The organism is Corynebacterium sp. UMB6689 (assembly GCF_030215295.1).
Taxonomy (GTDB): domain Bacteria; phylum Actinomycetota; class Actinomycetes; order Mycobacteriales; family Mycobacteriaceae; genus Corynebacterium; species Corynebacterium aurimucosum.
In genome coordinates this window covers 111697-169367 of the sequence record NZ_JASOLS010000004.1, presented here as the reverse complement: position 1 = coordinate 169367, position 57671 = coordinate 111697, and the positions used below count along the sequence as shown (strand labels likewise).

General features: G+C 62.3%; 49 protein-coding genes (2 of these 49 only partly in view). 27 read left to right on the top strand and 22 right to left on the bottom strand.

All coding sequences use genetic code 11. The annotated features are described in order from the left end of the window. From treS to QP363_RS03700, 7 genes are all read left to right on the top strand, one after another. Positions 1 to 1423 carry the 3' portion of a maltose alpha-D-glucosyltransferase gene (gene treS, locus QP363_RS03730; RefSeq protein WP_284762831.1) on the top strand. Its footprint begins 80 nt before the window's first position, so the window shows 1423 of its 1503 coding nt (coding positions 81-1503); its start codon lies beyond the left edge, outside the window; its stop codon occupies positions 1421 to 1423. A 160-nt stretch (positions 1424 to 1583) separates the two neighbouring features. Continuing rightward, complete coding sequence (locus QP363_RS03725; RefSeq protein WP_070446363.1) at positions 1584 to 1856, top strand: hypothetical protein; 273 nt, start codon at positions 1584 to 1586, stop codon at positions 1854 to 1856. A gap of 228 nt (positions 1857 to 2084) precedes the next feature. Further along, positions 2085 to 3698: an acyl-CoA carboxylase subunit beta gene (locus QP363_RS03720; protein ID WP_070521352.1), complete on the top strand. Its 1614-nt coding sequence runs from the start codon at positions 2085 to 2087 to the stop codon at positions 3696 to 3698. 60 nt (positions 3699 to 3758) lie between these two features. Beyond that, positions 3759 to 5090 (top strand): carboxyl transferase domain-containing protein, encoded by a 1332-nt coding sequence (locus QP363_RS03715; RefSeq protein WP_070446373.1) that lies wholly within the window; start codon positions 3759 to 3761, stop codon positions 5088 to 5090. 10 nt (positions 5091 to 5100) lie between these two features. Continuing rightward, positions 5101 to 5295 (top strand): acyl-CoA carboxylase subunit epsilon, encoded by a 195-nt coding sequence (locus QP363_RS03710; RefSeq protein WP_070446375.1) that lies wholly within the window; start codon positions 5101 to 5103, stop codon positions 5293 to 5295. Positions 5296 to 5299: 4 nt separating this feature from the next. After that, the gene (locus QP363_RS03705; protein ID WP_070446377.1) at positions 5300 to 5896 is read left to right on the top strand and encodes a nucleoside triphosphate pyrophosphatase; all 597 of its coding nucleotides are present in this window, start codon (positions 5300 to 5302) and stop codon (positions 5894 to 5896) included. Positions 5897 to 6000: 104 nt separating this feature from the next. After that, positions 6001 to 6417, top strand: a complete 417-nt coding sequence (locus tag QP363_RS03700) for a DUF3151 domain-containing protein (RefSeq protein WP_070446379.1) — start codon at positions 6001 to 6003, stop codon at positions 6415 to 6417. Positions 6418 to 6567: 150 nt separating this feature from the next. Here QP363_RS03700 and QP363_RS03695 read toward each other — a convergent pair whose 3' ends face one another. After that, positions 6568 to 7704 carry a DUF4282 domain-containing protein gene (locus tag QP363_RS03695; RefSeq protein WP_070446381.1) on the bottom strand — a complete coding sequence of 379 codons (1137 nt, stop codon included), beginning with the start codon at positions 7702 to 7704 and terminating at the stop codon, positions 6568 to 6570. Between the two features lie 196 nt (positions 7705 to 7900). After that, a complete protein-coding gene (locus QP363_RS03690; protein ID WP_010189357.1) occupies positions 7901 to 8959 on the bottom strand; it encodes a Cj0069 family protein in 1059 nt (352 codons plus the stop codon). Between the two features lie 289 nt (positions 8960 to 9248). Between QP363_RS03690 and QP363_RS03685 the strand changes: the two genes are divergently transcribed. From QP363_RS03685 to QP363_RS03675, 3 genes are all read left to right on the top strand, one after another. Continuing rightward, positions 9249 to 10109 (top strand): sulfurtransferase, encoded by an 861-nt coding sequence (locus QP363_RS03685; RefSeq protein WP_284762829.1) that lies wholly within the window; start codon positions 9249 to 9251, stop codon positions 10107 to 10109. 141 nt (positions 10110 to 10250) lie between these two features. Beyond that, complete coding sequence (locus QP363_RS03680; RefSeq protein WP_070446385.1) at positions 10251 to 12023, top strand: biotin carboxylase N-terminal domain-containing protein; 1773 nt, start codon at positions 10251 to 10253, stop codon at positions 12021 to 12023. 11 nt (positions 12024 to 12034) lie between these two features. After that, positions 12035 to 12592, top strand: a complete 558-nt coding sequence (locus QP363_RS03675; RefSeq protein WP_070730537.1) for an N-acetyltransferase — start codon at positions 12035 to 12037, stop codon at positions 12590 to 12592. Between the two features lie 488 nt (positions 12593 to 13080). Here the strand turns inward: QP363_RS03675 and QP363_RS03670 are convergent, their stop codons facing one another. From QP363_RS03670 to prpD, 4 genes are all read right to left on the bottom strand, one after another. Then, positions 13081 to 16512, bottom strand: a complete 3432-nt coding sequence (locus QP363_RS03670; RefSeq protein ID WP_070446389.1) for a pyruvate carboxylase — start codon at positions 16510 to 16512, stop codon at positions 13081 to 13083. A gap of 187 nt (positions 16513 to 16699) precedes the next feature. Next, positions 16700 to 17848, bottom strand: a complete 1149-nt coding sequence (locus QP363_RS03665) for a bifunctional 2-methylcitrate synthase/citrate synthase (RefSeq protein WP_070446391.1) — start codon at positions 17846 to 17848, stop codon at positions 16700 to 16702. 49 nt (positions 17849 to 17897) lie between these two features. Beyond that, complete coding sequence (gene prpB, locus QP363_RS03660) at positions 17898 to 18830, bottom strand: methylisocitrate lyase (protein ID WP_070730536.1); 933 nt, start codon at positions 18828 to 18830, stop codon at positions 17898 to 17900. Beyond that, positions 18831 to 20342 (bottom strand): 2-methylcitrate dehydratase PrpD, encoded by a 1512-nt coding sequence (gene prpD, locus QP363_RS03655; RefSeq protein WP_070446395.1) that lies wholly within the window; start codon positions 20340 to 20342, stop codon positions 18831 to 18833. A gap of 168 nt (positions 20343 to 20510) precedes the next feature. On the opposite strand from prpD, the gene QP363_RS03650 reads away from it, so the two are divergent. Further along, positions 20511 to 21818 carry a short-chain fatty acyl-CoA regulator family protein gene (locus QP363_RS03650; protein ID WP_070644374.1) on the top strand — a complete coding sequence of 436 codons (1308 nt, stop codon included), beginning with the start codon at positions 20511 to 20513 and terminating at the stop codon, positions 21816 to 21818. 123 nt (positions 21819 to 21941) lie between these two features. Further along, complete coding sequence (locus QP363_RS03645; protein ID WP_284762827.1) at positions 21942 to 22712, top strand: Ltp family lipoprotein; 771 nt, start codon at positions 21942 to 21944, stop codon at positions 22710 to 22712. Between the two features lie 48 nt (positions 22713 to 22760). Here QP363_RS03645 and QP363_RS03640 read toward each other — a convergent pair whose 3' ends face one another. The 3 genes from QP363_RS03640 to upp all read right to left on the bottom strand — a co-directional run bounded on the left by QP363_RS03640 (position 22761) and on the right by upp (position 26193). Next, positions 22761 to 24185, bottom strand: coding sequence for an NAD(P)H-quinone dehydrogenase (locus QP363_RS03640; protein ID WP_070446399.1), 1425 nt, complete (start codon positions 24183 to 24185; stop codon positions 22761 to 22763). 72 nt (positions 24186 to 24257) lie between these two features. Then, positions 24258 to 25439, bottom strand: coding sequence for a M20 family metallopeptidase (locus QP363_RS03635; protein ID WP_070446401.1), 1182 nt, complete (start codon positions 25437 to 25439; stop codon positions 24258 to 24260). Positions 25440 to 25557: 118 nt separating this feature from the next. After that, entirely contained in the window at positions 25558 to 26193 is a 636-nt protein-coding gene (gene upp, locus QP363_RS03630; protein WP_010189385.1) for a uracil phosphoribosyltransferase, read from the bottom strand. A 61-nt stretch (positions 26194 to 26254) separates the two neighbouring features. Here upp and QP363_RS03625 point away from each other — a divergent pair, with 61 nt between their 5' ends. From QP363_RS03625 to QP363_RS03615, 3 genes are read left to right on the top strand one after another with little or no spacing between them, the layout of a single operon-like run. After that, complete coding sequence (locus tag QP363_RS03625) at positions 26255 to 26539, top strand: hypothetical protein (protein WP_070521391.1); 285 nt, start codon at positions 26255 to 26257, stop codon at positions 26537 to 26539. Then, positions 26539 to 27405, top strand: a complete 867-nt coding sequence (locus QP363_RS03620) for a C40 family peptidase (RefSeq protein ID WP_070446404.1) — start codon at positions 26539 to 26541, stop codon at positions 27403 to 27405. The genes QP363_RS03625 and QP363_RS03620 overlap by 1 nt, the downstream gene beginning before the upstream one ends. A gap of 11 nt (positions 27406 to 27416) precedes the next feature. Continuing rightward, on the top strand, positions 27417 to 28655 hold the full coding sequence (locus tag QP363_RS03615) for a hypothetical protein (RefSeq protein ID WP_070446405.1): 1239 nt from the start codon (positions 27417 to 27419) through the stop codon (positions 28653 to 28655). 3 nt (positions 28656 to 28658) lie between these two features. Here QP363_RS03615 and QP363_RS03610 read toward each other — a convergent pair whose 3' ends face one another. Continuing rightward, positions 28659 to 29543 carry an adenosine deaminase gene (locus QP363_RS03610; RefSeq protein ID WP_198530952.1) on the bottom strand — a complete coding sequence of 295 codons (885 nt, stop codon included), beginning with the start codon at positions 29541 to 29543 and terminating at the stop codon, positions 28659 to 28661. 39 nt (positions 29544 to 29582) lie between these two features. On the opposite strand from QP363_RS03610, the gene QP363_RS03605 reads away from it, so the two are divergent. After that, positions 29583 to 30803 (top strand): D-alanyl-D-alanine carboxypeptidase family protein, encoded by a 1221-nt coding sequence (locus QP363_RS03605; RefSeq protein ID WP_070446409.1) that lies wholly within the window; start codon positions 29583 to 29585, stop codon positions 30801 to 30803. Here the strand turns inward: QP363_RS03605 and QP363_RS03600 are convergent. From QP363_RS03600 to QP363_RS03575, 6 genes are all read right to left on the bottom strand, one after another. After that, positions 30778 to 31518: an RDD family protein gene (locus QP363_RS03600; protein ID WP_070718446.1), complete on the bottom strand. Its 741-nt coding sequence runs from the start codon at positions 31516 to 31518 to the stop codon at positions 30778 to 30780. The two genes, QP363_RS03605 and QP363_RS03600, sit on opposite strands and share 26 nt — an antisense overlap. Before the next feature lie 6 nt (positions 31519 to 31524). Further along, on the bottom strand, positions 31525 to 32607 hold the full coding sequence (locus QP363_RS03595) for a YhjD/YihY/BrkB family envelope integrity protein (RefSeq protein WP_070521401.1): 1083 nt from the start codon (positions 32605 to 32607) through the stop codon (positions 31525 to 31527). A gap of 74 nt (positions 32608 to 32681) precedes the next feature. Beyond that, positions 32682 to 33716, bottom strand: a complete 1035-nt coding sequence (gene trpS / locus QP363_RS03590; RefSeq protein WP_070446415.1) for a tryptophan--tRNA ligase — start codon at positions 33714 to 33716, stop codon at positions 32682 to 32684. A gap of 48 nt (positions 33717 to 33764) precedes the next feature. Then, positions 33765 to 33956: a hypothetical protein gene (locus tag QP363_RS03585; RefSeq protein WP_049157254.1), complete on the bottom strand. Its 192-nt coding sequence runs from the start codon at positions 33954 to 33956 to the stop codon at positions 33765 to 33767. Between the two features lie 64 nt (positions 33957 to 34020). After that, positions 34021 to 34920: an exodeoxyribonuclease III gene (locus tag QP363_RS03580; protein ID WP_070521404.1), complete on the bottom strand. Its 900-nt coding sequence runs from the start codon at positions 34918 to 34920 to the stop codon at positions 34021 to 34023. A gap of 10 nt (positions 34921 to 34930) precedes the next feature. Further along, positions 34931 to 36166 (bottom strand): MFS transporter, encoded by a 1236-nt coding sequence (locus QP363_RS03575; protein WP_198530955.1) that lies wholly within the window; start codon positions 36164 to 36166, stop codon positions 34931 to 34933. Between the two features lie 182 nt (positions 36167 to 36348). On the opposite strand from QP363_RS03575, the gene QP363_RS03570 reads away from it, so the two are divergent. The 3 genes from QP363_RS03570 (at position 36349) to QP363_RS03560 (ending at position 42361) form a co-directional block, all read left to right on the top strand. Further along, positions 36349 to 38532 carry an NADP-dependent isocitrate dehydrogenase gene (locus tag QP363_RS03570; RefSeq protein ID WP_070446424.1) on the top strand — a complete coding sequence of 728 codons (2184 nt, stop codon included), beginning with the start codon at positions 36349 to 36351 and terminating at the stop codon, positions 38530 to 38532. A 366-nt stretch (positions 38533 to 38898) separates the two neighbouring features. Beyond that, positions 38899 to 40266 carry a PepSY domain-containing protein gene (locus QP363_RS03565; RefSeq protein WP_284762814.1) on the top strand — a complete coding sequence of 456 codons (1368 nt, stop codon included), beginning with the start codon at positions 38899 to 38901 and terminating at the stop codon, positions 40264 to 40266. A gap of 52 nt (positions 40267 to 40318) precedes the next feature. After that, positions 40319 to 42361, top strand: a complete 2043-nt coding sequence (locus QP363_RS03560) for a M3 family metallopeptidase (RefSeq protein ID WP_284762813.1) — start codon at positions 40319 to 40321, stop codon at positions 42359 to 42361. A 28-nt stretch (positions 42362 to 42389) separates the two neighbouring features. On the opposite strand, the gene QP363_RS03555 is transcribed toward QP363_RS03560, so the two are convergent. Then, the gene (locus tag QP363_RS03555; RefSeq protein WP_070530668.1) at positions 42390 to 43898 is read right to left on the bottom strand and encodes a SulP family inorganic anion transporter; all 1509 of its coding nucleotides are present in this window, start codon (positions 43896 to 43898) and stop codon (positions 42390 to 42392) included. Between the two features lie 121 nt (positions 43899 to 44019). Here QP363_RS03555 and QP363_RS03550 point away from each other — a divergent pair, with 121 nt between their 5' ends. Beyond that, positions 44020 to 44376 (top strand): MerR family transcriptional regulator, encoded by a 357-nt coding sequence (locus QP363_RS03550; protein ID WP_070530670.1) that lies wholly within the window; start codon positions 44020 to 44022, stop codon positions 44374 to 44376. Between the two features lie 85 nt (positions 44377 to 44461). Then, positions 44462 to 45490, top strand: coding sequence for an HNH endonuclease signature motif containing protein (locus QP363_RS03545; RefSeq protein WP_284762809.1), 1029 nt, complete (start codon positions 44462 to 44464; stop codon positions 45488 to 45490). 99 nt (positions 45491 to 45589) lie between these two features. On the opposite strand, the gene ppc is transcribed toward QP363_RS03545, so the two are convergent. The 3 genes from ppc to pdxS form a co-directional block, all read right to left on the bottom strand. Then, entirely contained in the window at positions 45590 to 48340 is a 2751-nt protein-coding gene (ppc, locus tag QP363_RS03540) for a phosphoenolpyruvate carboxylase (protein ID WP_284762807.1), read from the bottom strand. A gap of 99 nt (positions 48341 to 48439) precedes the next feature. After that, entirely contained in the window at positions 48440 to 49048 is a 609-nt protein-coding gene (pdxT, locus tag QP363_RS03535; protein WP_284762860.1) for a pyridoxal 5'-phosphate synthase glutaminase subunit PdxT, read from the bottom strand. Between the two features lie 62 nt (positions 49049 to 49110). Continuing rightward, on the bottom strand, positions 49111 to 50013 hold the full coding sequence (pdxS, locus tag QP363_RS03530) for a pyridoxal 5'-phosphate synthase lyase subunit PdxS (RefSeq protein WP_049157099.1): 903 nt from the start codon (positions 50011 to 50013) through the stop codon (positions 49111 to 49113). Between the two features lie 81 nt (positions 50014 to 50094). Between pdxS and QP363_RS03525 the strand changes: the two genes are divergently transcribed. The 4 genes from QP363_RS03525 (at position 50095) to QP363_RS03510 (ending at position 54657) form a co-directional block, all read left to right on the top strand. Beyond that, positions 50095 to 51393, top strand: coding sequence for a PLP-dependent aminotransferase family protein (locus QP363_RS03525; protein ID WP_284762801.1), 1299 nt, complete (start codon positions 50095 to 50097; stop codon positions 51391 to 51393). A gap of 44 nt (positions 51394 to 51437) precedes the next feature. After that, entirely contained in the window at positions 51438 to 52052 is a 615-nt protein-coding gene (locus QP363_RS03520) for an MBL fold metallo-hydrolase (protein WP_284762799.1), read from the top strand. Between the two features lie 138 nt (positions 52053 to 52190). Next, positions 52191 to 53510 (top strand): O-acetylhomoserine/O-acetylserine sulfhydrylase, encoded by a 1320-nt coding sequence (locus QP363_RS03515; protein ID WP_284762798.1) that lies wholly within the window; start codon positions 52191 to 52193, stop codon positions 53508 to 53510. Beyond that, positions 53458 to 54657, top strand: a complete 1200-nt coding sequence (locus QP363_RS03510; protein WP_245168369.1) for a homoserine O-acetyltransferase — start codon at positions 53458 to 53460, stop codon at positions 54655 to 54657. The genes QP363_RS03515 and QP363_RS03510 overlap by 53 nt, the downstream gene beginning before the upstream one ends. Positions 54658 to 54691: 34 nt before the next feature. Here the strand turns inward: QP363_RS03510 and QP363_RS03505 are convergent, their stop codons facing one another. Both QP363_RS03505 and QP363_RS03500 read right to left on the bottom strand, forming a co-directional pair. After that, positions 54692 to 55015: a DUF3017 domain-containing protein gene (locus QP363_RS03505; protein WP_070446599.1), complete on the bottom strand. Its 324-nt coding sequence runs from the start codon at positions 55013 to 55015 to the stop codon at positions 54692 to 54694. Positions 55016 to 55232: 217 nt separating this feature from the next. Then, the gene (locus tag QP363_RS03500) at positions 55233 to 56087 is read right to left on the bottom strand and encodes a bifunctional methylenetetrahydrofolate dehydrogenase/methenyltetrahydrofolate cyclohydrolase (protein ID WP_284762795.1); all 855 of its coding nucleotides are present in this window, start codon (positions 56085 to 56087) and stop codon (positions 55233 to 55235) included. A 24-nt stretch (positions 56088 to 56111) separates the two neighbouring features. Here QP363_RS03500 and QP363_RS03495 point away from each other — a divergent pair, with 24 nt between their 5' ends. Both QP363_RS03495 and QP363_RS03490 read left to right on the top strand, forming a co-directional pair. Next, a complete protein-coding gene (locus QP363_RS03495) occupies positions 56112 to 56582 on the top strand; it encodes a tRNA (cytidine(34)-2'-O)-methyltransferase (RefSeq protein WP_070644396.1) in 471 nt (156 codons plus the stop codon). Positions 56583 to 56629: 47 nt separating this feature from the next. Then, a protein-coding gene (locus tag QP363_RS03490; RefSeq protein WP_284762793.1) for a pyruvate kinase crosses the window boundary here: on the top strand, positions 56630 to 57671 show its 5' portion. 830 nt of this gene lie beyond the right edge of the window; 1042 of the gene's 1872 nt are visible here — the first part of the coding sequence; its start codon is at positions 56630 to 56632; the stop codon falls past the right edge of the window.

Sequence of the window (57671 nt, the reverse complement as noted above, 5' to 3'; positions counted from 1 at the left end):
GCTACGTGGAGTTATTGAGAAGCTGGATTACCTCAAGTGGCTCGGAGTGGACTGCCTGTGGCTCTCCCCGTTCTATGCTTCCCCGCTGCGCGATGACGGCTATGACATCGCCAACTACTACTCCATTCACCCTGACTACGGCACGATGGAAGACTTTGACGAGCTCGTCACCGAACTTCACGCTCGTGGCATGCGCCTCATGACGGATTTGGCTTTCAACCACACCTCTACCGATCATCCGTGGTTCCAGGCCTCCCGCACCGATCCGGAAGGCCCTTACGGCGACTATTACGTGTGGGGCGATGATCCCCTGCGCTACCCCGAGATCCGCATTATCTTCACCGATACGGAAACCTCGAATTGGGCATGGGACCCGGAGCGCAAGCAGTACTACTTCCACCGCTTCTACTCACACCAGCCGGACCTAAACTACGACAACCCGAAGGTCCACGAGGAAGTATTCAAGATTCTTTCCTTCTGGCTAGATAAGGGCGTGGACGGCTTCCGCCTCGATGCCATCGCCTACCTGTACGAGCGTGATGGGGTGGGCGGCGAGTCTCTGCCGGAGACGGTCGAGTTTGTGGAGAAGGTCCGCGCCTTCATCGACGAGAATTACCCCGAGGCCATCATGATCGCGGAGGCTAACCAGCCGCCCGAAGAAACCATGGAGTTTTATGGCACGGGCAATCGCTTCCACATGGTGTTCAACTTCCCAGTGATGCCGCGGCTTTACCAAGCCCTCGCGCTGGGGGACGCCACACCGGTCTACGACATCATGGCGGAGCTTCCGGAGCTTCCCCAGGGTTGTCAGTGGGGCACCTTCCTGCGCAACCACGACGAGCTGACCCTAGAAATGGTCGACGAGGACCAGCGCGCCATCATGTACGAGCACTACCTGCCGGATGAGCAGATGCGCGCCCACGTGGGCATCGCGCGGCGCCTCGCGCCACTGTTGGGCAATGATTACCGCAAGATTGAGCTTTTTTATTCACTTCTCATGACGCTGCCGGGCGCGCCTTTTTTGTATTACGGCGATGAAATCGGCATGAACGATGCCTCCGAGTTGCCCGACCGCGATGCCGTGCGCACGCCCATGCAATGGGAGCCCGGTGAGGGCGCAGGTTTCACTACATCCGCTCACCCGCGCCGTCCCATCGTCGGCGGCGTAGGGGTCTCAGTGAAAGAGCAGCTTGCCGACGACTCCTCGCTCCTCCACCGCCTCCGCGGTCTAATCCAGCAGCGTAAGGCACATCCGGAACTCGGCACCGCACCTTTCGAAGCCGTGGAAACCGGTCAGACGGGCGTTCTGGGATTCCAGCGCGGTGAGTTGTTGTGCCTGCACAACTTCACGGATCAGACCGTCGACCTAGGCCCTGTGGAGCTCGGGCCCTATGGCTACGCCTGGCTGCCCATTGAGGCTTAAAAGGCGCTCGTTTCTCACCTCATATTTCGCGCTAGGTTAACTGAAAGTTAACTCGCCGTGAACGAAAGCTAGCTTTTAGAGAACTTTACCTATATAGTTGGTTTAACCCCATGATGCGGACGGCCGCATCATTACGACAAGAAATAGAGAGGTGAGCCAAATGAATACCCTGACCGGATTCCTTTCCGCCATCACTAACGAATTCAAGAGTGCCACCGGAATCAACCTTGACACGGTGCACCCGGCGCCGCTGGTATCGCAGATCGCCGAAGATCTGCACAAGCACGGCCTTGTCCCAGCCACCCGCACCGACATCGAAGAGTCCTACGCGGCGCTGACCAACTCCTTTCCCAGCGAAGAGGATCTCACAGAGGTTGAACTCTTCCTTTACAACCTCGGCTGGCTAGCCGACGCTCCAGATAAAGCCGCTTAACTCAAGCCTCGCCCCCGCCTCCGGGGAGCGAGGCTTTTCTTTTACCCGCACCAGCCAATCCCACCAATACCACGCCAATTACACTGGCAACCATGTGCCCGACACACCATTCCCGAGGAAACCCTCACCTTTTTTCATCCCACCTACCTGCACAAACGCGGGCTGTGAGGGAAATCACCCGCGCGCCGCTATACATTCCTATACAAAACTTCTCTACACTGTCGAAACATGACTATTTCCTCACATTTGTCGGAGCTTGACTCCCTGAGCGCCGACACCACCGCAGGCAAGATCGCTGAACTGAAGAGGCGTCGCGAAGCAGCGGCGCAGCCCATGGGTGCAAAAGCCCACGACAAGGTCCACGCCCAGGGCCGCCTCACAGCCCGGGAGCGCTTGGACTACCTCCTCGATGAAGGCTCCTTCGTGGAGACCGACATGCTCGCCGTGCACCGCACCACGGACTTCGGGATGGGCAAGAAGCGCCCGCTGACCGATGGCATCGTCACCGGTTGGGGAACCATCGACGGCCGCGAGGTCTGCATCTTCTCCCAGGACGGAACCGTCTTCGGCGGCGCCCTCGGCGAAGTCTACGGCGAGAAGATGATCAAGATCATGGAGCTGTCCATCACCACCGGCCGCCCGCTCATCGGACTGTACGAGGGCGCCGGCGCCCGCATCCAGGATGGCGCCGTGTCCCTGGACTGGATTGCCAAGACCTTCTACCAGAACGTCAAGGCCTCCGGCGTCGTCCCACAAATCTCCGTCATCATGGGTGCTTGCGCCGGCGGCAACGCCTACTCCCCCGCACTGACCGACTTCGTGGTGATGGTGGATGAGAAGTCCAAGATGTTCGTCACCGGGCCCGACGTCATCAAGACCGTCACCGGTGAAGAAGTCAGCCAGGAAGAACTCGGCGGCGCCGGCGTCCACATGCATAAGTCCGGCACCTCGCACTACACCGCTTCTAGCGACGAGGAAGCGCTCGATTGGGTACACGACCTACTGACCTACCTACCCTCCAATAACCGCCAGCTGACCCCGGTTGAGCCCTACGAGGAGCTGGGCGAAGAAACCGTCGACGACCTCGTGCTGGATAGCATCATCCCGGATTCCCCGAACCAGCCCTATGACGTCAAGGAGATCATCGAGGCTCTCACCGATGACGGCGATTTCCTGGAGATCCAAGCCGACCGCGCCGATAACGTCGTCACCGCCTTCGGCCGCATCGAAGGGCGCACCGTAGGGTTCGTGGCCAACCAGCCCCAGGTCTTCGCCGGCTGCCTCGACATCAATTCTTCGGAGAAGGCCGCGCGCTTCGTGCGCACCTGCGATGCCTTTAATATCCCGATCATTATGCTGGTCGACGTCCCCGGCTTCCTCCCCGGCGCCGACCAGGAACACGATGGCATCCTGCGCCGCGGCGCCAAGCTGCTCTACGCCTACGCCGAAGCCACCGTTCCGAAGATCACCGTCACCCTGCGCAAGGCCTACGGCGGCGCTTACTGTGTGATGGGCTCCAAGGGACTGGGAGCGGACGTCAACCTGGCTTGGCCCACCGCCCAGATCGCGGTCATGGGCGCTGCCGGCGCCGTCGGTTTTATCTACCGCAAGGAGATCAAGGCTGCCCACGAGAAGGGCCTCGACGTAGCTGAACTGACCAAGTCCTTCGAGCGCGAATACGAAGACCACATGCTCAACCCGTATAAGGCAGCGGAGCGCGGGCTTATCGACGCCGTCATTCTCCCCTCTGAAACCCGCAGTGCAATCGCCAAAAATCTGCGCTTCTTCACGGACAAGAATGTGGCCCGCCCGGCACGCAAGCACGGCAACATCCCGCTTTAGGCTGCGCTCGGAACGAGCGCAGCGTAGTGCAGAAGACGCACTGTATTACACTAGTGTCCCATGACTGACTTGAAGACGACCGCTGGCAAGATCGAGGACCTGAGCGCCAAGCTCACCGAGTCCCGGGCGCCGCAGGGAGAGGTTCCTGCGGCCCGCAGCGCCATCGAGGCGCTCTTTGACGCCGGATCCTTCGTGGAGACCGACGCGCTCGCTCGCCACCGCTCCACCGAGTTCGGCCGCGAGCACATCCGTCCTTACACCGATGGCGTCGTCACCGGCTTCGGCACTGTCGATGGCCGCAAGGTCTGCGCCTATGCGCAGGACGCCTCGCTTTTCGACGGCACCATGGGCGAGGTCTATGGCGAAAAGGTCACCAAGCTTTATGACCTGGCCATTAAGACCGGCGTGCCCATCGTCGCACTCGTCGCCAGCGATAAGCCCCGCGCCCAGGAGGGCATTGTCTCCTCCGCCATGCAGGCCCGCATCCTGGCCCGCGCCACCACCGCTTCCGGCCTCATCCCGCAGGTCACGACAGTCTACGCGGACTCCAAGGAGGCCTCGCTCGTAGCCGCGCTGTCGGATGTCGTCATTGCTCCGGACGGTGACCTGCAGGCGGATGGGGAGCACGAGGTGAACGTCGCCAAGCGCGTGCTCTCCTACCTGCCTTCCAATAACCGTGCCGCCGCTCCCCGCACCGAGGCCACCATCGTTGCGGGCTCTGTGGAGGAGAACATTACCGACGCCGACCACGCCCTCGATACCCTCGTGGGAGATGACGGCGCCGTCGATCTCGCCGACGTGGTCACCGCCACCTGCGAGGATGTTTTCGAGCTCGGCGCCCAGGTGCGCGGTGTCTTCACCGGCTTCGGTCGCGTGGAGGGCCGCACCGTGGGCATCATCGCCAACCGCGACTCCTTCGATGCGGAAGCTGCCGCTAAGGCCGCGCGTTTCATCCGCCTCTGCGATGCCTTCAATACCCCCATTATCGAGTTCGTCGACTCCCCGGCGCTGGATGTGGAGAAGGCAGCGCTGGCCAAGCTGGTGCACGCCTACTCCGCGGCGAGCGTAGGCAAGATCAGTGTCATCGTCCGCCGCGCGCACGGCACCGGCTACATCGCTTTCGGCTCCAAGGAACTCGGTGCGGACCTGTCCTATGCGTGGCCGACGGCCGAGATCTCAGTGGCCGATGCCCCTGCACTGGCCGCAGAGCTAGAGCTGAGCGAGGAGGAGGCCGCCGCCTACCTGACCCCGTACCAGGCCGCTGAGCGTGGTCTCGTCGATTCCGTCATTACCCCGGCAGCCACCCGCGGCTCCCTCATCGAGGGCCTGCGCCTGCTGGATCGCAAGATTATTCCAACCCTGCCGAAGAAACACGGCAATATCGTTTTGTAGAGGTTTCCCTATGACCGCTTCCCTGTTTACCGTTCTGCGCGGCAACCCCACCGACGCTGAGGTGGCGGCCCTGTCCACGGTGCTCAGCCAGCTCGACTCTGAGGCGCGCGCCAAGGCCGCCGATATCCACTCCGAGCGCGACCTGTGGGGCCAGCCGGGTGACGTATTCAACCCGTCCGCCTTCCGCAACGTCCGCTACTACTAAGCGCATGCGCCTGGTTCTAGCTTCCCAGTCCCCCTCCCGCCTGTCCATCCTGCGGGGTGCGGGCGTGGAACCCGTCATCGCCCCGGCCCACGTGGATGAGCGGGCCATCGAGGAGCGCCTGGCGGGTGCTGAGCCCGCCGAGATCGTCTGTGCGCTGGCTACTGCTAAGGCAGAGGCTATTGCTCCTGACTATCCCGAGGACGTCGTGGTGGGCGGGGATTCCATGCTGCTTCTCGACGGCTCCCTCCAAGGCAAACCCCATACCCCCGAGGCCACCGTGGAGCGCTGGCACGCGCAGGCCGGGCGCGCCGCGGAGCTCATCACCGGCCATTGCGTGCTGCGGGGCGATAAGCGCTTCGTAGAAGCCTCGCGCACGACGGTGCACTTTGCCCAGGCTTCGAACGCCGATATCGAGGCCTACGCCCGCACCGGCGAGCCACTCGAATGCGCCGGCGCCTTTACCTTGGAAGCCCTCGGCGGCTGGTTCATCGACCGCATTGAGGGCGATCCCTCCTCCGTTATCGGCCTTTCGCTACCAGTGCTGCGCCGCGCGCTGTATTTCTTTGGGCTCAACGTTTCCGATTTCTGGGCTCAGCACTAATTCTGGGCGAGCCCTTCTAGTTCCGGGCGAACCTTCCAGGTTCGCCCCTTTCAAGGTTCGCCCCCTCTGGTGGCCGTGGCGCCACATGGCTAGAGTGGGGCGGCATGGAAATGAAAGATATGCTCGCTCCCCCGCCCATCAAGCTGCCCGCCGATCCGGGTGCTGACAGTACCTCCGATCTCACCGCCGGAATCGTCGCCCACCCGGATTCCCCGCTGCTCTGGGCTCTGCTGGCGGAACAGGAACTAGACAAGAACAAGGGTGCTGAGCCCACCGCTTTCATCACCGCCTACGCCTATGCGCGTACCGGCTACCACCGCAGCCTCGACCGCCTGCGCGGCAATGGTTGGAAGGGCTGGGGCCCTGTCCCCTTCTCCCACGAGCCCAACCAGGGTGTGCTGCGCGCGATTGCCGCTCTGGGCCATGCTGCAAAGGCCATCGGTGAGGACGCGGAGTATGACCGCATCCGCCAGATGCTTTCCGACGCCGACCCCGAGTCCGTCGCCGCGCTGCTGGACTAAGCAGCTCGGCCAGCCCGACTGGCTAGGAACAACGCCACTCTGCTCGCCGCGTAAACCGCGGCGGCCCCTGCATAGAAAAATCCCGCGGACCTCGAATACTGAGGCCGCGGGATTTGTTTGTCTGCCCTACAGCAGCGCGGAGAGTGACTTTTAAGCCTTATCGCCATCCGCCTTGGCAACCAGATCGCCGGTGTTCTGCGCGGTGCGGATGTTTGCCACGAAGAACTCCAAGATCAATCGGAACTGGATGACGTAAAAAAGGAAGGTGATTCCGCCGAAGATCACAGCACCGAGGAACGCAAGGATTCCCAAAAGAACGCTATCAGCGAAAAACGCGAAGGAGAAGAGGATCGTTCCTACCCAGAAGACTGCTGACAAAATGACGAGCAGCATATAAATGAAGGACGAGAACTTCAGGGTGATAAAGTTGCTGAAAGAGAAGTCAAACAGCGCCTTGAAGAATCCCGTGCCCTTGGAAGAACCGCCATTCGGCGCAGCCTGCTGCGGGTACTGATTCTGCGGGGAGGCCGCAAAGGGCGAGTTCTGCTGGCCAAAGCCCTGCTGCTCCTGGGTGCCGAAACCTTGCTGTCCTTGGGAGCCGAAACCTTGCTGCTCCTGTGCACCGAAGCCCTGGTTCTGCTGGGAGTAGCTACCAAAACCGGACGTGGAGTTGGAGTGAGAGGCCTGGCTACCGAAACCATTGCTTGACTGCTGCCCAAAGCCATGGCCCTGGTTGGATTCCGTCTGCGCACCACCGCCAAAGCCGTCGTTGCCATAGCCGTTAGTGCCGTAGCCGTTGTCGCTGTGGCTCTGGTTCGAGTTCGTCGACTCAGCGGCATGCTCGGCGCCAGCACCACTATCGGTGTTGTAGGAAGCATAGGAGGCGCCAAAGGAGTCCTGGGTGGAGTGGGTGTCCTGGTCCTTAGCGGACTCGGATGCGGGCTCAGCAGAAGCAAAGCCTTCGCTAAACGTGCTGTCCTTAGCTTCGCGGTCAGTGTCCGGCTGCGAATCCTGGGAAGAGGCGCTACCAAACGAGGAAGTCTCAGCGGAGTTCTCGGAGTAATCGCCGTATCCTGCCTGGCCACCCCAGCCAAAGCCGGAGTTCGAATCCTGGGCATTCCAGCCAGACGCCGAGCTATCCTTGTTGGACTGGGGGCTGCCGTAGCCGCCAAAGCTACCGAAGTTATCGTTCCCAGAGTTCTCGCCGTGGGAACCGTTAAAGCTGTTATCGCCCACGTTGCTATCGCTGTTGTCGGCGTTCTCACCAAACTGGTTGGGGTTCGTCATTATTCCTTAGACCTTTCGGAGAATCATCGATTTTCGCAGCACGCTACAGCACTACACTGGCGCAATTTTTACCCCTTCGAACGTACCTGAGATCTCGCTCACCGGCAGCCCGGCTCGGGGAATAAGCCCCAAGAAAATGCAAATTTCCCCTGCCGCGGCAGGGGAAACTCGATAAGGCTAGCGCGAAAATAAACGCTTATGCGTGCTTGGCCTCCACGCGCTTGATGGCTTCAGCCGCCACCTTTTCCTGGATGCCCATGTCCAGCTCAGAGGTGAAGCCCACGCAGGAGCAGTTGATCTCACCAAGGACATAGGTGTCTTCGCCGTTCTCACCGTCCGCCAGCATGAAGTCTGCGGTCCAGATCAGTGGGATGTTGTCACCACCGAGCTTCTCTGCAATGACCGGGCGGACCTCAGCGAACATGTCGACGAGTTCCTGCCACTCCTCCGGCTTCTGGTAGGTGTACTTAGCACCGGAGAACAGGGTCGCGGAGAAAGCGTCACCGCCCTCAGCCGGCTTCTTGTGCACCACGAAGACCGGATCCGGGCCCACGAGAAGAATACGAATCTCGCCTTCAACGATGCGCGGCATGAAGCGCATGTCCACGAGCATGCCGTTGTCCCCCACGATGTACTGGTCGCAGAAATCCATAAACTCGCCGAGCTCGCGCTCCTCGGTGTGGTTGTCCACAGCCTCGGTGCACTTGATCTTGGTGTCGAGAGGCAGTGCGGTGCCCGGTTCGACGGACTCGGCCAGCTTCTCGTCGGCAAGGCGCACGCGCCAGATGCCGGAACCAGTGGAACCGCGGTTCTGCTTGAGCACGCGCTCGCCGTAGGACAGGGAGGCCGGGAAGGTCTTGTGGAAGGACTCGACGTCGTAGTAGGCGGCGGTGTCAGCCGGAACCAGGTCCGTGTCATTGAGCTTAACCAGGGCATCCTTGGCGCCGTAAGCCATCATCTCGTACGGGGTGGACATGCCGACTAGGCCGGCGTCGGACAGCTTGGTGAGCAAGTCGAAGTAGCCTTTCTCACCGCCCGGGATGTTGCCCGGGTTCACGCGGGAAATGTAGGCATCGAAGTTCTCAGATACATACTCAAAGAGCTTCTCAGACCACTCGGGACGGTAGAACACGACCTCTGCGTGCCAGCCTGCATCCTTGATGCAGTCGACGATCGGCATGGTGTCCTTACGGTGTCCATTGATCTGCTTGTCGGATCCGCCCTCGACCTCGAAGACGACGATTGCCTTGTGCACAGTGCTTCCCTTTCGCTAGGGGGTTAATGAGTGTCACTTCTTAAAATAACCCAGGTTAGGCCTGTTCGCTCACCTGAAGAAGCGACGCCAAAATGCGATAAAAGTCGAGCTTAACGCAGTTTGTGGCCCCTGACCTGCACACTTGTTATAACCAGTGCACGGGAGCTAGCACCCTACGGCACAAAAATGTATCCAACACCACAAAGAGCCCTCCCCCGTGACCACTTTTCGGCCGAGCACGCTAGAGTTGAAGCGAACGTTTCCCCTTAACGAGAAAGGCAGGTGGACCGTGGCCGAATTCGACCCGAATCCCCCTTTCCAGGAGTACGCGCACCCTGAGCGCCTCGTGTCCGCACCGTGGCTATCCGCGCGACTGGGCATCAACGGCCTCCACGTCATCGAGGTCGATGAGGATTCACTCCTCTACGATATCGGCCACATCCCCACCGCTATCCGTATCAACGTCCAGACAGAACTGCTCGACAGTACAACGAGGGACATCATCGGCGCGGAAGATTTCACAGCCCTCCTTCGCTCGAAGGGCATCGAGCGCGATGACACCGTCGTCCTCTACGGCGACAAGTCCAACTGGTGGGCTGCATTCGCCCTGTGGATCTTTGAGCTGTACGGCCACGAAGACGTGCGGCTTCTCGATGGTGGCCGGGACGCCTGGATGTCCGAGGAACGCGATACCTCGTTTATGGTCCCTGACCCAACCGCTTCCTCCTACCCTGAGGTTTCCCGCGAAGAATCATCCCGCATCTTCGTCGACGAGCTGCGCGGCTCCACCGCCACGGTGGTCGACACCCGCAGCCCAGACGAGTTCTGCGGCGAAGCTGCCCTCAAGAACGGAACTGGTGAGTCTGCCTACGGCACCACCTTGACCCACGGTCACATCCCAGGCGCCATCAACCTCGAGTGGGATCGAGCGGTCTACCCCAACGGCTGCTTCCGCGCGCTCAGCGAGCTCAAGGTCAACTATGGCGAGCTAGAGCCCGCAACGGAAACCGTCCTCTACTCGCATGTCGGCGCTCAGGCCGCACACACCTGGTTTGTACTCAAGTACCTGCTCGGCTTCGACAACCCGCGCGTCTACGATGGCTCGTGGGCAGAGTGGGGCAACATGGTTCGAATGCCCGTTGAGCGTTAAGAACACACCGAATTAACCCCGCATCCACGCTGGTGCGGGTTTATTTTTTGACACGAAACCAAGATGTGAAGGTATCCTCATGTTTTGGTGTGCAAGAATAGTACGCAGTCCTATCAGAAAAAATGGAGGAGGGTTCCTGCCGTGGCAGTTGAAACCAAGAACATCACCAAGGTCCTCGTGGCCAACCGCGGTGAGATCGCGGTCCGCGTTATCCGCGCGGCTCGCGACGCCGGCATCGCATCCGTAGCGGTCTACGCTGAGCCAGATGCTGACGCCCCATTCGTCACGCTTGCCGACGAAGCCTTTGCACTCGGCGGTCAAACTTCCGCAGAGTCATACCTCGACTTCAACAAGATTCTCGACGCCGCCTCCAAATCCGGCGCCGACGCCATCCACCCCGGCTACGGCTTCCTCTCCGAGAACGCCGATTTTGCCCAGGCCGTCATCGACGCGGGCCTGACCTGGATCGGCCCCTCCCCGAAGTCCATCGCCGACCTGGGTGACAAGGTCACCGCCCGTCACATTGCCGAGCGTGCTGACGCTCCCATGGCACCGGGCACCAAGGATCCCGTCGCCAGCGCAGAGGAGGTCGAGGCCTTCGCCGACGAGCACGGTCTACCGGTTGCCATCAAGGCCGCTTTCGGTGGCGGTGGCCGCGGCATGAAGGTCGCCCACACCCGCGAGGAGATCAAGGACCTCTACGAGTCCGCCACGCGCGAGGCCGTCACTGCTTTCGGCCGTGGTGAGTGCTTTGTCGAGCGCTACCTGGATAAGGCCCGCCACGTCGAGGCTCAGGTCTTGGCTGACCAGCACGGCAATGTCGTCGTCATGGGCACCCGCGACTGCTCCCTGCAGCGCCGCTTCCAGAAACTCGTTGAAGAAGCTCCTGCCCCCTTCCTCACCGATGAGCAGCGCGCCTCCATCCACGAATCTGCCAAGCGCATTTGCCGCGAGGCCGGATACTACGGTGCCGGCACCGTGGAGTACCTTGTGGGCGCCGATGGCCTCATCTCCTTCCTTGAGGTCAACACGCGCCTCCAGGTCGAGCACCCCGTTACCGAGGAAACCACTGGCTTCGACCTCGTTCGCGAGCAATTCCGCATCGCCGAGGGCCGCGAGCTTTCCATCTCCGAGGACCCGGCTCCGCACGGCCACGCCATCGAGTTCCGCATCAATGGCGAGGACGCCGCTGCGGGCTTCATGCCAGCCCCCGGAACCGTCGCCACGTACTCCGAGCCTTCCGGCCCGGGCGTGCGCATGGACTCCGGCGTGCGCGAAGGTTCCGTCATTGGTGGCCAGTTCGACTCCATGCTGGCCAAGCTCATCGTCTGGGGCCCGGACCGCGCGACTGCCATTGCGCGTGCACGCCGCGCCCTAGCCGAGTACCGCATCGAGGGCCTGCCCACGGTTATCCCCTTCCACCAAGCAATCCTCACCGATCCCGCCTTCACCGCCGAGGACGGTAATTTCACGGTCTACACCAAGTGGATCGAGGAAGAGTGGGTAAACGAACTGCCTGAGTACACCGACACCACCGAGGCTCCCGAGGACGAGGAACAGGAGGCCGCCCAGAAGTTCGTCGTCGAGGTGGGCGGCCGCCGTATCGAGGTGGCCCTGCCGGGCAACCTCCTCTTGGGCGGTGGCAATAAGCGCAAGAAGTCGAAGAAGCGTCGTGGCAAGGGGGCGTCGGCAAACGTGTCCGGCGACACCGTGACCGCGCCGATGCAGGGCAGCGTCATCAAGGTCGCCGTCGAGGAGGGCCAGGAAGTGGAAGAGGGCGAGGTCGTTGTCGTCCTCGAGGCCATGAAGATGGAGAACCCCGTCAAGGCCCACAAATCCGGCACCGTGACCGACCTCAAGGTGTCCACCGGCACGCAGATCAACAAGGGCGAGCCGATTCTGGAGATCAAGTAGCCTCGGAAGGCATGAGCGTTAACGATTCCGAGTTCGGCGTACGGTTGGCCAAGGAGCACGACCGTACCTACCTCTCCCGCCTTCTTTTCCTCGCCGATGTCCTCGGTGACGAGGACGCCCATATCGGTGATTTCCACACGCCTGATGTGGGGCTGTACGTCGACGAATGGTCGCCCCATGTCGACGGCGGCGTCATCGCCGTCTCCAGCCACCGCGTGCCCGTTGGTGGCGCGTGGCTGCGCTACTACACCACTGAAACGAAGGGTGCTGCTTACACCGGCAATCCAGAGGCCGATCCTTTTGATGAGTCCCAGTGGGCCACCGACCTGGATCCGGAGGAGATTCCCGAGCTCTTCCTTGCGGTGGAGTCCCGCTACAGGGGCTTGGGCGCTGGGCGACGCCTCCTGCGCAACACCTGCGACCTCGCCGAGGCGCAGGAAGCCCCGGCTATTTCGCTGTGGATTGAGCCGGAGAACACCGGCGCCCGCAAGCTGTATGAATCCGAGGGCTTCGTCGACATCGACGTCCCGGGCCGCCCGGATGCCCACGTGATGCTCAAGCGCTTCTAGCAGCACAAGTCCGCAAAAGGGTGTCGACTATACTCGACGCTTTCTCGATTTCCCCTAGAAGTGTCGACTATACTCGACACCTTTCGCGGCGCGCCTACGGCAGCGCGAAGAGCGACGTTGCTCACCCACCGCGGATCCAAGTCGGGCCACAACGACGGTTTCCGTATAACACTGCACGTATCTTCGCGAAAACGCGACTAGCTTCTTCGCTCCCCTCGCAACGCGCAACGTCTACGTGCCTCCATCGACATGCGGGAGGCATCTGATAAAAGGCATCAGTCAAAAGGCGTTTTCACGGCTGAAAACGCCTTTTACTCAGTGCAGATGGCGTTTTTGGACCCAAAGATGCCTTCTGCCAGATGCCTTTTGCGAGGCGCCCTCCTGACTTAGGTCAATGTAGTGAGGAAGAATCCCATCCCACCGCCAAAACCACCAGGGAGCAGCGCAAAGAATGACGCTGCTCACCCATCCATGACCTAAGTCGGCCTTTAGTTGATGACCGCGATGAGGTCGCCGCCCTCAACCTTGGTGGCGGCGCCAATGGCGACGCGCTCGATGGTGCCGTCCTTGGTGGCGGAGATGGAGGCTTCCATCTTCATGGCCTCGATGACGGCGATCTGGTCGCCGGCCTTGACCTCGTCACCCGGCTTGGCGGTCGGGTTCACCACGCCGGCAAACGGTGCGGCCACGTGGCCTTCGTTGGACGGGTCAGCCTTCTCCACGGTGGCGACGGTGGACTCCACATTGTTGTCGCGAACCTTGAGCGGGCGGATCTGGCCGTTGACGTTGAGTACGACGTTGCGGATGCCCTTCTCGTCCGGCTCACCCATAGCATCAAGACGCAAGGTGATGGGCTTGAGGTCTGCGCGGTCGTTGGAGCCCTCCGGGAAGTGGTGGACAATGTAGTCCTTACCTTCTTCCAGTCCGTAGAAGAAGACGGTATCCGTCAGCGCCTCGGTATTGCCGTAGGTGCGGCGGAACTCGTTGAACTCCTCGAACTGCTTCGGGAAGAGCAAGCGGTTGAGGGAGGCACGGCGCTCGGTGGAATCATCCGAACTCAGGTGCTTCTTCTCCTCTTCGGGGACGGGCTTGACGGCAACGTCGCCAGGCGCGCGGCCCTCCAGGACCTTGTCGCGCAGCGGCGGCCAGCCACCCGGAGGCGTACCGAGCTCACCGCGTAGGAAGGCGATGACGGAATCCGGGATGTCGTACTTGGTGGGGTTGGCCTCGAAGTCAGCCGGGTCCACGCCAGCACCCACGAGGTGCAGAGCGAGGTCACCGACCACCTTGGAGGACGGAGTCACCTTGGTCGGGCGGCCAAGCATCTCGTTCACCGCAGCGTAGGTGTCCTCGATAACCTCGAAGCGGTCCTCCAAGCCCAGCGCGGTAGCCTGCGCGCGCAGGTTGGACAGCTGGCCGCCCGGAATCTCGTGGCGGTACACACGGCCGGTCGGGCCAGGAATGCCCTTCTCGAACGGCTGGTAGAGCTGGCGCACTGCCTCCCAGTAGGGCTCCAGGTCGGAGACTGCTTTGAGGGAGATACCGGTGTCACGCGAAGAGTTGGAGAACGCCGCGATGATGGCTGACAGCGATGGCTGAGAGGTGGTTCCCGCTAGCGGTGCGGAGGCACCGTCGACGATGTCCGCGCCAGAGAGGGCCGCCGCGTAGTAGGTAGCCAGCTGGCCACCCGCGGTATCGTGCGTGTGCACGTGAACCGGCAGATCAAACTCCTTGCGCAGAGCCATGACCAGCTTGGATGCGGACTCCGGACGCAGCAGGCCTGCCATGTCCTTAATGGCCAAGACGTGGGCGCCGGTGTTGACGATCTCTTCGGCCAGCTTGAGGTAGTAATCCAGCGTGTAGAGCTTCTCATCCGGGGAGCACATGTCGCCGGAGTAGGCCATGGCAACCTCGGCCACGGTGGTGTTGGTCTCTAGGACGGCGTCGATAGCCGGGCGCATCTGGGTGACGTCGTTTAGCGCATCGAAGATACGGAAGATATCCACGCCGGACTTAGCAGCCTCCTGCACGAAGCCGGTGCACACATCGTTGGAGTACGGCGAGTAGCCCACGGTGTTGCGGCCACGCAGCAGCATCTGGATGTTTTGGTTCGGCATGGCCTCACGCAGCAGATCCAGGCGCACCCACGGGTCCTCCTTGAGGAAGCGCATGGCGACATCGTAAGTAGCACCACCCCACGCCTCCACGGAGTAGAGTTCCGGGGTCATGCGGGCGACGGCTTCAGCAGCCGTGACCAGAGCGGTACCGCGCACGCGGGTAGCCAGCAGGGACTGGTGAGCATCGCGGAAGGTGGTATCGGTGACCGCCAGAGCATCCTGCTTACGGATCTTTTCTGCCCACTTCTTCGGGCCCAGCTCCAGCAAGTCGTCACGGGAACCGCGCGGCAGCTCGGAGTTAAAGTCCAGATCCGGCAGCTTATCGAAGGGGCGCAGGGTGGTCGGACGCTCACCGTTCGGCTTGTTGACGGTCACGTCAGCGATGTAGTCGATGATGCGGCCAGATTCGTCCACAGCCGGCGGGGCCTTCAGCAGGTCCGGGTGCTCCGGAATGAAGCTGGTGTCCACGCGAGTGTTGACGAAGTCCGGCTCGCGCAACAGAGCGCGCAGGAAGCCGATATTGGTGGCCACGCCGGCCACGGTGAACTCGTTGAGCGCGCGCTGCGCACGGGCCACGGCTTGCTCGAAAGTGACACCGCGGCAGGTCATCTTCACCAGCAGCGAGTCAAAGTTCGGGGAGATCTCCGCGCCGACGGCCGTTGCACCGTCGAGACGCACGCCCGCGCCGCCCGGCGAGCGGTACTGGGTCAGCGTGCCGGTATCTGGGCGGAAGCCGTTAGAGGGGTCCTCAGTGGTGATACGGCACTGCAGTGCCGCGCCGGTGATGTGGATATCCTCCTGCTTGAGGCCCAGCTCCTCCAGGGAGAGGCCCGCGGCAATCTGCATCTGGGACTTCACGATGTCCACGCCCGTGACCTCCTCGGTCACGGTGTGCTCGACCTGCACGCGCGGGTTCATCTCGATGAAGACGTGGTTGCCCTTCTCATCAACAAGGAACTCGACGGTACCAGCGCCCTCGTAATTGATGTGCTCGCAGAACTTCACGGCGTCCGCGCAGATGCGGTATCGCAGTTCCGGGTCCAGCGTCGGCGCCGGGGCAATCTCCACAACCTTCTGGTGGCGACGCTGCACGGAGCAGTCGCGCTCGTACAGGTGCATGACGTTGCCCTGGGAGTCAGCCAGAATCTGCACCTCAATGTGCTGCGGGCGAATGACCGCGGTCTCGAGGTAAACATTGCCATCGCCGAAGGCGGCCTCCGCCTCGCGGGAGGCCTCAGCGCACTTGGTCTTCAGTTCTGCTTCGTTCTCGATGAAGCGCATACCGCGGCCGCCACCGCCGGCCACTGCCTTCACGAAGACGGGGAACTCAAAGTCCTTGGCGTACTCCGCCAGCTTGTCGACGTCCGTCGAGGGCTTCGAGTCCTTCAACGTAGGCAGCCCTGCTTCCTCAGCTGCAGCCACAGCGGCGGCCTTATCGCCGGTCAGGTCGAGGGTCTCAGCCGTGGGGCCGATGAACTTGATGCCGTTGTCACGGCAGGCGCGAGCCAAATCTGCACGCTCTGAAAGGAAGCCATACCCCGGGTAAATGGCATCCGCACCGGACTTCTTGGCGGCGCGAATAACCTCATCGATATCGAGATAAGCCTTGACCGGCTGACCCTCGGTACCGATACGCACGGCTTCATCCGCGAAGGCGCGGTGGAAGGAGTTGCGGTCTTCTTTGGGATAAATTGCAACGGTCTTGGAACCGACCTCAAAGGCGGCGCGGAAGGCACGCACGGCAATCTCACCGCGGTTGGCCACCAAGATCTTGGAGAAGGACTTGTGGGCGGTATCAGACACTAGGAGTGATCCTTTCAGATAGGAACAATACGAAGACAAGGATAGTGTCCGAGGCGACAACGCGGGCGAGAATCGGCTTATATGTCAACAGGAATCCACACGCTGCACATAGTCGGACAAAGAAGAAAACCAGCCCACGAGAAGAAAGTTTCGTGCGCTGGTTTTACGCTGACTAGGTCCGCTTCTCTTAGATCTGCTTCGGAGGAACGGAGCGCTGCTCCTTGCCGTTGTAAGCAGACAGCGGGCGAATGAGGGAGTTGTTCTCGTTCTGCTCCACGATGTGTGCGGTCCAGCCAGTGATGCGGGCCATCACGAAGATCGGGGTGAAGAACTCGATGTCGAAGCCCAAGATGTGGTACGCGGGGCCAGCCGGGAAGTCCAGGTTCGGCTGGATCTTGATGGAGGTGTTCTCGTACATGGTCTTAGCCATCTTCTCGTACATCTCCACCCACTGCTCCTGGCCGTGATCCTTGGCCAGCTCGCGGAAGGCAGCCTCCATGGTCGGAACACGGGAGTCACCGTTCTTGTACACGCGGTGACCGAAGCCCATGACGAGCTCCTTGTTCTTGAGCTTGTTGAGCGTCCACTCCTCTGCCTTGGCCGGGTCACCGACCTCCAGGAAGTTCTTCATCACGGCCTCGTTAGCACCACCGTGTAGCGGGCCCTTCAGGGCGCCGATGGCGGCGGTAACAGCGGAGTAGGTATCGGACATCGTGGAGGTCACCACGCGGGCAGCGAAGGTGGACGCGTTGAAGGAGTGCTCCGCGTAGAGGATGAGGGACTTATCAAAGGCCTCAATATCGGAGCGCGACAGGGCTGGGGAGCCTTCCTCCTCACCGAAGACCATCCACAGGAAGTTCTCCGCAAAGCCCTTCTTGCGGGAAGGCTCGAGGTATCCCTCGCCACGGCGGCGACGGATGTCGAGTGCGACGATGGTCGGCAACTTCGCCATAAGCTCCAGCGCGGTGCGGCGGATGTGCTCGGAGTCCTTGGTGTACTCCTCCGGATCCTGGGAGCCGATGAAGGAGACTGCGGTACGCAGCACGTCCATCGGGTGGCAGGACTTCGGCATGGAGGTGATCAGGTCGATGAGGTGGCGGTCCAGGTGACGCAGTGCCTTCTCACGGGCGGAGAAGCGGACCAGCTCATCCTGGGTCGGCAGCTCGCCATTCCACAGCAGGTAGGCAACCTCCTCGAAGGAGCAGTAGCGGGCCAGCTCCTGCACCGGGTAGCCACGGTAGGTCAGGGAGTTGGTCTCCGGGACAACCTTGGACACGGCGGTCTCGTCGACGACAACGCCGTACAGGCCCTTGCGGATCTCTGGGGTTTCAGACATGGTGTTTCTCCTTAAGTGGGGGGCCTAGCGTGTGGGCTAGGCCGGGGGATTAGTCAAAGGTGGGCTTGTAGCTGTCCTTGGAGTACGTGAACACGCTCTGGTCGAAGGCGTTGTACTCGTCGTAGCGCACCAGCTCGTAGAGGCGGGAGCGGTGCTGCATGCGCTCGAGCCACTCCTCGGATTGCAGTCCGGTCTCCTGCATGTCGCGGAGGAATTCTTCGGTAGCACCCATGGCCACGCGCAGGGTGGACACCGGCCAGATGACGGCGTTGTAGCCCAAGTCCTCAATGCGCTTAGCCGACAGCAGCTCAGTCTTGCCGAACTCCGTCATGTTGGCCAGCAGCGGGGTGTCCACGGCGGCGCGGAACTTTTCAAAGTCCTCCGGCGAGTACAAGGCCTCGGTGAAAATGAGGTCCGCGCCGGCATCGGCATAAGCCTTGGCGCGCTCGATGGCCTCATCGATGCCGTGGATGCCGGCGGCATCGGTGCGGGCACAGATGATGAAGTTCTCATCGCGGCGCTCATTGACGGCGGCGGTAATGCGGCGAACCATGAGATCCGACGGCACGACTTCCTTACCATCGAGGTGACCGCAGCGCTTTGGGTTGACCTGGTCCTCCAGGTGGCAGCCGGCCAGGCCAGCGTCCTCCAGCGCGGCAACCGTGCGGGCGGCGGACATGGGTTCGCCGAAGCCGGTGTCGGCGTCGACAAGCACCGGCAAATCCGTGGCACGGGCAATGTGCCCAGCGCGCTGCGCCACCTCGGTGAGCGTAGTCAGGCCGATATCCGGCAGGCCCAGGTCATTGGCCAGCACCGCACCGGAGACGTACACGCCGCCGAAGCCACCGAGATCCTGGATAAGCCGCGCGGTCAGCGGGTTGAAGGCGCCCGGCAAAGTGGTAATTTCCGGTGCGTTCAGTGCCTCGCGGAAGCTCTTGCGCTTGTCTGCATTGCTGATAGTGGAGCCAAATAGGCCAGCCATTTAGAACAGTCCCTTCGGGGTCTCGGGTGCGGTGGCGATAGCCTCGTCGGTGAGGCGAACGTTGAGTTCGTTCAGGTCGGTGAGGTTCTCCAGGTTCTGCGCGGCAGCGAGGAAACGCTCCTGCTCCTCCTCCGAGACCTTGCCGGCAGCGAGCTTCTTGAACTTGTTGATGTACTCCTCGCGGCCGAAGGGGCGGGCGCCGAGCGGGTGGGCGTCGGCCACCGCGCGCTCATCCTCAATGACGGTGCCGTCCTTGAAGGTGATGACGGCCTTGCCGCCGAAAGCCTTCTCATCCAGGTCGTTGGAGTGGTAGCGGCGGGTCCACTCCGGGTCCTCGACGGTGGAAATCTTGTGCCACAGGTCGATGGTGTCCTGACGGTGCTTGCGCCCGTCAGAGTAGGAGGTCTCGTAGTCCCACTCGCCGTCCTGCAGGGCCACGGCGAAAATGTACATGATGGAGTGATCCAGGGTCTCGCGGGAGGCGTTCGGATCCATCTTCTGCGGGTCGTTAGCGCCGGTGCCGATGACGTAGTGGGTGTGGTGCGAGGTGTGCAGGACGATGGACTCGATGTCCTCCGTCTTCAGGCCCTTCTCCGCGAGGGTCTTCTTGAGGGCAAAGGCCATGTCGATCGGGGCCTGTGCCTGGTACTCCGCGGAGTGCTCCTTGGTGTAGGTGTCCAGGATGGCGCGCTTTTCTTCACCCTCCGCCGGAAGGGGGACGGTGTAGGTGCGCTCCGGGGAGTGCAGCATCCAGGCGATGAAGCCGTCCTCACCTTCCCAAATCGGGGCCGGGGCACCCTCGCCGCGCATGGAGCGGTCCACTGCCTCGATGGCCATCTTGCCCGCGAAGGCTGGGGCGTAGGCCTTCCAGGAGGAAATCAGGCCCTTGCGGGACTGGCGGGTGGCGGTGGTGGTGTGCAGTGCCTGGCCGATGGCCTGGTAGATGGTGTCCACATCGAGGTTCAACATGGTGCCGATACCCGCGGCGACGGACGGACCAAGGTGTGCCACGTGGTCAATCTTCCACTCGTGGAGGCAGATGCCCTTGACCAGGTTAACCTGGATTTCGTAGCCAGTAGCCAGGCCACGGATGAGGTCCTTGCCGGTCAGGCCCTTGTGCTGAGCCACGGCGAGAATCGGCGGGATGTTATCGCCTGGGTGGGAATAGTCGGCAGCAAGGAAGGTGTCGTGGTAGTCCAGCTCACGCACGGCAGTGCCATTAGCCAGGGCTGCCCATTCGGCGGAGTAGTTACCGTCCACGCCGAAGATGGTGGCGCCGCCTTCCTGCACCGGGTGGGCCTGCGCAATGACGCGGGCGGAGGTAACCGGGCGGCGGGTGGCGGAGGCAACGGCCACGGAGGCGTTATCGATGATGCGGTTGATGATCATCTCGGTGGTCTCGGCCGGAACCTCGACGGGATCGGCAGCTACCTTGGCAACCTTGTAGGCCAAGTGCTCTTCAATAGGAAAGTCCTCGGCGGACTTGTGGGTACGTACTTCGTGATTAATCAACGGGATTCCCTCCTAGACCAGAACAACGATTGCGATAGGCATCACACTAACCCCACCCCGTGTGACCTGCCACATGTGTAAACTGTGACTATCTGTTGCAGGGATTTGCGTTAGTTGCAAAACTTGTGGAATCCCCAGCTAGAGCAATCTTTTAGGAGGAAGCAGACTGTGACTAAGCACTACGCGGGGGCGAGAATCCACGCACTACGCAAGGAACGCAAACTCACACAAGCCGCCATGGCGAAGCAGCTGGGGCTATCCACCAGCTACCTCAACCAGCTGGAGAATGATCAGCGCCCCCTCACCGTCACCGTCCTCCTGCAGCTGACCCAGCGCTTCGGCGTTGACGCCACGTACTTTGCAGGGGACCGCGATCTGCGCGCTCTCGCCGAGCTGCGCCAGCTCTTCCCCGAAGCCTCCGAAGCCACCCTTACTGACTTAAGCGGGCGCTTCCCCGAACTTTTACCCCGGCTTGTCGACGCCGCCGCACACACCCCCGCCGAACCCGGCCCTTTCGAAGCGGTCCGTGACTTCTTCTACGACGCCCACAACTACGTCCATAGCCTCGACATAGCCGCCGAGGAGCTCTCCGATTCGCTCGGAGACCGAGTCCTGCGCCGCGGGCGCTTAGCTTCCGTCTTGCAGGATGAATTCGGTGTCACGACGCGATTCTCCTCCTCTTCACCACGGCGCCGCACCTTCCACGACCGCGAGTTGCACCTGCGCGCGGGCCTTACGGAATCCCAACTCGTCTTTGAAATGGCGCTCCAGTACTGCCTGCTGGCCTACCCGGAGCATTGCGCGGAACTCGTCGCCGAATTGCCGGGCGAGGAAGCACAGACTATTGGCACGCTGGGCCTCGCGCAATATTTTGCCGCCGCCGTGACCATGCCTTATACCCAGTTCCTCGCCACTGCGGAGGAAACGCGCTATGACATCGACGTCATCGCGACGGCCTTTGGCACTGGTTTCGAGACCACCGCGCAGCGCTTGTCGACGTTACAGCGACCCGGCCACCAAGGCGTTCCCTTCTCCTTCATCCGCACCGACCGCGCAGGAAATATTTCCAAGCGCCAGTCCTCCACCGCTTTCCACTTCGCCCGCAGCGGCGGCTCCTGCCCGTTGTGGGTCGTGCACCGCGCTTTTGAAACGCCCAACCGCATCACGAGGCAGGTGGCCTCGATGCCCGATGACCACACCTACTTGTGGATTGCGCGCTTCGTCCAAGGCCAGGCCCAGGCCTGGGGCACGCCGCGCAAAGAATTCGTCGTGGGCTTAGGCTGCGATATCGCACAGGCGGATCGCGTGGTCTACGCGGATGCGCTCAACCTCTCCCCTTCTGAGGCGACCCCCATCGGCCCTGGCTGCGCCGCCTGCCCACGTCCAGCGTGCCCGCAGCGTGCCTTCCCACAGGTGGGGCGGCCCGTCAGCCTCGACCTCAATGCCACGCCGGTTTCGGCTTATGCCACCTCATAGTTCTTTCATTTTCGCCTAGGCTTTCGAATTTCCTACTGCGATGTCCGGTGGGCTTGCCAAGATAGGAGCTGTTCGGCACCCCGCCGAGCTCTCTTCCCTCACCTACGCAGGAGGTTCTCTCTCATGCCCAACCCTTATGCAGCTCCTCAGTTCTCTCCGGAACCAACCCCGGTGCAGCCGGCACCACAGAAAAAGAAGGGCGGCTGCCTGAAGTGGGGTGCGGGTGCCGTCGCGGTATTCGTGCTCGGCGGCATCGCCCTCAATGCAGGTTCTGATAGCGATGACCCGACTAACACCGCCTCACCGGAGCCAAGCACAAGCGTCACTGCCGCCAAATCGCTGGAGTCTGCGCTGAGCACCCCGACGCTCGATATCAACCACGCCGTAGTTGACGTGGAAACCGCCGGAGGCGGTACCGGCAGCGATGACAACACCGTGCCCGCAGAACACAAGAATGCTCTGCGCGCGGCGAAGCGTTATCTGGACTTTTCCTCATTCTCCGAAGCTAAGCTCTATGACCAGCTCACGAGCGAATACGGCTCGCAATTCTCACCCGAGGCGGCGCAGTACGCAATGGATCAGCTGGATGTGGACTGGAACGCCGAGGCGCTCGAGTCCGCAGAGAGTTACCTCGATTTCTCCTCCTTTTCCAAGGCAAAGCTCTATGAGCAACTGACTTCCGAGTACGGGGAGAAGTTCACGCCAGAACAAGCTCAATACGCCGTAGACACCGTCAATGCTGATTGGATGGCCGAAGCCGTCGAGGCAGCAGAGAGCTATCAGGAGCTCATGCCAATGTCCGGCTCCGCATTGTTAGAGCAGCTCACCAGCGAATACGGAGAGCAGTTCACCATGGAAGAAGCCCAGCATGCGGTGAGCACACTGGGCTTATAAGAGCGGGCCGTAGATAAATCAGACCCGGGTCTGATTTAAGCGAGGTCTTTACTCAAGGTCATCGTGGGCAACGAGGCGGCGGGCCGCCTCCGTGATGGTGCCGGACAGGGACGGGTAGACCGCCAGGGAATCCGCTAGCTGGTTCACGGTGAGCTGGTTGGTCACGGCGACCGCGATGGGCAGAATAAGCTCGGAGGCGGTCGGAGCAACAATCACGCCACCGATGACGCGGCCGGAGGTCGCACGGCAGAAGAGCTTGACAAAGCCGTGCTGCAGCGAGCGCATCTTGGCGCGCGGGTTGGTATTCAACGGCATCGTGATGGTGCGGGCGGCAACCTCACCGGCCTCAATCTCCGCCTGGGTAAAGCCCACAGCAGCAATTTCTGGGCGGGTAAACACGGCGGTTGCTACGGTCTTCAGGCGCAGCGGGGACACGCCCTCACCCAGGGAGTGGTACATAGCGATACGGCCCTGCATCGCGGCAACGGAAGCCAGCGGGAACAGGTCGGAGCAGTCGCCGGCGGCATAGATGCCAGCGACATTGGTGCGGGAAACGCGGTCAACCTCGATGTGGCCGGACTTCGTGGTAGCCACACCAACGTGCTCCAAGCCGAGGTTCTTGGTATTCGGGATGGAACCGATGGACATGATGACGTGGGAACCATGGATCTCGCGACCATCCTGGGTCTTGACCACGACGTTGCCGTCCTCAGTACGGGAGACGGTCTCCACGCGGCAGTTCTTCTCCAGCTCCACGCCGCGCTCGGCCAGGACGGTCTCGAGGACGTCGGCAGCGTCGGCGTCGTCGTGCGGCAGAATGCGGTCGCGGGACGCCACCATGGTCACGCGCACGCCCATCTCCGCGAAGGCGGAAACGAACTCAGCTCCGGTCACGCCGGAGCCGACGACGATGAGGTGCTCCGGCTCCTCCTTGAGGTCATAGACCTGCTGCCAGGTGAGGATGCGCTCGCCGTCCGGCTGCGCGCCCGGCAGAATGCGCGGGGTGGCACCGGTAGCAACGAGGACGAGGTCCGCGTCGAGGGTCTCAGTGGTGCCATCCTTATGGGTGACATCAACCTTGTGCGCTGCCCCCTTCACGCCATGCTGATCCTCAGAAAAGGCAGCGCGCCCATCAATGACCTTGACGCCGATCTTCTCTAGGCCCGCACGGACGTCACGGGACTGGTTAGCAGCCAGCGCCTGAACACGGCCGTTGAGGGCCTCCAGGCTCAGCTGCAAGGAGCTGAGCTGGTGGTTCAGGCCCATGTCATCGGCGCGGCGGAAGTCGGTGCGAATGTTGGCGCCAGCGATGAAGGACTTTGAGGGCACGCAGTCCAAGAGAACGGAGGAGCCACCGGGGCCCTGTTCCTCAATCAACGTAATGTGCGCGCCGTACTTGGCGCCGGCGGTCGCAGCCTCGTAGCCTGCGGGGCCACCGCCGATGATTACGATGCGGGGGGCTTCCTGTGACACTGTCGCTCCTTTTTTAAAATTCTGCCTATAAGAACTCTGGGAAATCCTTGTCACAGTGTAGTGCTTAGGCGCTTAATCCTCCACGTTGGCAAACTGCTCCGCCACGGAGCCGAAGAGTTTGACGCCCACGCCGATGGCTCGCTCATCGGGGGCCAAATCACCCATATGCAGATCATGCTGCTCGCCTTCACCGGACCAGCAGCCAAGGCGAGCCATGGAGCCGGGCACCTTTTCTAGGTACCACGAGAAATCCTCGCCGCCGGAAGACTGCGGCGCCTGAACCACAGCCTGCGGGTCAATGGCCTGGGCAGCGCTGGCAAGGAGGGCGGTAGAGACGTCGTCATTAAGCACGGGCGGAACCCCACGGTGGTAGACCAGCTCATGCTCCACACCCAGGGGCGCTAGCACCTGTTCCACCAACTCGGAGAAGAGCGTTTGCATATCCCGCCAGATTCCGATGTCTGCCGTGCGCATAGTGCCAGACACAGAGCCGGTCTCAGGGATCGCGTTCGGGGCATAGCCGGAATTCACCTGGCCGAAGACCAAGACGGTGCCGGTGCGCGGATCGACGCGGCGTGAGAGCAAACCTGGCAGGTCCGTCAGCAGCTTGCCCAGCGCATAGACGACGTCCGCCGACAAGTGCGGGCGCGAGGTATGCCCGCCGGGGCCGGAGACGTTGATTTCCACAACATCGGTCGCGGAGGTGATCGCCCCAGCGCGAACGCCGATACGCCCGACGCGCAGCTTTGGTTCGACGTGCACGGCAAAGATGGAGTTCACGCCTTCGAGTGCACCCCACTCGATGACATCGGTGGCGCCGCCTACCCAGACTTCTTCGGCGGGCTGGAAGATGACACGAACACCGAAATCTAGCGGATGCTCGCGATTAAGGTCCGCCAGGGCGCAGGCCGTGGCCAGCGCAATGGTGGTGTGTATGTCATGCCCACACGCGTGCATGACGCCGGGGACCTCGGAGGTGTACTCGAGGCCGGTAACCTCGGTGACGGGGAGCGCATCAATATCGGCACGGAAGGCAAGGCGTCCGAGTTCCGTATCGGGGCCGATGTCCACCATGAGGCCGGTCTCGGGGAAAAGATGCGGCTCCAAGCCGTACTCGCGCAGGGTGCGGGACAGGAAGCGGGTGGTTTCCACCTCGTTATTGGAAGTCTCCGGGTGGCGGTGAATATGGCGGCGCCACGCGATGACCTCCGCGCGGTGGTTGCTGAACCACTCACTGACGTAGTCCGAGATCACTGCTTCCTCCTCCGTGGTTTCCTCTTGGGAAGAGTCTACAACTAGACCATGCGGTTCAGTTAGCCGGGCAGGTCACACGCTAGATATACTGAGCGGTCTGCCCTGACCGACGGTTTCGCTACAGGTCGATATTACGGGGGCCGTAGAGGCGATCGCCGGCGTCACCCAGCCCCGGCACGATATAAGCGTCCTCGTTGAGGGCCGGATCAATCGCTGCGGTGACCAAGCGAACTGGCAAGCCCGAGTTAGCCAGCGCATCAACGCCCGGCTGGGCGGAGACCATGCAAATCGCCGTGATGTCGGTAGCGCCACGGTCCGCAAGGAGCTTCAGGGAGTGCAGGAGGGAACCACCCGTGGCGAGCATCGGGTCAACCACGAAGACGCTGCGGCCGCTGAGATCCTCCGGTAGGGCCTCCAGATAAGGCACCGGCTCGTGGGTTTCCTCATCTCGCGCCATACCGATGAAGCCGACCTGGGCATCCGGAATCATGGACAGGGCCGGGTCAATCATGCCCAGACCAGCACGGATGATGGGCACGATAATCGGCGGGTTTTGCAGGCGGGTGCCCTCCGCCGTGGCGACGGGAGTGACGCAATCAAAATGCTCGACGGGCAAATCACGGGCTGCTTCATACACCAGCATGGTGCCCAGGTCTCGCAGGGCGGCACGGAAAGCGGTGTTATCGCTGCGGGCATCACGCATCAGCGTGAGCCGGGAGGCGGCGAGGGGGTGGTCTACTACGTGGATATCCATGCCCTTCACTGTATAAGAATCCGCCGGGAACCGATCAGCGGGCGGCGCAGTCTAAAAAGGCATGACTAGCTTTGACACATTCACTATTGACACCGAATACACCCGCCGGCTGGCACACGAACTGGCCACCGTCTCCCAAGCCTCCGCCACTCCCCCTCCTGCGTTACCTATAGATTCCGTTCTGGGTGGCTTCACCGGCGCATTTAACTCCGCCATGGAAAACCTCGCTGCCCGCCTTGCCCAGGTCAGGGCGGATGCCGGAGCTGTGGCGGACTCCAGCTTCCGCATGGCCCGCGAGGCCGAGGACGCTGACGGTGCTCTTGCTAGCGCCTGTGGAGGTCTGTGATGTTGGAGTCAGCACTCGCTCACATCGCCCGGATGCAGCCGGCACAGCTTCCCGATGTCTCCCTGCCCACTGTGCCCGATCTCACTGCTGCCGGGCCCTTAGCGGAGATAGCGCACGGAGATCCGCGGGCGCTTTTCGCCACCGCACGCCAGGCCACCGAGGACCTTTCCACGGCGCGCTCTGCGCTAGATTCCGCGCGCGGGCTCATCTCGGCGGCCGTCAGGGACCTCATCGGGCTGGGATTCGAGCTGCTCCAGCGCGGACTGCCTTTAGCCTTGGGCTTGCTCATCCCCAACCCAGCCACACAGGCCGCAGCCCGCTCGGCTTTGCAGGCCTTGGCAATGGAGTACGTCGGCAAGGCGATGCTGCGCGTAAAGCAGCTGGCCGGGGAGCTCCTTCAGGCGGCCGCGCCCCTCGTGCCCATTGCACAACGCGCGGTGCGCCCTTCAGTGCGCGGTCCGCAGGAGGAAGGCGGAGCACGCCACGCGCTGACCACGTCCTCGTCCTCTGATAGCAAAGGAAGCGCGCAAGGCCAGGCCGCGGTGCAAGCCGCACTCTCCCAGCTGGGCACACCCTATGGATGGGGCGGCACCGGCAACGGCAGCTTCGATTGCTCGGGGCTAACCCAATGGGCTTGGCGCCAGGCTGGGGTGGAACTGCCGCGCACCGCTGAAAGCCAGACCGTGGGCCGCCAGGTGAGCGCGGATGAGCTGCAGCCCGGCGACCTCGTTGTGTGGGATGGGCATGTGGCCATGTACTCCGGTGACGGGCAGATGGTGGAGGCCGGCAGCCCCGTGCAAACCAATCCACTGCGCACCAACAACATGGGGATGGCTTTCAAAGGCTTCTGGAGGCCCACAGGGTAGACTATTTGCCCATGAACACCCGCGCTATTGTCCCCATCAAGCTCTCCCTTTCTGAGGGCGATTTTTATACCCTATGGGCGCCAAAGTGGCGCCAGAACGGTTCCGAGTGGCAGGCCTTTCTCGGTGACGACGAATCCGTCCTGCTCTTTAACACCGAAGCCGAGATGCTCTGCTTCCTCGAATCCGGCACGAAGCACGACTTGCTCGACCACCCGAAGTGGGAAGCCTTTAATTCCCAAGCGGCGGACCGTGTCGTGCCAGAAAAGAAACGCGTCTACGACCTCATCGGCATGCCGAAGCACCTGGCCGGCCGCCCCAGCCACGAGAACGTGTCCACCGTCGCACGCTGCCTGGAGATTGCACAGGCACTAGCGGAGGTCTGCGCCGCGGAACACACCGTCATCTTCTTCGCATCGCACTCCATCCTGCGCAACCCTGCCCGCGGAGCCGATCACTACGCCGGTGAACAGGGCATGAGTGAGTGGTCCGGCGTGGGCCGCGTTATCCACAGCAACTGGCGCTCGGTCATCGAAGACCTCGACAAGGTGGTCAAGGTCGTTCCTTCCTCTGACTTCACCCAGGATGCAACCACCAACGCCGCCACCCGCATCTCCGCCGCCAGCGAAGCAGCAGAGGAAGCCCGCAAGAAGGCCGAGGAAGAGCGCAAGGCCGCCGCAGAATCCGCCGATCCTTATGACAGCTCCCCCTGGGCAGCCGCGGGCATCGACCCGGTGAAGATCACCGCCGATCAGAGGACGGTCTACACCCTGCGCACCTACCTCGACGGCAAGCCGGTTTTCTTGGGCAAGTGGGGCGAAATCTTCACCTTCCCCAGCTCCAAGGTGCTGGTGCGCTGGATCATGGAAAACGATGACCACGACCTAGCAAAGGTATCCACCTGGGAGGAAGTCGTTGCCGCAGCGAACGCTGGTGAGCTCGAGGTCACCGTTCACCCGGATAACCAGTACAGCTTCTACGGCATTGTCCGCGATATTGAAAAGGGCCCCGAATCCGTTGATACGGACCAGATGAGCCGTTGCTACGAGGTCTGCGCAGATGCCGCCGACTGGGCCGGGGATGACTCCATCAACTCCTACATGCTGCAGAACCCGCGCTTCCAGGACTACCTGGGCTACATGCTGGGTTCCACCGAGCACGCAGGCTACGTGCCCTCCAAGCCCTACACCGAGCACGCGGAGTCCTGGAAGGGCCTGGAGGAAATGCTGACGAAGCGCTTCTCCCGCTTCTAGTTTTTACTCGGAAGACTCGCTGTCTTCTTCCGCTTCGGAAGCGTTCACATCAGAAGCGTCTTCCGCGAATTCCGGATCCGCTAGCTCCTCGTAGGCGGGTAGGATTTCCTGCTCGATGAGGCGCTGGCGGTCTTCTTCACTGGCAAAAGAGTTCTCAATCGCCTTGATAGTGAGATCGAAGAACTCCTCCAGCCCATAGCCGAAGGTCTCGCTCAGGGCCAGGAAAACGTCACTGAGCTTCTCGCCTGCCACGGTGCAGGTAAAGCCAAGCTGCTGCAGCAGCGGCAGAGGATGGTCAGCCAGCTCCTCTGCGGGCAGCTCCTCCAGCGGCGCGAAGGTCAACGCGATGCGGCGATCCCGCACCCACGCGGATGCCTTGCCAGGGCGAACGCCGTCGAGATCAGCGCTGAAGTCATCGACAAGATCAGTGGCGTGCACAAGGCGTGTCGCACCCGCCTGCACAGCCACCACGGCATCCTCATAGGAGGCAACGTCCCGCTCCCACGGGATGAAATCTGCGCGGAGCTTCTCAGCCGCAGACAACTTTGTCAGCGCAGCACCGGCAACGCCTTCGCCTACATCCCAGCTATTGGCATCGCCCTCAACGATGAGGCGAGCATCAATTCCGGGAACGTCGAGTCCTTCCCGCGCTGCAGCGAGCGCCTCGGCGGCACCGAAGGAGAAAGCACTGGGGCGCAGGCGGAGCTCGGCGTAGACCACGTGGTCGCTGGCAAGCGCCTGCACAACAGCGTGCGTGGCCGCGCGGAGCTCCTCTGGGGTGGAAGCATCCGTGGGCAACGGCGCCAAGAGCGTCACCTTGGGCAGGCCGGCGAAAATCTCAGCGCCGGAGTCTTTATTTTCGGGGCTAATCAGAGGTGCGTCATGCATGAGGATCATCCTAGGACGCGGTCTAGGATTAAGCACGCTATGAAACATGTCCCCGCGATCCTCACTGCCCTCGCCTTGGCCGCGACGCCGCCCGCGTTTGCAGAAGAGGAAGAGTCCTCATCGCCCACGCGCACCACCGCGCCGGATACCGACTCCTGCCCGCATTCCCTTGTTCCCGAGGAACCGACGACCACCTCTGAGAGGTTGGCACCTGGCCAGGAAGCGCCCACTCCCCTTCCCGCGGTTGAGGGCGCTGCGTGCGGTGTGACAGCCCCGCGCGGTTTTCGGGTCAATAAGGACGTTGTGGCTTCGGCGTGGATGGTTAGCGACCTGGATACTGGCGAAATCATCGCCATGAAGGATCCCAACGGGCGCTACCGCCCAGCCTCCATCATCAAGGCGCTGCTGGCGCTCGTGGTCATCGAAGAGCTGCCCCTGGACCAGCGCATCACCGCCACGCTTGACGACGCCTCCGTCGAAGGCTCCGCCGTCGGCCTCGGCCCCGATGGTGTCTATACCGTGGAGCAGCTTTTACAGGGTCTACTCATGGCTTCCGGCAACGACGCCGCGCACGCCCTCGCGCAGGCTGTTGGCGGGGATGAGAAGGCGCTGGAGAAAGTCAACGCGAAGGCACAGGAGATTGGCACGCGCTCGACGGTGGCGGCGAGCTACTCCGGTTTGGACGCGGCAGGCATGTCGACGTCCGCGGCGGATATCTCGTTGATCTACCGCGCGGCTTTTGCCAACGACACCTTCGCGCGCATCGTCGATACCGAGCACGTGGAGTTTCCCGGCTGGGGTGACATGCCCGGTTATGAGCTGTGGAACGACAATGGGCTCTTCCTCAACGACCCGGACGGTATCGGCGGCAAGACGGGCTATACCGAGGACGCGCACCATACCTTCGTCGGCGCGATTAATCGCGGCGGGCGCCGCCTGCAGGCGGTCCTCCTCGATACAACCGTCGAGCATGGTTTCCGCGCTTGGGAGCAGGCGCAGATGCTTCTCGACGAAGCCTCCGACGTCCGCCCCGGCGATGGCGTAGGGCTTGTGGATGATTTCGCGGCTGGACAAGAGGAGCCCTCGGAATCTGCACCAACCACCCCGGCTCCTACCACGCCGTCCACGCCCGCCACCCCGGAGGCGACTGCGGGGTCTTCATCCTTTGGGGACTCGCAGGGCTGGATTGGGTGGCTCGTGGCAGGGCTCGTCGCTCTCCTGGTCGTAGTGGTTGCTACTTTTTCACTACTTCGGCGTTAGCCATAATGTCGTGCTGGCCGCGCAGCGCATTCTTCGGACCAATCGTGGTCACCACGTACAGGGCACCAAAGAAGGCAATGAGCGGGCCGATGAGCGGCACGAGGGAGGCCACGCGCCACCAGTTGCGCTTGATGCTCTGCTGCCAGGTGAGCTTGTTGTGGGTGGTGACATCGCGCACCGTGTATCCAGCTATCAGCTTCGCCGGCGTTGCCCCAACTAGGACTTCGAAGCAGATGTAATAGGCCACCGTGATGATCCCCGAGAAACTGGTGAGCCAGACCTCATTGAGAGTGGAGTTGTACACCCCGACGCTTAGCAAGAGGGAGACACCAATCGCCGCAATGACGTAGTCGATGACGGCCAAAAGCACTCGGGTACCGGGAGTAGCGCGCGGGGCGTCCTGAACAGGCGCGGCGGGTGTGGCAGCATGATGGCTCTCGCCCCAGCGGCCGGTAGTGGCGTAGTCATCGAGCTGCGCCCACGTGAGCCGAGCACCTGATTCCATCATTTGGTCATAGCTGGCTCGGGACGAGGGCTCGCAGAGAATGCGGGCGGCAACGGCGAGTTCCTCGCGTTCGGAGTCCTCGGGGAGGTAGCCGAGGCCTTCGAGGTGGGCGTCAGCAGCCGCTAGCTGCACGCTGAGCTCGCGTGAGGTCGCGCGCGAATCCAGGGTGAAGTGCGCATAAAGGTTCGGGGCAAAAGACGCTGGTAGCATCCCGCCCTACTTTCGCCGCAGCAGGGCCCACGCACCCGCGGCGGCCGCACCAAGGGCAGCACCGGCGCCCAAGGTCACGCCCGTGTTCGGGCCCTGGCGGATCTCGTTGCGGACGCGGATGACTGCCTGATCCGGAACCGGCGGAACCAGCAGTTCGAGAGATTCTTCAGTAGTAGCCGTCCATGCGGAAACATAGAGCACGACGCGCCAGACCAAGTACATGACCACCATGAGGACGATCACCGGGCCAAACACGGCACCGGCTGGGTTGCCTGCCGCGGAGGACATGATGACGGTGGACAGCTGTTTGATGGCCTCAAAGATCACAGCGCCGATAGCCGCGCCCTTCAGACCAGACTTGGTGGGCACCTTCGTGCGCGGCAGGAAAGCCACCATCCACCAGAAGACGAGGAAGTTAGCGATGAGACCGATCACGATGCCGGCGATAACCAGCACCGTTCCCATTCCTGGGAAGGACTCGATACCAACCCACTCGAAGATCTTTTGGGTCAGTCCGGAGGAGCCCGCCGCCGTCACGCCGAAGGCGATAACCATGGCCACGAGCAGGCCGATGAGCCCCAGCAGGTCGCTGAGCTTCTTGGTCACAAAGTTGCCCGGGGCGTCAGTCGGATCCTGCATCCACATCGCCGAAATGCCGATGCGCAGGTTATTCATCCAGCCGAGCCCAGACCACAGGGTGGTGAGGCCACCGATGCCGTACATCGCACCGCGCTGTTCAATCGCGGTATGGAGAAGCTCCGTAATCGAATCCCCCAGATCGCCCGACACGGCGTTCGCGATCTGCTCTTCCAGTTGTTGCATGAGATCGGGGCGATTGGCCAACACGGTGGCGATGGCTGCCACCGTGAGCATGAAGATGGGGAAGATAGCAAGAACCGAGAAATACGTAATTCCGGCCGCGAACTGGTTGCCGCCTTGGCTACCGTAGCGATCCAGCATCTTCATGATGTGGTCGATAAAACCGGACTTCTCGCGGACCTTATCTACCGCTCCCGGCTCATCGGCATAAGCACGCTCGATGCCGTAATCATCGGTCTTCTTCTCATCGGGTTGAGTCGTTGGCGCCACAGGCTTTCCCCTTTTTATGAATTACAGAAATAAGTTACAGAATCCTCTACACAGTCTTCATCATGCTAGCCAACTCAGCCGCGACGCGCGGGGAGAAAGCCCACCGCCTCGTAGACCTTGTCCACGAGCGGGGTGGCAATCTCCGTGGCGTGCTCGGCGCCCTTGGCCAAAATACGCTCCAACTCGCCGCGGTCTTCCATGAGCTCGTCGTAGCGAGCCTTCAGCGGAGTGGTGAAAGCCTCAAGTGCTTCCGCCGTGTCCACCTTCAGGTGGCCATAGCCCTGGCCCTCGTACTTGTCCACGAGGTCCGGGATGCTCTCGCCAGTCAGCGCGGACTGAATGGCCAGCAGGTTGGACACACCGGGCTGCTTCTCGCGGTCAAAGGCCACCACGCCAAGGTCATCGGTCACCGCGGACTTGATGCGCTTGGCGGAGGTCTTGGGAGCATCGAGCAGGTTTACGATGCCCTTCGGGTTTGCGCCCGACTTCGACATCTTGGCCGTTGGCTCCTGCAGGTCATAAATCTTGGCCGAGCCCTCCGGAATGAAGGCCTCCGGCACGCGGAAGACCTCGCCGTACTTGTTGTTGAAGCGCTCCGCCAGGTTGCGGGTGAGCTCAAGGTGCTGGCGCTGGTCCTCCCCCACCGGCACATAGTGCGGGGAATACAGGAGGATATCCGCGGCCATCAGGACGGGATAGGTAAAAAGGCCCACGGACGTGCGGTCCTGGCCCTGCTTGAGGGACTTGTCCTTGAACTGGGTCATGCGGGAGGCCTCACCGAAGCCGGTCAGGCACTGCAAAACCCACGTCAGCTCCGCGTGTGCGGGGACGTGGGATTGTACAAAGAGGGTGGATTTCGCCGGGTCAATACCCAATGCGATGAGCTGCGCGGCGCCCGCCACGGTGCGGTGGCGCAGCTCCTCCGGATTCTGCTCCACCGTGATGGCGTGCAGGTCCGGGATGAAGTAAAAAGCCTCGTGGGAGTCTTGCAGGTCAATCCACTGCTTGAGCGCTCCAAGGTAGTTACCCAGGTGATAGGAGTCCGCCGTGGGCTGAATGCCAGAGAGGACTCGAGAAGCGGAGGTCGATGCAGAAGTGGAGTCAGTCATGGTTGATCACTCTACTCTGCCGCCTCCGCCGGGGAGGCGCTGCGTCGATTAAATCTTGCGGGAGGTCGGGCTAATGACGTCCATCATGACGGCAAAACCGGCCACCATGAACGCGCCGCCAACGCCCTGGAGGACGATCGGGCCAAGGAAGGCAAAGGACGGTCCGACGATGGTCCACCACCAGATACCCAGGGCAAGCAGAATAGCGCCGAGGACAAAGTAGATGATTGCGCGGGTCATGAGCATCTCCTGCGAAATAGAAAGGACGTTAAGACGGGATTATCGTACCACTACTTGGCGTGGGCTACTTGTACTCCACCAGAAGCGGAGAGTGATCGGACCAGCGCTCCTCCACCGTCGGCGCCTTCTCCACCCACGTGCGCTGCGCGCGCTCCAGCATGGCCTTCGTGGCAGCCTGATAGTCAATGCGCCACCCGGCGTCGTTGTTGAAAGCCTGGCCGCGGTAGGTCCACCAGGTATAGGGCCCCTCGGCCTCCGGGTGCAGGCGCCTGGCGACGTCAAACCATTGCGGATCCTTGGCCGCCTCCCAGGCGGTCTTGGTCTCGTAGTCCACCACGCCGAGCCAGTCCCCAAGCCCCTTCTTCTCCTGGGGCTCATCATCCGGGAAAGAGCCAAAAACGCGGTCCATGAAGGCTCGCTCCTCCGGCAAGTGTCCGGACTTCTTCTCGTTGGGCTTGTTGTTCTTCAAGTCCTGGGCGCGGTGGCAGATGTTCCAATCACCGCCGATAACAGACTCCGGATACGTCGCGGCCATCTCATCCAAAACTTCAGAGAATTCATCCAAGAAAAGGTACTTCTCATCCTGCTTCGGGGAATCAGTATCGCCGGAGGGCAGATACAAAGAGGCCACGCGCACGCCTTCCACGGTGGCGGCGATGAAGCGGCCGGATTCGGCGAAGGAGCCGAAGCCCACGGCGACGTCGCCAAGCGCGTGCTTCGATAGGATTCCCACACCCGCGCGGCCCTTGGCGGCGGATTCGGCCTGCACCAGGTTCCATCCGGCCTCCAGGGCTGGGGCCAGGGCCTTCTGGGTCTGCTCGGGGTTGGCGCGCACCTCCTGCATGAGGACGACGTCGGCCGGCGTGGTCTCCAACCACGCGTTCATACCCGGGTTGTTCTCATTGCGCTGTTTGCAGGCCGCGCGGATGCCGTTAACGTTGACGGAGGCGATGGTGAAACTCATGCCGGCCAGTCTAACTCTGTTCAATAATCTTCACGGAAGGGCCGCGGCGGCGCTTGTCCCACATGGTGATAACCCAGGTGATGCAGCCGGCCACCGCCAACCCCGCACCAGCGAGGGCGGTGGAGTTATAGGAATAACCTGCGCCCACGACCGCACCGCCGATAGCAGCACCCGCCGCATTGGCGATATTGAGGGCCGACTGGTTCAAGGCCGCCGCGAGGGTCTGCGCATCCCCCGCCACGTTCACCAAGCGCAACTGCAGGGAAGGAACGAGGATGGAGCCGAAGAAGGCCAAGACACCAAAGGCACTCGTGCCCGCCCAAGCGTTGTGGGCCAGGAAGTAGAAGGCCACGGACACACCGACCATGCAAATGAGAGCAAAGATGATGCCAAATTCCAGGTTTCGGTCCGCCAGTGCACCGCCAGCGACGTTGCCGACAGTCATACCGATGCCATAGGCCATGAGCACAATCCAGGTGCGGTTCGGATCCATGCCGGCGACCTCCGTCATGGTCCACGTGATGTAGGTGTAGACGGCGAACATGCCGCCAAAGCCGACGGTGCCGAGGAACACGGTGAGCAGGACCTGGCTGTTCTTCAACGCGCCGAGCTCGGTGAACATATCCGTTTCCGGCATACGCGTCATGTGCGGGAAGAGGAAAAAGAGCAGCACCATCGTTAAGGCTGCAAGGACCACGACCAAGTAGTAGGCCGAATGCCAGCCCAGTCCCTGGCCTAGGGCTTGGGCTGCCGGTACACCGATCACGGTGGCAACGGAAAGGCCCATGCCCACCATCGACATGGCAAAACCTTGCTTGCCCGGTGGGGCCATCGAGGCCGCCGCCAGATTAGCTACGGAAAAGTATGCGCCATGCGGCAGACCCGCAATGAAGCGCGCCACCAGCAGAACACCGTAGTTCGGGGCCAGGGCCGTCAGCAGGTTACCCACGAGTAGAAAGCCTATGAGCAGGATAATCAGTCGGCGGCGTGGAAGTTTGCCCGTGAGCGCCGCAATCACTGGCGCGCCCACGACGACACCAAGCGCATAGACGGCGATAACCACCGACGCCGTGTCTTCCGTAATACCGAAATCATCCGCGATGAGTGGCAGCAGGCCCATCGAGGTGAACTCGGTGGTGCCGATGGCGAAGGCACCCAGCGCCATGGCGATCATCACGATGGTGCGGCGCGTCGCGGAGATTTCCGTCTGGCGCGGGACGGGACGGCGTTGGATACTGGTATTCATCGGTTTCACGGGGGCAGACCTTAGTACTCTCGCCGCGTTGCTCGTAAGTCCAGCCGGAAAGGTTGTGCCAAATACACAGACCTCCCCCACTGGTGGTGCGAGTCACAGGGGGACCGGCACCGCGAGAAAATAAGACAGGTATCCTGTGAGGTTGAACAGTTTTCAACTTCTTTAGGAGAACCATGGCAAAGATTATCTGGACCCGTACCGACGAGGCGCCGTTGCTGGCGACCTACTCCTTCAAGCCAGTCGTGGAGGCCTTCGCGTCCACCGCAGGCATCGAGGTGGAAACCCGCGACATTTCCCTAGCCGGCCGCATCCTGGCCCAGTTCCCGGAGCGCCTTGGTGACAAGAAGGTCTCCGATGCCCTGGCTGAGCTCGGCGAGCTGGCCAAGACGCCGGAAGCCAACATCATTAAGCTGCCGAACATCTCCGCTTCCCTGGTGCAGCTGAAGAAGGCCATCGCTGAGCTGCAGGCAGCCGGTTTTGATCTCCCGGAGTACGAAGAGGCTCAGGAGAAGTACGACGCCGTCAAGGGCTCCGCTGTGAACCCGGTTCTGCGTGAGGGCAACTCCGACCGCCGCGCCCCGATTGCAGTCAAGAACTTTGCTAAGAAGAACCCGCACAAGATGGGTGCGTGGTCCGCTGATTCCAAGACCAACGTGGCCACCATGGACGCAGATGACTTCCGCCACAACGAGAAGTCCGTCATCATGCCGGAGGAGGACACCCTCTCCATCGTTCTGAAGACCGCCGAGGGCGAGCAGACCCTGCTGGAGAAGCTGCCGGTCCTCAAGGGCGAGGTCATCGACGGCACCTTCATGTCCGCCAAGGCACTCGACGAGTTCCTCAAGGCTCAGGTTGCCCGTGCCAAGGAAGAGGGCGTGCTCTTCTCCGCTCACCTCAAGGCCACCATGATGAAGGTGTCTGACCCCATCATCTTCGGCCATGTCGTCCGCGCTTTCTTCGCTGACGTCTTTGAGAAGTACGGCGAGGAGCTCGAGGCTGCTGGCCTCAACGGCGAGAACGGCCTGGGCGCTATCTACGAGGGTCTGGACAAGCTCGAGAACGGTGCTGAGATCAAGGCTGCCTTCGACGACGCGCTTGCCGCGGGCCCGGACCTCGCCATGGTCAACTCCCACAAGGGCATTACCAACCTGCACGTTCCCTCCGATGTCATTATTGACGCCTCCATGCCGGCTATGATCCGCACCTCCGGCCACATGTGGAACAAGAACGACGAGGAGCAGGACACCCTCGCCGTCATCCCGGATTCCTCCTACGCCGGCGTGTACCAGGCCGTCATCGAGGACTGCAAGGCTAACGGTGCCTACGACCCGACCACTATGGGTACCGTCCCGAACGTCGGCCTCATGGCACAGAAGGCTGAGGAGTACGGCTCCCACAACAAGACCTTCAAGGTGCCGGCTGCCGGCACCGTTGAGGTCCGCAACTCCAAGGGTGAGGCCCTTATCTCCCACGACGTGGAGGAGGGCGACATCTGGCGCGCTTGCCAGACCAAGGACGCCCCGATCCAGGACTGGGTCAAACTGGCCGTCAACCGTGCTCGCCTGTCCGGCATGAAGGCCATCTTCTGGCTCGACCCGGAGCGCGGCCACGACGCCAACCTCATCGAGCTGGTCAACAAGTACCTGCAGGATCACGACACCGAGGGGCTCGACATCTCCATCGAGGATCCGGTCACCGCGACCAAGATCTCCGTCGAGCGCATCCGCAAGGGCGAGGACACCATCTCGGTCACCGGTAACGTCCTGCGTGACTACAACACCGACCTCTTCCCCATCCTCGAGCTGGGCACCTCCGCAAAGATGCTGTCTGTGGTTCCGCTCATGGCTGGCGGTGGCCTGTTCGAGACCGGTGCCGGCGGCTCCGCCCCGAAGCACGTCCAGCAGGTCCAGGAGGAGAACCACTTGCGTTGGGACTCCCTCGGTGAGTTCCTGGCTCTGGCTGAGTCCTTCCGCCACGAGCACAACACCAACGGCAACGCCAAGGCTGGCGTGCTGGCCGCAGCGTTGGACAAGGCCACCGAGACCCTGCTGGATGAGGGCAAGTCCCCGTCCCGCAAGGTCGGCGAGAACGACAACCGAGGCTCCCACTTCTTCCTGACCCTTAACTGGGCCAAGGAGCTGGCTGCACAGACCGACGACGCCGAGCTGGCCGAGGCTTTCAAGCCGGTTGCTGAGTCCCTCGAGGCCAAGGCAGGCGAGATTGAGCAGGCGCTTCTCGACGTCCAAGGCTCCCCCGTCGACCTCGGCGGCTACTACGCCCCGAACGAGGAGAAGCTAGCCGAGGTCATGCGCCCAGTCGCTGCCTTCAACGACATCATTGATGGCCTGAAGAAGTAATTCGGCGCTAGGCACTTAACAAAAGACCGCTTCGTCTCCTCCCTGGAGTTCGAGGCGGTCTTTTCTTGCTTCATTAACCACAAACAGGCCTAAACAGCACTCCGCGACGCTATTTTTACCCGTTGAGCTGCGAGAGCTTTTTCTTGACTGATTCTTGCTTCTCGTGCCTTATCTCGCGGGGTTTTCATCCTTTTCACGCCGAGGCCCCCAGTTATTTAAAAAGTTTTTCACTACTTGGGAACCGAGAAGCCATCACCTCCGACTAGTAGTGCAGTTGATATCAGCGCCTGTCCATCGCCCTTTGCTGAGCGCCCCGCGAACGTTCAGCAGGGGCCTTCACCAAAGACACTGAAAAGAGCACTACCTATGAGTCGGACGGCTCTGCGATCTTTCATTCAGCGCATTCACTTTTATGGCGGTATGTTCGTCGGCCCCTTCATCCTCGTTGCGGCATTGACTGGCTGCCTCTATGCCATGGCACCCACCCTGGAGAAGGTGGTGTACCACGATGTCATCTCCGTTCCGGCGGTCGAGCACCCCGTGAGCTTGGAAGAACAAATCCGGGCCGCACAGCACGAGCACCCAGACATGCCTGTGTCCCAAGTCTGGCCGGCAACCAACCCCACGGATTCCACGCGCGTGTTGGTGTCTGATGACAGTATCGATGAAAGCCTCCAGCGCACCGTCTTCATCAATCCGGCCAACGCCGAGGTCATCGGGGACTACCCCACCTACTCCGGCCTGGGCGAGATGCCGCTGCGCCGCTGGATTTCCTCCCTGCACGAAAGCTTCCACTTAGGCAAGATCGGTGAGCTCTACTCGGAGCTGGCTGCCTCTTGGCTGTGGGTCATGGCCTGCGGGGGTCTTTATATGTGGTGGATTCGCCGCCGTCCAAAGAACAAGGCAACCGCGAACGCCGCACACCAGCAGCCCAAGCGCTCTGCCCGCTGGAAGGCCACCCGCCTGCATTCCACCGTCGGTGCCTGGATCTTCATCGGTCTGCTTGGTCTCTCTGCCACCGGTATCACGTGGTCGGGACTGGCCGGCGACAACGTTGATTCCCTAGTGGAGCGCATGCAGTGGAAGGCCACCCCCATCGAGACTGCCCTCCCCGGCACCACCGCTGAAACGCATGAGCACACCATGCATGAAGGTCATGAAGGGCATGGGGTTGGAGGGGCATCGTCAAGCACGAACATAGCTGCCGAGGCCGAGCGCGTCTTCGCCACCGGCCGCGCCGAGGGACTCACCGGCCCGCTACGTATGTACCCACCGGAGGACGCCCACTCCGCCTGGCAGGTCAGCGAACGCTGGGTGGAATGGCGCACCACCTCCGATGCCATCTCCGTGGACGGCTCCACCGGCGACGTCATCGACCGCCAGCCTTTCTCCAGCCTTCCACTGTTTAGCAAGCTCAGCAGCTGGGGCATCTACCTGCACATGGGCATCATGTTCGGCCTTCCGCTGCAGATTGCGCTGCTTGCACTGGGTCTCGCCACCGCCGCTCTCGTGGCGCTGGGCTACTACATGTGGTTCAAACGTCGCCCACGCTTCCTCCCGACTGCCCACTTCTCCTGGGCCACCACAGGACTGGGCGCGCTTTTCGCGGCCACCGTGGGCGTCTTCCTGCCGCTCTTAGGAATCACCTTGGCAGCGTTCCTGATTCTCGACATCGTCCTGGTGTACCGTGCCACCACTCCACGCAGGGAACGCACACCAATCCCGGTGGGATAGTTTAGTGAAAGCCATCACATAGGGACGGGCTTATTAGGTACGGTAGTTTCTTATGGCTAACCCACTACTGACCCCCTCTACGCTGCCCTATCAGCTCCCGCCGTTTGCGGAGATCAAGGTAGAGCACTACCGCCCCGCTTTCGACGAAGCACTCGCGCTTCACGACGCCGAGATCGCCTCCATCACCGACAACCCCGCCGCGCCTACGTGGGAAAACACCGTGGAGGCGCTCGAGCGATCCGGCCAGGACCTCGACCGCGTCATGGCGGTCTTCGGCAACCTCTCCGGTACGGATGTCACCGAGGAGATGGAGGAGATCGCCGCCGACATCTACCCGCGCCTGTCCGCGCACTACGACGCGATGTACCAGAACGAGGTTCTCTACGCGCGCATCAAGGAGGCGACGCCGCCTGCCGACGACGCGGAAGGCCAGCGCCTCCACGACCACCTCCTGCGCACCTTTGCCCGCAAGGGTGCCGATCTCGATGCGACTGGCAAGGCCCGCCTGTCTGAGATCAACCAGCGCCTTTCTGCACTGTCGGAGGAATTTGGCCGCAACCTCATGGCATCTACCCGCGAGCGCGCGGTCTCCTTCACCGAGGAGGAACTCGAAGGCCTGCCCGCCGAGCGCATCGCTTCCGCCAAAGCCGACGCTGAGGCGCTTGGCCGCGAGGGCTATGCCATCCCGCTGGAGCTGCCGACCGTGCAATCGGAGCTAAGCCGCCTGGCGCGGGAGGATGCGAGGGGGAGGTTGTATGGGGCGTCGGCAAGCAGGGGCTCCGAGAACAACATCCCGGGGCTCATCGAGGCCGTCCAACTGCGCGCTGAGCGCGCCGAACTGCTGGGCTTTGCCACGCATGCCGACTACGTCATCGCCGAGGAAACCGCCGCGACTGCCGACGCTGCCCGCACCATGCTCTTCGACCTCTCCCCCGCCGCCGCGGCCAATGCCGAAGGCGAGCAGAAGCTCCTCGCTGAAGAGGCTGAGCTCAACAGCCAGGGATTCACCGCCGCCGACTGGCCCTACTGGGAATCCAAGGTCCGCGCCCGCGACTTCTCCCTCGACGAGGAGGAGCTGCGCAAGTACTTCCCGCTGGACCAGGTCCTAGAGAAGGGCGTCTTTGCCGCCGCCGAACGTCTCTACGGCATCACCGTTATCCCGCGCGATGACCTCGAGGGCTACGCGGAGGGGGTTCGCGTGTGGGAGGTGCGGGACGGTTCCGTCCCGCACGGGGAAAAGGACTCGCACGGGATCGGTCTCCTCCTCACCGACTACTTCGGGCGCCCCACCAAGCGCGGCGGCGCATGGATGAGCGAGTTCGTGGGGCAGTCCCGACTGCTGGAGCGCAAGCCGGTCATCGTCAACGTCATGGGCATCACCAAGCCCGCCGACGGCTCCCAACCGCTGCTGAGCATGGATGAGGTCCGCACCGTCTTCCACGAATTCGGTCACGCCCTGCACGGTCTGCTTTCCGACGTCCGCTACCCCACCTTCGCCGGCACCAACGTGCCGCGTGACTGGGTGGAATTCCCTTCGCAGATCAACGAGAACTGGGCACTGGATAAGAACTTGGTCAAGGAGTACGCCCGCCACGTGGAGACGGGCGAACCTATTCCGGACGAGCTTCTCGACGCCATCTCCGCCGCCTCCGAGTTCGGCCAGGGATTCGCCACCTCGGAGTATCTGGGGGCGTCGATCATCGACCTCGCGTGGCATTCCCTGAGCGCGTCGGAGGCCGCCGAGTTGGAAGCTACACCGGAGGCCATCGCCGAGTTCGAGGCCGAGGCCCTGCGCGCGGCCGGGCTAGACAACGAGCTCATTGCGCCGCGCTATCGCTCGACCTACTTCAACCACATCTTCGCCGGTGGCTACTCCGCGGGCTACTACTCCTATCTCTGGGCCGAGGCCCTCGATGCCGATGGTTTCGAGTGGTTCAAGGAGCAAACCGACCTTCGCGAGGCCGGCCAAAAGTTCCGCGATGTCATCCTGTCGAAGGGCGCATCCCGCGACTTCACGGAGGCTTACCGCGAGTTCCGCGGCCGCGACAAGGACGTTGCGCCGCTGCTCAAGCGCCGCGGCCTCGCCGGTGCCTAGTTCCCCGATGCCTAGTTCCCCGATGGCACTAGTGCCCACCATCAAGGCGTCCGGTGAGCTGCTCCAAGCGATGCCGGCTCGGGCCGTTTAAGCCGACGATGTCCACGGTCTTGCCCTTTTCGTGGAACTTGCTAGTAATGCCGTCCAAGGTAGCAACCGTGGAAGCATCCCACACCTCGGCACCGGTGAGGTCGATGACAATGTGCTCAGCCTCATCGGTGTAATCAAATTGGTACACCAAGTCATTCGACGACGCCCAGAAAAGCTGTCCGTGCAGCTGGTAGGACCGTACACCGTCGACAAGCTCGGAAGCATCCACTCGCACCAAATGAGCCACGCGGCGGGCAAAGCTCACCATCGCTGCCAGCACACCGAGCACTACGCCGACCGCCAGGTTATGCGTCACCAACGTGCCAGCCATGGTCACCAGCATCACCACGGTTTCCGACAGCGGCATAAATTTTAGCGTGCGCGGGTGCACTGAGTGCCAGTCCACGGTGCCTACCGAAACCATGATCATGATGGCTACCAGCGCTGCCATTGGGATCTGGCCAACAATGTCCCCCAACGCCAAGATGAGAACTAGTAGGAAAGAACCGGCAACCAGCGTGGACAAGCGTGTGCGCGCCCCGGACTCGCGGACATTGATCATGGTCTGGCCAATCATCGCGCAGCCTCCCATTCCCCCGAACAGTCCGGTAGCGATGTTCGACACGCCTTGTCCCCAGCTTTCACGGGTTTTGTTGGAGTGGGTATCCGTGATGTCGTCGACAAGCTTGGCAGTCATCAGCGATTCCATCAACCCCACCACGGCCACTGCCAGCGCATACGGCGCAATAATCTTGACGGTCTCCAGATTTAGCGGCACGTTCGGCCAGAACAGCGCCGGCAGCGAAGTCGGTAGATCGCCCATATCGCGCACGCGCGGAACATTAAGGCCCGCCAGAACCACCGCAGCTGTCAACACAACAATCGTCACCAGTGGAGCTGGCACCGCAGCAGTAATCTTGGGAAAGCCCACCATGATGCCGAGCCCCACGACGACGAGAACATAGACCATCCACGGCACATCGATAAGGTGCTCCAACTGTGCTGTAAATATGAGAATACCCAGCGCATTGACAAACCCCAGCATCACGGAGCGTGGGATAAAGCGTTGCAGCTTGGGCACGCCCAACAGCGCGAGCACAATCTGAAGCACCCCGCCCAGCATGACTGTGGCCACGAGATAATCCAGGCCGTGGTCTTGTGCCACCGGTGCCACTACAAGGGCGATAGCACCAGTTGCTGCGGAAATCATTGCCGGGCGGCCGCCAGTAAAGGCAATCACCACAGCCATAATCACGGAAGAGAACAAACCCACCGCCGGGCTCACCCCGGCGAGGATGGAAAACGCAATCGCCTCCGGAATCAGCGCCAAGGCAACGGCTAGTCCGGCCAACACCTCGATGCGCAGTCGCGTAGCTGAGGAAAAGGCATAGCGGAAGGAGGCCACAACACCCATGGGCGCTTCAGTGACCGTGGTAGTTTCAGTCATAGCAATCCTGTCGTTCGTATCCCCCGAGCTTAACCCTCAAGTAGCTTTAGGGTTTTGGACTTGCATAACTTTAACCGCTGCATAGGCGCGCGACAAAACATGGTCCCTAAGGAGGAAAGCCATGGCTGAATCTGGCTACAAAATCGGCGAGATAGCCGAGCGCACCGGCATTTCACTACCCACATTGCGCCACTACGACTCCGTCGGGCTAGTCTCTCCCTCTCACCGCAGCCCCGGAGGCTTCCGTCTGTACAGCGAAGAGGATCTGCACCGCATTTTGCTAGTCCGCCGCATGAAGCCGCTGGGGTTTTCGCTGGAAGATATGCGCTCATTTCTTGAGGCCGCTAATTCTTCCACGCCGGCTGCGCGCGAGACTGTCGCTCGCGTCCAACTGGAGGCACGTACGCGCTACGAGAAGCTGTCCAAGCAGCTGGCGTATGCCGAAGAGTTCCTCGATATAGTGAACAACTTGGCTTAGCACCCCCGAGAAGTTATCCACAGATTTCGTGGCGGGCGGGAGCTCGCCCTTGTTGGCAGGGTGCGGCGCTTTTACTCTGAGGTTCATGAGAGTTCAGACGTTCTTCGCCGCCCTCGGCCGCGCCATTGACCTGGTGGCCGAGTGCGCGGGCCTGTCTGAATCTGACTTAGTGTCTTTCGGAGCCACGTCTGCCGACGCCACCGTGTTCCTCTCCCTCCACCACACCTACTTCGGGCACACCTCTTCGACGAAGAAGCAGCGCACGGCGGTTGAAGCCGCCCGCCGGCGCGGGCACGGGCTGGTGACCTTGCAGCTTATCGAGCACTTCGTTGCCAAAGTCCGGGACCATAACAAAGCGTGGGATTTGCGGGTAGAGCTGTGCCAGACCAGCGCGGAGCTGGTGGAAAAGGTAGCGCGCAAGAGACTGCGTCAGATGCGCAAGCCCCGCACGTATGCCGAGCGTGCCAAGCTCACCCAGCACGGCAATGGCCTGGCCACCCTCACGGTAACTGCGGACTCGCTGCAGCTGACCGGTGTCTTTGAAGGCATCGACCAGGAACGCCCCGGCGAGAGTTTCTTGGAGAATCTGGAGGGCGGTGGCGTCAAAACTGAGGTTGCCACCATGGCGGTCCTGCAGCTCGATGACTACGCAGAGCTGCTCAAGGGCAATACCGACAAGGATGGCGAAGAATTCATCGTCCGCACAACAAGTGGCGCGACGATGACCGGCTCGCAGCTAGTGGAGCGCGCTCTGCTGGACAAGGGAGTTATTGTGGCGGTCAGCCGCGAGCATGGCCCACTCGATGTGTTTCGTTTCCAGCGCTTCGCCACGGCCAAACAACGCCTCGCCCTAGCTGCGGAGAACCCGTGCTGTGCGTGGGAGGGCTGCAAAGTTCCCTTTGAGAAGTGCCAAATCCACCACATCAAAGCCTGGGCCCGCGGCGGGCCCACCAACATCCTCAACCTGGTGCCACTGTGTCCGTACCACAACGGAGTCAACGACGATGACCCCGATGCCCCGCCCTCACGCGGCCACATGGACCGTATCGGCGGGCGGGTGGCATGGATCCCGCCATACGACGCCGCACCGGTCTTCACCAGCGCCTTCAACTAACACTTCAACTAAACCTTCCGCGAAGGCATTCCGCCACTGCCATGTAGTGCTCGAACCCCGCAGGAAATCCCCTCCTCGCGGGGCCTTCAGCGTGCCGGTTTAGCCGGCGTTACGCAGCGCTGTGGCGAGACCATTCATCGTGACCTGGATGGTCTTGGACACCAGGAACTGATCGTCGCCGCGGCGGTAGCGACGCAGCAGCTCCAACTGGATGGCGTTGAGCGGAAGCAGGTACGGGTAGCGCCGCTTGAGCGACCGCGCCTGGCGCTGGTTCTCACTGACCAACTCCGCGTTGCCGGTGACCTTGAGGTAGACCTCGCGGGTGCGCTCAAACTCCGCGGAAATCAGGCTGAAGATACGGTCCGCAGTTTCTTTGTCATCAACCAGGTTGGCATAGAGGCGTGCCAGCTGCATCTCCGCCTTGGCCATGACCTGCGCCATGTTGGCGAACACGGAGCGGAAGAAAGGCCACGTACGGTACAGCTCACGCAGCTCCTCCCAGCGCTTCTCCACTTCTCCATCGCCGCTTTTTACTCCGGCCTTTCCGGTTTCTGCTCCATCCGCAGTGGCATTTACTTCTTCTACGCTGGCCAGTCCTACTCCACATTCACCACCGGAGGATTGCTGTACCCACGCTGTCACCGCACTGCCCACGCCGAACCAGCCCGGAATGTTGGTGCGGGACTGTGACCACGACAGCACCCAGGGAATCGCTCGCAAATCCGTAATCGCGGTGGTCTGCTTACGCGAGGTCGGGCGCGAGCCCAAGTTGAGATCACCAATCTCATGCAGCGGAGTGGACTGGGTGAAGTAGGCGATAAACCCGGGGTCATCAACCAGCTGGCAGTACGCGGTACCGCTCAAGTCCGCCAGCTCCCGCATGATGTCGTAGGCCCGCTCGGGATCCGCAATCGGCTCGGTATCCAACAACGATGCCTCCAACGCACCGGAAACGAAAGCCTCCAAATGACGGCGCGCGGTCTCCGGAGCTCCATACTTCGCAGAAATCACCTCGCCCTGCTCAGTAATACGCACCGAACCCGAGACCGCGCCCTTCGGCTGCGCCAGAATCGCATCATACGTCGGGCCACCGCCGCGGCCCACCGCACCACCACGGCCATGCGCCAAACGCAGCTCCACGCCGTGGCGCTCACACAGCTCAACTAGGGCCAATTCGGCGTCGTACAGCGCCCAATTCGCCTGCAGATACCCGCCGTCCTTGTTGGAGTCCGAATACCCCAGCATCACCTCTTGCACATCCCCGCGCGAGCGCAGATGCTCACGGTAGACGGGCACCTGCCAGAGCTTCTCCAGGATGCCAGCACCCGCTTTCAAATCCTCGATGGTCTCAAACAGCGGCACCACATCTACCTGGTTCAGCCCCACCTCCTTGAGCAGCACCATCGGCTCCAAAATATCGGAGACCGTTCCCGTCATAGAGATAATGCAGTGCGACACCGACTTCGGTCCAAAGTCCCGCACAGCGCGGGCCGCCGCACGGAAAATCCCCAGCTCCTTGGCTGTATCCTCGGTGAATTCCTTTTCAGTGCCCGGGAAGAGCAGCGGACGATTTGTCTGCAACTCCCGCACCAGCAGCGCGACCTTCTCCTCCTCCCCCAGCCCGCGATAGTCCGAGGTAATGCTGGCTGCGGCGAAAATCTCGGTGAGGACGTTCTCAAAGGATTCCGAATTCTGGCGCATATCCAGCGTCGAGAGGTGGAATCCAAACGTGGTCACCGCCGAGCGCAATCGGGCAAGGCGGTCATCGGCGATGATGTCATCGTTGAACTGGCGCAGCGAGCGGTCGATCACATCCAGGTCCCGCTTGAGCTCCTCCGGAGACGCATAGGCGCTTGGCGACGCCTCCCCTTCCAACCTCGCCAGCACCTTCTTCCGGATGCCGAAGATGGCCCGGCGATAGGGCTCGTCGACGCGAGATTTTTCGTCGTTGTGGGCGGCGTCGGCAAGCGCGCCCAGCTCCTTGGAGCTGGAGGAATAGCGGTCTGATAGAGAGAGTTCGCGCTCCAGCTCGCCGAGCTCGTCGGCGTAGTACTGGAGCACCGTCGCCGCGGCTTTGCGGGTGGCATAGGTCAGGGTGTGCTCATTGACAAAGGGGTTGCCGTCATGGTCGCCGCCAATCCAAGAGCCAGGGCGGACGACGGGGGAATCGGGAAGCTGCTGGCCAAAGGTCTCACGCATGGCGTGACGGATAGCGCGGTTGAGGGCGGGGACCTGGTCGAGCAACGAAAGCTTGTAATAGCGCAGGCCGACGTCAATTTCGTCCTCAAGGGTGGGACGGGCGATGCGAATCAGCGCGGTCTGCCACAGTAGCGTCATGCGCAGGTACATTTCCTTCTCGATCGCCGCCATGTCGCCGCCGCGGTGTGCTTCCTTGAGGAGGTTCTTGATGCGTGTCTGGGTATCGAAGACGGTACGGCGGCGAGTTTCGGTGGGGTGCGCGGTGAGCACGGGGGCAACATGCGCGCCACGAATGACGGAGGCGGCGTCGGCGGGCGCAACACCTTCTTCTTTGAGCTTGGCGAATGTCTTGCGCAGGGAAACCGGCGCCTCGACGGACTCGTCATCCAAGTCCTCCGCTAGGTTCGCGATGAGCGCGAAATAGCTGAACGCTCGCGCCACGAGGTTGACTTTGGTGCTGTCGAGGTCGCGGAAAATAGCGACGAGATCTTCCGGCTTGGCATCGCCGTGGGCGATGTCGAAGGCCATGCGGCGGGTGGATTCGACGAGCTCAAAGACGTCCTCGCCCTCCTGCTGCGCGATAACTCGGCCGAGCACCCGGCCGAGGAAGCGGATGTCTTCGCGGACTTGTTCTGGGGCGGGTGTGCTCACAGCGGACCTTTCTGGACGTGATCTGTTCAGCGTTTAGCCTTCAATGTAGCCCAGACCACTATCGAGCGATAGTTAAACGGCTAAATTAGCTGCCTCCGCCTAGAGCGACGCCAACCATGCGGCATGGAGACGGGAGTCTCCGTTCTCCTCTGGGTGGAAGCTCAGTGCAGTGACGGTGCCCTGTCGCACGCCCACCACCGCTTCGCCATCTTCCCGCGGCACGGTAGCGATAGCCTCCACACCTTCGCCCACACGGGTGACGATGGGCGCGCGGATGAAGCTCGCTTCAATGTTGAGAGTCTCGCTTCCCAGCGTGACGGGCACGGTACGTTCCTCGGAGAAGCGTTGGTTCCCGAAGGCGTTGCGGCGCACGGTGACGTCGATAAGCCCCAGCGTCTGCTGGCCCGGCGCGGGGTTCTCCAGGTCGCGAGCGCTGTAGATGAGCCCCGCGCAGGTGGCAAGAACCGGCAGCCCGCCCTCGACGGCTCGGCGCAACGGCTCCGCGACGCCGAAGGAGCGCGCCAGCTTATCGATGGTGCTCGACTCTCCACCGGGCAGAATGATTCCGCCCAGCCCGTCGAGATCCTGCGGCAGGCGCACCCGGCGTGTTTCAGCGCCGAGGCTCTCCAACACGGAGAGATGTTCCTCCACACCACCCTGCAGGGCAAGCACGCCGACGAGCGGTCGCGCCGTGTCCGCCGCAGTCATTCCCTTTGCACGCTCTGTGTTCATTACGCGGTTCATTGCGCGGTTCATTACGCGCACCGCGTTTACCAGCCGCGCTCGGCCAGGCGGTGCGGGGCGGGGATGTCGTTGACGTTGATGCCCACCATGGCTTCGCCCAGGCCGCGGCTGATCTTGGCCAGCTCGGCCGGCTGGTCGTAGAGCGTCGCCGCCTTCACGATGGCCTCCGCGCGCTTCGCAGGCTCACCGGACTTGAAGATGCCGGAGCCGACGAAGACGCCTTCGGCGCCCATCTGGCGGACGAGCGCGGCGTCGGCAGGCGTGGCCACACCACCAGCGACAAACAGCACGACCGGCAGCTTGCCGGTCTCCGCAACCTCAGCAACAAGGTCATACGGTGCCTGCAGTTCCTTGGCTGCGACGTAGAGCTCGTCGCGATCCAGGTTCTGGAGGCGCGCGATTTCACCCTTGATGGTGCGCAGGTGCTTGACGGCCTCGGAGACGTCGCCAGTGCCAGCCTCGCCCTTGGAGCGAATCATGGCCGCACCTTCGGTGATGCGGCGCAGGGCCTCGCCCAGGTTCGTCGCGCCACACACGAAAGGAACGTCGAAATCCCACTTGTTGATGTGGTTAACGTAGTCGGCCGGGCTGAGCACCTCGGACTCATCGATGAAATCGACGCCCAGCTCACCGAGAATCTGTGCCTCGACGAAGTGGCCGATGCGGGCCTTCGCCATCACCGGGATATCCACGGCGTTGACGATGCCCTCGATGAGGTCCGGGTCAGACATGCGAGCCACGCCGCCCTGAGCGCGGATATCGGCCGGTACGCGCTCGAGCGCCATGACGGCGGACGCACCCGCGTCTTCAGCAATTCGAGCCTGCTCCGGGGTCACGACATCCATGATGACGCCGCCCTTGAGCATGTCAGCCAGTCCACGCTTGACGCGCGTCGTGGCGCGTCCCTGTTCAATCTTCTGTTCAGTCATGGCTCACATAGTGGACCAGGAAATTGGTCCAAGACAAGAGCCATTTTTAGAGTGTTGAATTAGACCACTTATGATGGGGTCGTGTCTTTCCGCCTCGATCCATCTGATACGCGCGCTCTGCCGGTGCAGATTGCCGAAGCCCTCCGCACCCAAGTCGCGGCGGGCATTCTGCTGCCCGGAGAGCAGGTTCCGTCAACCCGTTCGCTGGCGCGCGATTTGGGCATTTCCCGAGGCAGCGTGGTTACCGCCTACGAACAGCTCACCGCCGAGGGCTACCTCACTGCGTCGGTGGGCTCGGGCACCATCATCAACCCTCACCTACCCCACGGACGCACCCCACAGCCCACCCCGGCACCGCGGCCTTCCCCTACCCCACCGCGCGTAGAGTTGACGCCGGGTTTGCCCGATACCGAAGGAATCATCACCCCCGAATGGAGGGCGGCGTGGCGCAAGGCCGCGGTGAATCCTTCCGGCGATCTCCCCCGCGAAGCGGCCGCGCACCTGCGCCACATGCGCGGGCTCACCGTCGACCCGGCCTACGTCGTCATCACCGCCGGCGCCCGCGACGGACTGTCGGTGCTGCTGCGCGCGCTGGGCAGCCAGTTGCGCGTGGGTGTGGAGTCCCCCGGGTACCCCAGCCTGCGCCGCGTTCCCCAAGCTTTGGGCCACACGCTTGTCGACGTCCCCACCGACGCCCACGGCGTCACCGTCCCCACCGTTGACCTCGACGTTCTCATCGTCACCCCCTCCCACCAGCACCCTTATGGCGGTTCCCTGCCGGCGGCCCGGCGCGCGGAGCTCGTCGAATGGGCACGCAGCAACGACGTGCTCATCATCGAGGATGACTTCGATTCCGAGCTGCGCTACGTCGGCCAACCTCTTCCTGCCCTGGCCGCGCTCGCCCCAGAGCACACCGTCTTGCTGGGAACGTTTTCTTCGGTGATTTCGCCGTCGATTGCCTGCGGCTATCTGGTCGTGCCACCGAGCTTACGCTCGGCGGTGGATCGCGTGCGGGAGGTCTTCGGCCAGCCCGTCGGCGCAATTCCCCAGGCGGCGCTGGCGAACTATCTGGCCAGCGGTGCGCTGCGGCGGCATACCGGCCGGATGCGCCGCGCCTACAAGCGCCGCCGCGACCTCGTCCAAGCCGCGCTGGAAGACGCTCCCGCTACCCTTCTGCCCATCCACGGCGGACTCCATGCGGTGTTGCTATGCGACAACGCTGTGGTCGACCGCGCGGCTTCCCTAGGGCTGACGCTCACCCCGCTCAGCGATTACTGGGGCGGCGTGGCCGCCGAGGAAGGCGTGGTCTTGGGCTTCGGGCATTTGAGCGATGTTGAGCTCGCCGCCGCGCTGGAGCTGGTTAAGCAGGCCCTAGCGTAATAATCCGTGGCGCAGCCACTCTGCGCCACGCTAGCGTTGGCGGCATGAAGGTTTCGTTACATGGACAATCCGCCGTGGCCGTCGAAGCGCCCCAGGGTCGCATCATTATCGATCCCGGTCCTCTTTCAGACCTCAGTTGCCTGGATAATGCCGGCGCGGTGCTGCTCACTCACGCACATGGCGACCACCTCGACGTCGACGCCGTGCGCGCGAGCGGCCTACCGGTGTGGGGGACGCAGGAAGCCGTAGACGCCATCGGTTCCGGGACCGCAGTCCAGACAGGCGAGGAGTTCGAAGTCCTGGGCCTGAGAATCCGCGCGGTGGGCGGGCTCCACGAGGAAATCCACCCCAACATCCCACGTCCGGAGAACCTGGGCTATTTCTTCAATGGAGTGCTGCACCCCGGCGACCAGTGGGTTACCTCGGAAGGACGCACGGTAGACGTCCTCCTGCTCCCCATCGCCGGGCCGTGGGTGCGCGGGGCGGATGCCGCGGATTACGCCATGCGCATCGGTGCGCGCGTGACAGTACCCATCCATGACGCCGTGCTGTCCGACGCCGGCAAGCAGATCACCGACGGCATGCTCCAACGCGCCGGCGTAACCGGCTACCAGCGCCTGCTCGTTGGGGAAAGCATCGACATCCAACAGCGGCCTTGAGCCTTCGCACTGCATGGAGATCTACAGCACACACAGGCCTCCAAACCAACCGCTCGGTCTATTTTTATTCTCGGGCTTGCCTGCGGTTTCTAGAAAGCCACTAACAGCACTGAACCGCTTGGTCTAGCCTTTTGTGACATGAGCACCAAATACGATAATTCCGCAGTCAACGAGTGGTCCTTTGCCACCCGCGCCCTCCACGCCGGCCAGAACCTGGACGGCTCCACCAACGCACGCAACGTGCCGATTTACCAGACCACGTCCTACGTCTTCAACGACGCCGAGCACGCCGCCAACCGCTTTAACCTCTCGGATGCCGGCCCGATTTATACCCGCCTGACCAACCCCACGCAGGATGCGCTCGAGGAGCGCCTCGCTTCCCTCGAGGGCGGCGTCGCCGCCGTAGCTTTTGCTTCCGGCCAAGCCGCCGAAACCGCCGCCATTTTGAACCTGGCCTCCGCCGGCGACCACATTGTTACTTCCCCGCGCCTTTACGGCGGCACCTCCACCCTCTTTACCGTTACCTTGAAGCGCCTCGGCATCGACGTCACCCTCGTCGAGAACCCGGATGACCCAGCCTCCTGGCAGGACGCCGTCCAACCGAACACCAAGGCCTTCTACGGAGAGACCTTCGGCAATCCGGTCGCCGATGTCCTCGACATCCCCGCCATCGCTGAGGTTGCGCACAAGAACCAGGTCCCGCTCATCGTGGACAACACCATCGCCACCGGCGCACTCGCCCGCCCGCTGGAGCTGGGCGCGGATATCGTCGTCGTCTCCACCACCAAGTTCTACAGCGGCAACGGCTCCGCCATCGGCGGTGCCATCATCGATGGCGGCTCCTTCGATTGGACCGTCGAGCGCGACGGCGAGCCGGTCTTCCCCTACTTCGTTACCCCAGACGAGGCTTACCACGGCCTCAAGTACGCCGACCTGGGCGCACCAGCCTTCGCTGTCAAGGCGCGCGCGGGCCTGTTGCGCGATACGGGTGCCGCCATCTCCCCCTTCAACGCCTGGCTGACGCTGAATGGTATTGAGACGTTGCAGTTGCGCGTCGAGAAGCACAATGCCAACGCTCAGGCCGTGGCCGAGTACTTGGAGTCCCACGCCAAGGTCACCACCGTCAACTACGCCGGCCTGGACTCCTCCCCGTACAAGCAGGTCAAGGAGAAGTTGAGCTACGACTACACCGGCTCCGTGCTCTCCTTCGACATCGACGGCGGCCGCGAGGAGGCCTGGGCGTTCATCGATGCGCTGAAGCTGCACTCCAACCTGGCCAACATCGGCGATACCCGCTCGCTGGTGGTGCACCCGGCGACCACCACGCACTCCCAGTCCGACGAGACTGCTCTCAAGGCCGCGGGCATTACCCAGGCCACGGTGCGCCTGTCGGTGGGCATCGAGGATGTCAACGACATCATCGCCGACCTCGAGCGTGGGTTCGCGGCCATTGGTTAGCCCGATTCCGGAACTCGCGCCCGAAGACGAGCTCGCCGTCGTCCCCATCGGTGACTTCACCACGGAAGCAGGCGCCGTGCTTGCCGACGCCCACGTGGCCTACCAACGCTGGGGTGCTTTCGCCGGCGACCCCGACGGCGTCAACAACGTCTTGGTGGTTGAGCACGCGCTGACCGGTGATTCCAACGTGGTGGATTGGTGGTCCGACCTGGTCGGCCCCGGCAAGGCCCTAGATACGACGCGCTGGTGCGTTATAGCCACCAATGCGCTCGGCGGCTGCAACGGATCGACGGGGCCGAAATCGTTGCACCCGGATGGCAAGCCGTGGGGCGGGCGCTTCCCGGCGCTGTCGATTCGGGACTTGGTGGAGGCTGAGCACGACTGCCTGAAGCAGTTGGGTATTTCGCGTGTGCACGCGGTACTCGGCGGCTCGATGGGCGGTGCGCGCACGCTGGAGTGGAGCTTGTTGCACCCAGAAAGCGTGTCGGCGGTGTGCGTGATTGCGGTATCGGCTCGGGCTTCGGGGTGGCAGATTGGTATCCAATCGGCGCAGATTTCCGCCATTGAGCGCGACCCGTTCTGGCACGGCGGAAATTACTACCTCACCGATAAGTCGCCGCGGGATGGTCTGGCGGCGGCGCGCCGCATTGCGCACCTGACGTATCGCGGCGAGCAGGAGATCGATGAACGCTTTGGTGCCCAGCCACAGCAGGGCGAAAACCCTTTGGGCCCGCACCGAGAGCTCAACCAGCGTTTCGCGGTGAACTCCTACCTGGATTACCAGGGGGCGAAACTCACCGAGCGCTTCGATGCAGGTTCCTATGTGGTGCTCACGGAGGCGTTGAACCGGCACGACGTCGGCCGCGGACGCGGTGGGCTCATCAAAGCACTGGCGGCATCGCAAGTGCCGACGATGGTCGTGGGCGTGGACACCGATATCCTCTACCCCTATCACCAACAGGAGCACATCTCCCGCAACGTTAACCACCTGCTGGCGATGGCCAAGATTGTCTCGCCCGTAGGGCACGACGCCTTCTTAACGGAGACTCGGCAGATGAATCGCATCCTGCGCAACTTCTTGTTACTCTCCGCTCCGAATGGCCTCGATGTGGGCCCTGCCTACGTCGGCGACGAATACTATATCTAAAGAGCCGTGTGGCTCTTTTCAGGATCCACACGCATCACGATCCCAGCGCGTCAATGGAAAAAGCCAAGAACGCCATCGCCGCGCCCAAGATGCCGGTAAACCAGGCATCGAAGCGCCGGGAGCGGACCGCGAGCACGCCGACTCGCGAGGAATCACACGTCAGGCGCACCACCGTAAGCCACATAAGTGCCCCTCCCAGAAGCATGGTGGCACGCCGCCAGTGCTCAGAAAGCGCATAAATCCCCGACACCACAACCGCCACCACGAACAGTCCAATGGCCACCCACTGCACCGCCGGCGGCAGCGCCGAAGGTTTCAGGTGCGCGTCGTGGGGATTGGACAGGGATACCGGCGGCACAGCTTTCCCGCGGGCCTGGTTGGCTCCACGGTTGCGCACGCGGCTGGGGGCTTGGCCTTCAGCCTGCGCATGGGCTCGCCCCTGAGCCGAGGGCCGGGGAACTCGTCGCGCTTGGCGCTGCGGGGTCGCCTGTGACTGTGCAGGTTGATCCGTCATTCTTGCTACTCACATGCTCAAGTTAGACGTGTGTTTACAGTGCACGTTCTTATAGTGAACGTTATTCAGCGGCGAGCTTTTCGGCGCGCTCGACGATATTGCTGACCAGGAACGCACGGGTCAGCGGACCCACGCCACCCGGGTTCGGGGAGACGTAGCCAGCCTTCTCCCAGACGTCCTCAGCCACATCGCCGGCGAGTTTGCCGTCGACGCGGGATACGCCGACGTCGAGAACCGCAGCGCCTTCCTTGACCATATCGGCGGTGAGCATGTGCGCCTTGCCTGCGGCCGCGATAATGACATCGGCCTCACGGGTTTCTGCGGCGAGGTCCTTGGTGCCGGTATGGCACAGCGTCACCGTGGAGTTCTCGGTGCGGCGGGTGAGCATCAGGCCGATCGGGCGGCCCACGGTCACACCGCGGCCAATGACCACGACCTTCGCGCCATCGAGCTCTACCCCAAAGCGGCGCAGCAGGTGGATGCAGCCATTCGGCGTGCACGGCAGCGGCGCTTCCTCGTTGAGCACCAGCTTGCCCAGGTTGATCGGGTGCAGACCATCGGCATCCTTGGCTGGGTCGATGAGCTCCAGCACGCGGTTTTCATCCAGGTGCTTCGGCAAGGGCAGCTGCACGATGTAGCCGGTGCAGGCGTCATCATTGTTGAGCTCTGAGATGACGCGCTCCAGCTCCTCCTGGGAGACGTCGCCAGGCAGATCCTTGCGAATCGAGTTGATCCCGAGCTTCTCGCAGTCGCGGTGCTTCATCTTCACGTAGGAATGCGAACCCGGATCATCGCCCACCAGGACTGTGGCTAGGCCCGGGGTAATCCCCTTCTCCTTGAGGGCGTCCACGCGCTGGGCTAGGTCCTCGAAAATCTCGTCGCGGTACAGGTTGCCATCTAGTTTGGTAGCGCTCATGCACACCATCCTAGACTGATGCCTATGAGCAGCTTGCACATCGTCTTCGACAACCCCGTGATCCCCACCAACACCGGCAACGCTATCCGCACCGCCGCCGTCACGGGCGCGAGCCTGCACCTCATCGAGCCGCTCGGCTTCAACTTCGAGGACAAGCACCTCAAGCGCGCAGGCTTGGACTACCACGACCTGGCAGACCTCAAGATCCACAAAGATTTCGATGCCTGCATGGAGGCCCTGCCCGGCGCGCGCGTTTTCGCGTTCACCACCCACACTGATAAGTGGTTTACCGACGTGGAGTACCAAGAAGGCGATGTTCTCCTCTTCGGCACCGAGCCGACCGGCCTGCCGGAGGAACACGCCTTCCACCCGCGGGTAACGGAGCGCGTGCGCATCCCAATGATGCCGGCACGACGTTCGATGAATCTCTCCAACGCGGCCTCAACTGCCGTATATGAGGCTTGGCGCCAGCTCGGCTTCCGTGGCGCGGTCTAACAAGTCGCGGCACAATATGGGTGGACTTTCACATCGAAGGAGACACCGTGCCTAGCCTGCGCCCACTGCTTGATTCCCTCATTACCCGCGTCGAAGCTTCATCTGCCGCCCACGCCGCGCAGATAGCGCGCGTGGATCCCGTCCACCGCCCCGGCGCGGTCAACCTCGTGCACTATATGGAATTGCGTTCCCAGGACGCCGTCGAACTGCAGGAAGGCCTCACGGCCTTGGGTGCTACGAGCCTGAGCCACCCAGAGCCCGCGGTGCTGGAGCGCCTCCACGCCGCTCGCAATGTGATTGATGCCTTCGACGGCCAGGCGCCGACCTACCCCGTGCAGCCCATCGCCTCGGCGTATGCAGACGCCGACGATATCCTCGACGCCAACACCGAGGCCCTCCTCGGCCCCACCCAGGAGGACACGCACGCGCGCATCATGGTGACCCTGCCCACCGAGGCTGCGGAGGATTATGAGCTGGTCCTCGGTTTCGCCCGCGCGGGCATGGAATTAGCCCGCATCAACTGTGCCCACGAAGACCAGGCGGCGTGGGAGAAGATGGTGGAGCATGTTCACCGCGCCGCTGAAGAGGTGGGGCGCGAGATTCTGATTTCCTGCGATATTGCTGGCCCCAAGGTCCGCACCGGCACCATCGAGCCGGGCCCGCAGGTCATCCGCGTGCGCGGCGAGCGCACCGCAGCAGGCGAACTGCTGAGTCCGGCAACGCTCGTGCTTCACGACGCCCCCTCTACCGACCACGCCCACGGGGTGGCGAGGGAGGCGTCGCCAAGCGCGGCGCGCCCAGCGGTAGCGCTAGAGGTAGAAGGTAAGTGGCTAGCAGGGCTTCAGCCCGGCAGCGAGGTCCGCTTCACCGAAGCGCGCGGGCGCTCCCGTGTTTTCACCGTGGAGAGCACGCAAGCGGGCGTGGCCGTTCTGCACGGGGAGCGCAACTGCTACCTCGCCGAAGGGACGGCGCTCAACCACGGCGGGGAGATCACCCGGGTGCATGGGGTTCCGCCCCTCGAGCAAAAGATTCGCCTGCACCGCGGCGAGGAATTGGTGCTCAGCACATCCGCAGAGCCGGCGCGCATCG

Bases quoted from the DNA above. Each gene is read 5' to 3' on its own strand.
- QP363_RS03570 (WP_070446424.1), top strand. From the start codon at position 36,349: ATGGCAAAGATTATCTGGACCCGTACCGACGAGGCGCCGTTGCTGGCG.
- QP363_RS03585 (WP_049157254.1), bottom strand. From the start codon at position 33,956: ATGACCCGCGCAATCATCTACTTTGTCCTCGGCGCTATTCTGCTTGCC.
- QP363_RS03725 (WP_070446363.1), top strand. From the start codon at position 1,584: ATGAATACCCTGACCGGATTCCTTTCCGCCATCACTAACGAATTCAAG.
- upp (WP_010189385.1), bottom strand. From the start codon at position 26,193: ATGGATATCCACGTAGTAGACCACCCCCTCGCCGCCTCCCGGCTCACG.
- QP363_RS03620 (WP_070446404.1), top strand. From the start codon at position 26,539: ATGTTGGAGTCAGCACTCGCTCACATCGCCCGGATGCAGCCGGCACAG.
- QP363_RS03665 (WP_070446391.1), bottom strand. From the start codon at position 17,848: ATGTCTGAAACCCCAGAGATCCGCAAGGGCCTGTACGGCGTTGTCGTC.
- QP363_RS03715 (WP_070446373.1), top strand. From the start codon at position 3,759: ATGACTGACTTGAAGACGACCGCTGGCAAGATCGAGGACCTGAGCGCC.
- QP363_RS03700 (WP_070446379.1), top strand. From the start codon at position 6,001: ATGGAAATGAAAGATATGCTCGCTCCCCCGCCCATCAAGCTGCCCGCC.
- QP363_RS03675 (WP_070730537.1), top strand. From the start codon at position 12,035: ATGAGCGTTAACGATTCCGAGTTCGGCGTACGGTTGGCCAAGGAGCAC.
- pdxS (WP_049157099.1), bottom strand. From the start codon at position 50,013: ATGACTGAACAGAAGATTGAACAGGGACGCGCCACGACGCGCGTCAAG.
- QP363_RS03580 (WP_070521404.1), bottom strand. From the start codon at position 34,920: ATGAGTTTCACCATCGCCTCCGTCAACGTTAACGGCATCCGCGCGGCC.
- QP363_RS03495 (WP_070644396.1), top strand. From the start codon at position 56,112: ATGAGCAGCTTGCACATCGTCTTCGACAACCCCGTGATCCCCACCAAC.
- QP363_RS03560 (WP_284762813.1), top strand. From the start codon at position 40,319: ATGGCTAACCCACTACTGACCCCCTCTACGCTGCCCTATCAGCTCCCG.
- QP363_RS03555 (WP_070530668.1), bottom strand. From the start codon at position 43,898: ATGACTGAAACTACCACGGTCACTGAAGCGCCCATGGGTGTTGTGGCC.
- QP363_RS03550 (WP_070530670.1), top strand. From the start codon at position 44,020: ATGGCTGAATCTGGCTACAAAATCGGCGAGATAGCCGAGCGCACCGGC.
- QP363_RS03720 (WP_070521352.1), top strand. From the start codon at position 2,085: ATGACTATTTCCTCACATTTGTCGGAGCTTGACTCCCTGAGCGCCGAC.
- trpS (WP_070446415.1), bottom strand. From the start codon at position 33,716: ATGACTGACTCCACTTCTGCATCGACCTCCGCTTCTCGAGTCCTCTCT.
- QP363_RS03615 (WP_070446405.1), top strand. From the start codon at position 27,417: ATGAACACCCGCGCTATTGTCCCCATCAAGCTCTCCCTTTCTGAGGGC.
- QP363_RS03575 (WP_198530955.1), bottom strand. From the start codon at position 36,166: ATGAATACCAGTATCCAACGCCGTCCCGTCCCGCGCCAGACGGAAATC.
- QP363_RS03565 (WP_284762814.1), top strand. From the start codon at position 38,899: ATGAGTCGGACGGCTCTGCGATCTTTCATTCAGCGCATTCACTTTTAT.
- pdxT (WP_284762860.1), bottom strand. From the start codon at position 49,048: ATGACTGCGGCGGACACGGCGCGACCGCTCGTCGGCGTGCTTGCCCTG.
- QP363_RS03510 (WP_245168369.1), top strand. From the start codon at position 53,458: ATGTCAACGACATCATCGCCGACCTCGAGCGTGGGTTCGCGGCCATTG.
- QP363_RS03705 (WP_070446377.1), top strand. From the start codon at position 5,300: ATGCGCCTGGTTCTAGCTTCCCAGTCCCCCTCCCGCCTGTCCATCCTG.
- QP363_RS03545 (WP_284762809.1), top strand. From the start codon at position 44,462: ATGAGAGTTCAGACGTTCTTCGCCGCCCTCGGCCGCGCCATTGACCTG.
- QP363_RS03520 (WP_284762799.1), top strand. From the start codon at position 51,438: ATGAAGGTTTCGTTACATGGACAATCCGCCGTGGCCGTCGAAGCGCCC.
- QP363_RS03695 (WP_070446381.1), bottom strand. From the start codon at position 7,704: ATGACGAACCCCAACCAGTTTGGTGAGAACGCCGACAACAGCGATAGC.
- QP363_RS03500 (WP_284762795.1), bottom strand. From the start codon at position 56,087: ATGAGCGCTACCAAACTAGATGGCAACCTGTACCGCGACGAGATTTTC.
- QP363_RS03645 (WP_284762827.1), top strand. From the start codon at position 21,942: ATGCCCAACCCTTATGCAGCTCCTCAGTTCTCTCCGGAACCAACCCCG.
- QP363_RS03600 (WP_070718446.1), bottom strand. From the start codon at position 31,518: ATGCTACCAGCGTCTTTTGCCCCGAACCTTTATGCGCACTTCACCCTG.
- QP363_RS03625 (WP_070521391.1), top strand. From the start codon at position 26,255: ATGACTAGCTTTGACACATTCACTATTGACACCGAATACACCCGCCGG.
- QP363_RS03605 (WP_070446409.1), top strand. From the start codon at position 29,583: ATGAAACATGTCCCCGCGATCCTCACTGCCCTCGCCTTGGCCGCGACG.
- QP363_RS03610 (WP_198530952.1), bottom strand. From the start codon at position 29,543: ATGCATGACGCACCTCTGATTAGCCCCGAAAATAAAGACTCCGGCGCT.
- QP363_RS03710 (WP_070446375.1), top strand. From the start codon at position 5,101: ATGACCGCTTCCCTGTTTACCGTTCTGCGCGGCAACCCCACCGACGCT.
- prpB (WP_070730536.1), bottom strand. From the start codon at position 18,830: ATGGCTGGCCTATTTGGCTCCACTATCAGCAATGCAGACAAGCGCAAG.
- QP363_RS03515 (WP_284762798.1), top strand. From the start codon at position 52,191: ATGAGCACCAAATACGATAATTCCGCAGTCAACGAGTGGTCCTTTGCC.